This window comes from Telluria sp. LT2P34 (genome assembly GCF_059685915.1).
The window spans coordinates 1079034-1134924 of sequence record NZ_JCASIN010000001.1; the positions used below are offsets into that span (position 1 = coordinate 1079034).

Consider the following 55891-nt stretch of genomic DNA (forward strand, 5'->3'; position numbering starts at 1 on the left):
GATAGCTGTGTCCCGCTTTCGCATGCACGGTCATGCCCGGCAGCGGATCGAGGCTGCCTTCGAGCGACCAGGTGTTCTGCGATTGCGCGCTGCTGTCGCGTTCGTCCATCTTGTCGAACTTTTCGTGGCGGGCGCCGGCTGCCAGGCGCGCATTCCAGGCATTGTTCCAGCGCAGTTCGTCGCGCAGGTAAAAAGCGCGCGAATCCTGGCTCGCCTCGCTCAGCGAAGGACCGAAGGCGCTGGCGATGGCATAGCGGCGCTCCCATTCCAGCAGGTCGACGCCGGCGACGAATTCGTTAAGCAACCCGCTCGTGCGCGCCAGGTGGCGCAGGCGCGGCGAAAACTGGGTCTGGCGGCTGCGGATGGCGACGTCGGTGTTGCCGAACACGGATTCGTAATGCGCCAGCGATTCGCGCTCGCGGTGCGACAGCTCGGCGGCCAGTTCGACGGCGCCGATGCGGTGCCCGAGCGAGAAGCTCAGGCGGTCGCTGGCCAGCGTGCCGAAGTCGTTCGGGGTCAAGCTCTGGCGTGGGTTGGCCTCGAACTCGGCCAGGTTGAGCGCACCGGGGAAGCGAGCATCCTGGCGCGCCGATTCGAGGCGCATGCCGAGGCGACTGCCGCCTTGCGTCCACTGCACCCCGCCGCTGACGGTCTTTTGGCGAAACTCGTTGTTCTCGCGGTAGTTATCGGTTCCCTGGTGGGCGGCGGCCAGGTCGAAGGAGAGCGCGCCTTGGCCGTGGCGCAGCGAAACGCGCGCGTCATGCTGGTCGAAGCGGCCGCCCTCGATGCTGGCCGAACCGTGGTAGCCGGTGTCGGCACTACGCCTGGTGACGATGTTGATCACGCCGCCGGTCGCGCCTTCGCCATACAGCACGCTGCTGCCGCCGCGCGCGATCTCGATGCGTTCGACGGTGTCGAGGGGGATCGTCGACAGCACGGTCCCCGCCAGTTCGTTCTCGTTCATGCGCACGCCGTCGACCAGGATCACCAGGTTCTGGCTGCTGTTGGCGCCGAAGCCGCGCAGGTCGAGGCCGAAGTCGGGCGAGCCGTCCAGGCTCTGGCGGCCGACCACGCCGCCGATCTTGCGGATCGCCGCGTTGACGTCGGTCACGCCGGCGCTGCGGATCTCGGCGGCGGTGATGACGGTGGCGCCCACCGGCGGCAGTGCGGCGTCGCTCGGGAAGCGCGCGCCAGTCACATGAACGGTGGGGATGGCCTGTTCCTGGGCGCTTGCGGCGCTGGCGAACAGGGAGAATGAAAATGCGCAGGCCAGCGCGAGCGGCTTGAGGGCCGGCGCGCTGTTCGAATCGACAGCAAAGCTCATGTTGTGGTTCTTAGAAAAAAGGTGCACCCGGCCTGCGTCCCCGCAAGCCGGATTCAACGGACGCCACCTGATTGGCGCGTCCCCCTGTCCTGGCCGGTATCCGGGCTAGCAAGTCAGACCGCTTCACCTTCCTATGCCGGGGCACAGTGGTGTTCGAAGCGGCCAGTCGCTGTTGTCAGCGACGCTTGTTTACCGTTGCGGGGGCAGCACACGTTGGCCAGGCGCCGAAGGCGCTGGGCGTCGTGTTTCCCGTTTAACTGCGTGCACAGACTGCGCACGCGGGCACCAGAACGGCGCCATTATAACCCTGACAAGGAAAATGCTCACCAGCGGGCGTCGAGGGCGTCCCTGGTTTACTATCGATGCTGACCAATTCGAGGAGCCCGCCATGTCCACACGCCTGCCCACCTATTTCGTCTCCCATGGCGGCGGCCCCTGGCCGTGGCTGAAAAACGAGATGGGTCCGGCTTACCAGACACTCGAAACCTCCCTGGTCGACATGCGGCGCCAGGTCGGCGAACGTCCAAAGGCGGTGCTGGTCGTGACCAGTCACTGGGAAACGCCGCGGTTCTCGGTGTCGTCCTCCAGCGCCCCCGGCATGATCTACGATTACGGCGGCTTTCCGCCGCATACCTACCAGATCCGTTACCCGGCGCCGGGCGACCCTGCCCTGGCTGCGCGCGTCGCCGCGCTGCTCGCCGGCGCCGGCCACCCGGCCGCGCTCGACCCGGAGCGCGGTTTCGACCACGGTACCTACTCGATGCTGTATCCGGTCTATCCCGAAGCGGACATGCCGGTCGTGCAGCTGTCGCTGCGCGCCGACCTCGATCCGCTGGCCCACATCGAGGCCGGCCGGGCGCTGGCGCCATTGCGCGAAGACGGCGTGCTGATCATCGGCAGCGGCCTGTCCTTCCATAACCTGCGCCAGTTCGGCGCCAGTGGACGGGAAGCCTCGCACGCCTTCGACGGCTGGCTGCAGCATACGCTGCTGGACCTGGCGCCAGGCGAACGCCAGGCCGCCCTGCTGCGCTGGGACGAGGCGCCGATGGCGCGCGCGGCGCACCCGCGCGAGGAGCACCTGCTGCCGTTGATGGTGGCGCTGGGGGCAGCCGAAAAAGAAAACGCGTCCTGCGTGTATCACGAGGACGCGTTCATGGGCAGTCTGGCCGTGTCAAGTTTCAGGTTCGGAAACGCGACGGGCTAGGCGCCCTGGATTACTCGGGTGCGGCCTGCGAATCGCGCTTGCCGCGCGCCGCTTCCTCGGCCTTTTTCGCTGCCTTTTCGGCGGCGAGGCGGGCTTTCTCTTCCACTTCGGCCCGGTGCGCAGCCAGGCGCAGGGCGCGGCTGTCGGGCGTTTCCAGGCTGATGCGCCCGATGGCGCCGCTGCGGTAGTCGTGCAGCAGCACGTGGGCCGCCTTTTCGACATCGAAGTCGCCGCCGCGCATCTTGAAGCCGCGCCGCGCGGCCACGGCCTCGACCACGCCGATGCCGTCCAGGCCCTCGGTCTTGAAGCCGTAACGCGCCGTCAGGAGCTGCGGATAGCGTTCGAGCAGTACGTCGCCCAGGAAGAAAGCCACTTCCTCTTCGATCAGGGCATTGGTGCCGATCGCATGGCTGGCGGCGAGCATCAGGCCGTCGCTCGGCATCTCGATCTTCGGCCACATCAGCCCCGGCGTATCGACCAGCACCGTGTGCTTGTCGAGGTAGAGCTTTTGCTGGACCTTGGTCACCGCCGGCTCGTCGCCGACCTTGGCCACCCGCTTTTTCAGCAGCGCGTTCATCAGCGTCGATTTGCCGACGTTCGGGATACCCATGATCATGATGCGCAGCGGCTTGGTCGGCACGCCGCGGTGCGGCGCGAGCGACAGCGCCAGCGCCGGAATGCGCGCCACTTCGAGCGGCTTCTTGGTCGACAGCGGATAAGCCGTCACGCCCGGCAGCGCGTCGTAATACGCCTTCCAGGCGCTGGTGGCGACGGGATCGGCGAGGTCGGTCTTGTTCAGGATTTTCAGGATCGGGCGCTGGCGGAACTTGCGCATGCGGTCGACCATCGGATTGCAGCTCGCCTCGGGCAGGCGCGCGTCGAGTACTTCGATCACCAGATCGATGAATTCCATTTGTTCTTCCGCCTGCTTCTTGGCGGAGTTCATGTGGCCTGGGAACCATTGTATCGACATGCTGTGCTTTCAAATTGGCGCGAACGAGGCGGTATTTTACGCGGCTATCGGACACGGCGTCCGGATGCGTTGTTGTAAAGTTTCCTCACGGAATTCTTTTGACTTGATTCGTTGCAATATCGAGTCAACCCGGACGGGCAGGATGACAGCACGGCCGCTCCTGGCCGCAGTCATCGGAGAACGGTATGGAAATCACGCGCAACGTCGAAGTGTGGATCTTTGGGGCCTTCGCGGGGCTCGTTTTCGCCGCCTGCCTGAGCGGGCCATCGGAGCCTGCCGCGCCGGCAGCGAAGGCGCTGGCCGGCACCGGACAGGCACAGCCGCAAGAAGGGACGCAGACGATGCCGCAGCCGATGCATGTGGTGTACGTCACGGGCAAGCGGCTCAGCGTGGCGGAAAAGCGCGCCCTTCGCGGACCTGCGGGGTCCTAGGGTGCGCGGCTTCGCCGCTCACGCGTTCAAATCACGCATGAAACGCGGGCCCGCCTGATCTTGTACGGGTTGAACGCGTGCGCGGGGGACCGCGGGGCCGCCGAGGCCCACCCTAGCGCGCCAGGTTTTCCATATCCCGCCGCACCAGCGAAGTCACCCCGCCCCAGTTTCGGTCCGTATAGTGGCCGTAGTCCTCGCCATCGTCGCGAAACACCACCGAATGGAAGGCCCACTTCGCCCTGCCGCCCTGGTTCGGCCCGGAGCCCGTCCGGAGGTCGTTGCAGAACCAGTCGCCCGGATTGCAGAAGGCGCTGCCGCTGCTGCCCGCCACGCCGCCCGCGCTGTGGTAGGCGACGACCTCGTCGTCCTGCCCGGGCAGTGCGAACGAGTACAGCGTGCCCTTGGCGCCGGCGTACATGTAGAACCAGATGTTGCGCGTCTCGTTGTGGTTGTAGAGCGCGCGCGCGGTGGCGACCTTGTGCTCGTGGGCCAGCGGTTCGCTCGTGGTCCAGGCGCCGATGTCGGCCAGTTCGCTGCCGCCGGCCGAGCCTGCGGCCACCCTCACCCATTTGATGTTCCAGCCCGTCTGCGGGCGCCCGCCGGAGGCCGTGCAGACGCCGGCCGCGTTCGGCCGGGCGTTCGTCACGGGGCGCTCGGAGCCGCCGTAATTGGCCAGCGTGTAGCCCATGATCATGTCGCCGGCGCTGTGCACGGCGACATAGCACCAGTTCTCGCCGGTGCAGAAGCAGTCGAGCGCATTGCGGATCGTGCCGCTCTGTGTCGAGACGCTGCCGCGCCCGTCCCAATTGACCGAGCGTTGATTAATGCCGGCGGGCGTGGCGTTCGGGCCGAAATAGGTGAAATCGTTGTAGTTGCCGATCGCGCCGCCGCCGGTGCGGCCGTTGATCCAGAGGCTGTAGTTGGCGGCGCCGGCCATGCCGGCAAGCATGCCGGACAGGACGAAGCCAAGGACAAGGCTAAGGGCAAGGCGGGCGGCACGTCGCATTTCGTCCTCCGTTTGGTCCGTTACTGACGATTCTGCCTGCATCGCCAGGGCAGCGTCAAACGGAACCCACGGCCGAGTGGCCGGGAGGATACTGAACAACGGCGGGCGCGCACCCACGCAGACGAAGCCTTATTTGACCGGTCCGCAGCCGCTTGCCGGCATTGGTGCGGCCGGATCGAACTTCGCCAGCTCCGCATGCGCCTGCCTGCGGTCCTTCGCGAATTCGTCCAGGTAGCGTTGCCGCTCCTCGCTGGTCCACTCCTCGTCGTTGATCCCTTGCAGCGAGCGCGTGCGGCTGGTCAGCACCGGGCCTTCGAGGCGCGGGATCAGCTCGCGGTCGGGGTCGGTGTTTTCCTTGAGCAGGTAGCCGTCGACGTCGCGCAGGGTCAGCGGCAGCGCCGGCGCGGCGTCATGCATCAGCTTGCCGAAAGCCACCAGCTTGACCTCGGCCGGCCCCGCCCCCAGCACCTCGTTGAAGGTGGCCAGCGCGAAGGGCAGGCCTTTGGCGTCGTCGATGCGGCCGGTAATGACGTAACGGCCGGCCTGGCGCACGTCGAGGCGCAGGATGAACGCGAGCGAACCGTCTTCGAGCGCCTCGCGCGGCGGGCCGGCCCATAGCGCCGGCACCTTCGGCGAATAGATCACGTCGAACACCAGCACGCCGGGTTTGCCGCCGGCCGTGTAGCGCACTTCGGTGCGGATGGTGCCGTGAAAGCCGGCCAAACCCGTCTGGGCGGGGGTCAGCACGGCGGCAAAGGCGCCATCGCCGGCGACCGGATCGGCGCCGGCGCCGTCGTCGGCAAAGCCGAGGGGCACCTGGGTAGTCGAACGGGCGCCGGCCAGCACGATGCCGGCGGCAATTGCGCGCGTCACCACCAGCGGCACTACCGTGCCGTTCGGCTCGACGGCGCGCAGCGAGAACGCGACCGATTCGCCGGCCGCCAGGAAGACGCGCGACTGCGAGGTCTGGAGCAGGATATTCGGGTTGCTGCTGCGATCGGCGCCGCGCATCGGATTGGTTTCCGTGACCGGACGGTTCGGATAAGCCTGGTCGGGATTTTGCGACATCGGCCGCGAACTGGCCGGGTACTTGCTGCCTTCGCGGTAGCTGCAATAGCTGTGATCGGCCAGCTGGAAGATCTCCACCAGCTGCTGGCGCCGGCGCGCGCGTTCGTCGGCCGGCGGCGGACCCGCCTGGCCATTGAGTTGGCCGAAAAACTGCGGTCCCGCGGCCGGGCCGGGCGCACTGGTGGCGGCCGCCGGCGCCGGCGGCGCGTCGCCGTCCAGCGCCAGCCAGGCGATGGCCGCCAGCAGCGCCAGCAACAGCAGCGCCGGCAGCCAGCGGCGCAGGCCGCCGCCCTTGCCTTGCGCTGGACCGCTAGAGGGCACTGTTCACCATGGCACTTCGTACTACCCCGACAATCCCGCCCCAGTTGCTGTTGGCGTAGTGGTTGTAAGCCTCGTTATCGTCGCGGAAACTCACCGAGTGATAACTCCATTTCACCGCTCCGCCCTCGTTGGCGGCCGTTCCCAGCGCCAGGTCGTTGCACAGCCAGTCGCTCGGATTGCACCAGGAGCCGCCCGAACTGCCGGCAACCCCGCCGGTACTGTGGTAGGCCACGGCTTCGTCGTCCTGGCCCGGCAGGATCCCGGAATAGGCCGTGCCCTTGGCGCCGGCATACATGTAGAACCAGACGTTGCGCGTGGTGTTGTGGTTGTACATGGCGCGCGCGGTGGTGGTCTTCAGGTCCTGCACCAGCGGCTCGGAGGTGGTCCAGGAGCCGGCATCGGACAGCTCGGAGCCGCCGGCGGCGCCCGAGGCGGCGCGCACCCATTTGATGTTCCAGCCGGTCTGCGCGGTGCCGTCCGAATTGCCGCAGACGCCGGTGGCGCCGGGGCTCGCGTTCTTCTTCATGCGCGCCGAGCCGCCGTAGCCGGCCATCGTATAGCCCATCATCAGGTCGCCGGCGCTGTGAGTGGCGACATAGCACCAGTTGTTACCGGTGCAGAAACAGTCGAGCGCATCGCGGATCTTGCCGCTTTGCGAGGCGATGCTGCTGCGCCCGTCCCAGTTGACCGATTTCTTGTTGATGCCCGCGGCCGTCGTGGACGGTCCCCAGTAAGTCCAGCTGTTGTAATTGCCGATCGCGCCGCCGCCGGTGCGGCCGTTGATCCACAGCGTGTAATTGGCCGCCGCGGCCAGGCCGGACGCTGCGATCAGGCAGACCGCCACCATCATTTGTAGTGCTCTCTTCACAATCTCCTCCTTCTATGAGTGGACGCATGAACAGTCGCCTCGGCTGCGGGCGGCCTGAATCGACTGTATGCCTGAGGTTGGCACCAGTCAATTGCACGATTGAAAGGATGAGATGGTGTGGTGTAATTGCAAAAACGAAGTGAATTTAATCTTAATCAAGTTCCGCCAACACCTTCAGGTGTGCGACGACGCTGCGGCCCAGCGCCGGCAAGTCGTAGCCGCCCTCGAGGCAGCTGACGATGCGCCCGCCCGCATGGACGCGCGCCACCGCCATGATCGCGCGCGTGATCCAGGCATAGTCCGCTTCGACCAGGGCCATGCCGCCCATGTCGTCGTCGCGGTGGGCGTCGAAGCCCGCCGAAATGAAGATCATCTGCGGACGGTGGGCATGCAGCGCGGGCAGCCAGTATTCTTCCACCACCTGGCGCACGACGGCGCCGCCGCTGCCCGCCGGGACCGGTACGTTCACCTGGGTGGCCGTGATCGGTTCGGGCTTGATGCAGGGGTAGAACGGGTGCTGGAAGAAGCTGGCCATCAGCACGCGCGGGTCGTCGCGGAAGGATTCGGCGGTGCCGTTGCCGTGGTGGACGTCGAAATCGACGATGGCGATGCGCTCCAGGCCATGGCTTTCCAGCGCATGACGGGCTGCGATCGCCACATTATTGAACAGGCAAAAACCCATCGGCTCGTTCGGCCGCGCATGGTGTCCCGGCGGGCGGATCGAGCAGAAGGCGTTGTCGATGTCGCCGGCGAGCACCGCGTCGGTGGCGGCCAGGGCCGCGCCGGCGGCGCGCAGGGCGGCATCGTAACTGGCGTGGCACAGCAGGGTGTCGGCGTCGAGCGGATAGGTGTCGCCTGGCTCGGTCGGCAGGTTGTCGCGCACCAGCGCCAGCGCGCCTTCGGTATGGTTGCGCAGCAGCGCCGGGATCTCGGCCAGCGGCGCCAGGCGGCGCTCGAGCAGCCCGTCGAGCCGGGACAGGATCAGTTGATCGTCGATCGCCTGCAGGCGCGACGGCGACTCCGGATGCCAGTCGCCCATGTCGTGGCGCAGGCAGTCGGGATGGCTGTAGATAGCTGTGCTCATGAAGTGCGCTTGTGGTGCCGCTCATTCAGCTGATAACTCAGCAGTACTACGCGCACGGATTTATCCGTTCTCGCATAGAATCGTCTGGACGGCTTGCCGCAGCGTAGAAAGAAAGTTGCCAATGGCGCTAATCTACCATGTCGCCCAGCGCCCCGCACCACTTGCCATTGGAAGCCACTATGTTCAACAAACTGCATGCCGCCGCCCGCCAGGTCAACCAGGTCGTGGTCGGCAAGGACCAGCAGGTACGCCTGGCCTTTACCTGCCTGCTCGCCGGCGGCCACCTCCTGATCGAAGACGTGCCCGGGGTCGGCAAGACCACGCTGGCGCATGCCCTCGCCCTCTCGCTCGGGCTGAAGTTCAACCGGGTCCAGTTCACCAGCGACCTGCTGCCCGCCGACGTGGCCGGGATCTCGGTCTACGAGCGCGAAAAAAACGGTTTTACCTTCCACCCGGGCCCGATCTTCAGCCAGGTGCTGCTGGCCGACGAAATCAACCGCGCCACCCCGAAAACCCAATCGGGCCTGCTCGAGGCGATGGAAGAGCGCCAGGTCAGCATCGACGGCGTGACGCGTCCCCTGCCCGAGCCCTTCTTCGTGATCGCCACCCAGAATCCGGCGCACCAGGTCGGCACCTTTCCGCTGCCCGAGTCGCAGCTCGACCGCTTCCTGATGTGCCTGTCGCTGGGCTATCCGGACGCCGCCGCCGAACGCGCGCTGCTGATGGGCGAAGACCGGCGCGCGATGCTGCGCGAGCTGCAGCCGGCGATGAGCCCGGCCGAACTGCTCGACGCGCGCGGCGCGCTGCGCGCCATCCACGCATCGAACGCGCTGATCGACTACGTGCAGGCGCTGGCCCAGGCCTCGCGCGGCGGGGCCCTGTTCGCCGAAGGGCTGTCGCCGCGCGCCGCGATCGCGCTGCTGCAGGCCGGGCGCGCCTGGGCCGCGCTCGAGGGGCGCGACCATGTGCTGCCGGAAGATATCCAGGCCGTGCTGGTGCCGGTCTGCGCGCACCGCCTGCGTCCACTGAAGTCGGCGCAAGGCATGGCGCTGGCCAGCCGCGACCTGGTGCTGCAGCTGCAAAAATCGGTGCCGGTGTAAGGGCCGGGTCCGATGCACCAGCCCATGGACCAGCCCCTTGCGCAGGCGCCCGCAACGCCCGGCCGGGTCGGCGACTGGCTGCGCCGCCGCAGCATGGGCTGGCGCCGCTCGGCCGCTCGCGACAAGGGTGAACTCTTCCTCGGCCAGCGCCGCATCTACATCCTGCCGACCGGGCCGGGGCTGGGCTTCGGCGCGCTCTTGCTGGTGCTGCTGGTGGGCTCGATCAACTACAAACTCGGCCTGGGGTTCGCGCTGACCTTCCTGGCCTTGTCGTGCGCGCTGGTCGACATGGTGCTCACCTGGCGCAACCTGGCCCACCTGCGCCTGAAGCCGGTGCGCGCGGCGCCCGTGTTCGCCGGCCAGGAAGCGGCTTTCGAACTGCAACTGGTCAATACCACGGCGCGCGCGCGGTATGCCGTGTCGATCGATATCGCCACCAGCGCCGATGGCAGGAATGCGCACCATGTGGTCGACGTCGCCGCCCTCGGCAGCAGCACGGTGCGCCTGGCCATGCCCACGGAAAGCCGGGGCTGGTTCGAAGCGCCACGCCTGACGCTTTCCACCCGCTTTCCGCTCGGGCTGTTTCGCGCCTGGAGCTACTGGCGCCCGGATTTGCAGGCGCTGGTCTACCCGTTTCCCGAAGAAGGCGTGCCGCCGCTGCCGCAGGATGCGGGCGCCCCCGGCCGCCTGGACGGCGTGGGCCGCGCCGGCGAAGACGATTTTGCCGGGGTCCGTCCCTACCGCGCGGGCGATCCGCTGCGCCGCCTGGCCTGGCGCCAGATCGCGCGGCTCGACCCGCTGGACGGCGGCCAGCTCGCCACCAAGCATTTCGAGGGCGGCGCGCACGACCAGCTGACGCTCGACCTGGCCAGCCTGGCGCCCCACCTCGACCTCGAACTGCGCCTCTCGCGCATGACGCGCTGGGTGCTGGACGCCGAAGCGCGCGCCCTGCCGTATGCCTTCCGGGCCGGCGACGACGCCTATGACGCGGCCAGCGGCGCGGCCCACGCCGCGGCCTGCCTGCGCGCGCTCGCCCTGTACGGCCGAGGGGCGCGATGAAGGCGCTGCTGGCGCGCTTTGCCGCCATGCCGCCGCTGTCGCGCGACAAGGCCGACACCCTGCTGCTGCTCGCCAGCGCCCTGCTGGTGCTGGCGCCGCACACCGCGCACCTGCCGCTGTGGGTGTCGGCGCTGTGCCTGCTGACCTTGCTGTGGCGCGCCACCATCACGCTGCAGGGCAAGCGCATGCCCTCCTCGATACTGCTGCTGCCGCTGGCGGGCCTGGCCATGGTGGGCGTCGCGCATAGCTACCAGACGGTGCTCGGGCGCGACCCCGGCGTGGCGATGCTGGTGCTGCTGGTGGCCTTCAAGATGCTGGAAATGCATGCGCGGCGCGACCTGTTCGTGGTCGTGTTCCTGTGCTTCTTCCTGGTGCTCACCAACTTCTTCTACGAACAGGGCATCGGCACCGCGCTGTTGATGGCCCTGTCGGTCCTGGCCCTGCTGACCGCCCAGATGAGTTTCCAGTTCAGCGGCGCGGTGCCGCCGCTGGGCCGGCGTTTCCTGATGAGCGCCCGCATCCTCGGCCTGGCCGTGCCGCTGGCCGCAAGCCTGTTTTTCCTGTTCCCGCGCATCGAAGGGCCGCTCTGGGGCATGCCGGGCGACGCCGTCAGCGCGCGCTCGGGGCTGTCCGAGACGATGGCGCCGGGCACCATGGCGAATCTGGCGCAGTCCGGCGAGCCGGCCTTCCGCGTCCGTTTCGACGGCGCTCCGCCGCCGCAGGAGCAGCTGTACTGGCGCGGCCCGGTGCTGGCCGATTACGACGGCCGCACCTGGACCCGCGTCCGGCCTTCCACCCCTTCGGCGCCGGGGCCTTCCCAGCTGGCGCTGTCGGTTGGCGGCAAGCCGGTCGGCTATGAAGTGACGCTCGAACCCATGCCCAGCCAGAGCCGCTGGCTGTTCGCGCTCGAGATGCCGCGGCACCTGCCTGCGCTGGACGGCAACCTGGCGCAGTTCTCCCGCGAAGCCGAGCTCACCAGCGCCTTCCCGGTCGCGGCGCGCCTGCGCTACCGGATGGAATCCTTCGTCGATTACCGCCTGCAAGCGGCCAGCCTGCCGGACGAGGCCAACCAATGGCTGCAATTACCGGGCAACAGCAATCCGCGCGCACTGATGGCCGGGCTGGCGCTGCGCGCCGAACCCGACCCGCGCGCGCGCGTCGTGGCTGTCCTTGCCAGTTTTCGGCGTGAACCCTATGTGTATACGCTCAACCCGCCGCTGCTGGGACGGCACGCCGTCGACGACTTCCTGTACGGCAGCCGCGCCGGGTTCTGCGAGCATTTCGCAGGCAGCTTCGTATTCCTGATGCGCGCGGCCGGGGTGCCGGCGCGGGTGGTCACCGGCTACCAGGGGGGCGAGCTCAATCCCATCGACGGCTACGTCACCGTGCGCCAGTCCGACGCCCATGCCTGGGCCGAAGTCTGGCTGGCACGGCGCGGCTGGGTGCGGGTCGATCCGACCGCGGCCGTGGCCCCGGAACGCGTGCGGCGCAGCCTGAACGAGGCCATCCCGCCGCCGGCGCCCTTCGGCTTCGAGGGCCTGGGCCGCCTGATGCGCTTCGACGCCGACAGCTATCCATGGCTGGCGCAGATGCGCTACGCCTTCAGCGCCATGAACAATGGCTGGAACCAGTGGGTGCTGAACTATTCACCGGAGCGCCAGCGCGGACTGGTCGAGCGCGTGCAGGCCTCCATGCTGGACTGGCGCACGCCGCTCGCTCTGGCCATCCTGGCAAGTGTGTTGTTGCTCCTGAGAACTTTGCGGCGGCGCAGGGAAATCGATCCGATCGATGCGTTATACTCGGCCCTGTGCGCGCGCCTGGCCCGAATGGGCCTGCCGCGCGCGGCGGACCAGAGCCCGTCCGCGTATGCCGCCGATGTCGCGGCAGCCGCACAGGCGGGCCGGCTGGCGCCACAGCTTGCCGCGGCCGCCGTCGAATTCCTGGCCACCTACGGCGCCTGGCGTTATGCGCCGCGCAGCAGCCACGAGCATCCCGCCCCGACCCTGAAGCGCCTACTTTCGCAAGTCAGATGACATTTTCCGCACCACTTCTTGCACCACTTCTCGCCGCATTCCTGCTTGCAGCAACACCGGTCCTCGATGCCAACGCGGCCGCCAGGAACCAGCCTGAGAAAACCCGCGCCGCCAGCAAGGCCAAGGCCAAGGCAGCCAAGAAAATCCAGGCCAAGCCTGCCAGGAGCACGCCAGTGAAGTTCGCCCCCATCGTCAAGACAGTGCTTGTCCCTGCCGTCGCCGCCGTGGGCGCGATCGGCGCCATCGGCGCCATCGACTACGCGGGCGAGACGGTGAATTTCGGCGAATGGCAGGCCGTGCGCGACTTCATCGACGAGATGGTCGCCAAGCATGGCCTCGATCGCACCGAACTGGAAAACGTGATGCGCCAGGCACGCTTCGTCGAGTCCGCGGTGCAACTGGTGAAACCCGCACCGCCGGGCAAGCCGAAGAATTGGCAGGCGTATAGTTCGCGCTTCATCGAGCCGATCCGGGTCGCTGCCGGCGTGCGCTTCTGGAACGAGAACGCAGCCGCCCTGGCCCGCGCCGAAGCCACCTATGGCGTGCCGGCCGAGATCATCGCCGGCATCATCGGCGTGGAAACCGTTTACGGCCGCGACACCGGGCGCTTCCGCGTCATCGACACCCTGAGCACCCTGGCGTTTGCTTATCCGGAAGCGCCGAACCAGGCTGCGCGCAGCGTGTTTTTCCGCAGCGAGCTCGAGCAGGCCCTGCTGCTGGCGCGCAGCGAAAAGATCGACCCGTTCACGCTGCTCGGCTCGTTTGCCGGCGCCGTCGGCCTGCCGCAATTCATGCCCGGCAATATCCTGAAATATGGCGTCGACTTCGACGGCGATGGCCAGGTCGACCTGCGCAGCTCCACGAGCGACGCCATCGGCAGCGTCGCCAACTTCCTGGTCAATCACGGCTGGACACCGCGCGACACCGGTCCCGCCGCGATCCGCGCCACTGTGGCGCCGCACCTGGCCTGGGAAGCTCTGCTCGGACGCGGCCTGGCCGCGACCCTGAGCCCGGCCGAGCTGCAAGCGGCTGGCGTGAGCGCCGCCTCGCCGCTCGACCCAGCCCGCCTGTACGGCCTGGTCGACCTGCAAAACGGTGCGGAGCCGACGGAATACTGGGTCGCCACCGACAATTTCTTTGCGATTACAAAATATAACCGCAGTTATTTCTACGCGATGTCGGTCATCGATCTCGGCCGCGCCGTCCGTGCCGCGCGCCTGCTACAGGGCTTGTAGAGCAGGAAACTTGTAACAGCATGTAAGCACCGCAGGCAGTCTCTTCCGCATTGCAATACGCTCAACACCGGGTACTCCCCCGGTGTATCGCATCCAGCCTGGTTTTCTGTACTCCATGGAAACATTCACCGGCTCGGCATACTCCCCTTGATCTTATCAATCAGGCATATCACTTTGAAACGTGCGTCGCGCAACACGTGTTTCCTCTACACTTCAATTTAACGAAAAAACAATTATTTTTTCAGTGAGTTTGTGAGAGAATTGCAATGCGGCTATTGTTGCGATTAGACAACAGAGCCTTGGCTTCGCACCGAAATTTATTGCTCATAAGTACCACTGCCGGAATTAGTTGTACAATTGAGTAGATTTTATCGTAATTACTTCCGGAATCGAAACGCCGCTAGCGACTTTCCGTAACCCACATAGGAATTTTTGAGATCATGACAAACCAAGTCGGCATTGATATGAACAGCGATGCGGAGTCGGATGAACTGTTGCAATACAACCCGAACCGTCTGCTGGATACCCTGATCGAGAACCTGCGCCTGAAGAACGACGCAGCACTGTCGCGTGCACTCGAAGTAGCACCGCCGGTCATCTCGAAGATCCGCCACCATCGCTTGCCGGTTGGCGCATCGCTCCTGATCCGCATGCATGAAGTGAGCGACCTGTCGATTCGCGACCTGCGTTATCTGATGGGCGACCGCCGCAACAAGTTCCGCATCAGCGACAAGCAGTTCAAGCCAAAAGAAGGCGCCTCGCCTTCCGCCGGCGAGTAATTGCGATTAGCAGGATCAAAAAAAAAACGGGGCTTGCCCCGTTTTTTATTGCCTGCTTTTTTGCTGATCGTCAGGCAGGAAACACGCCAGTCGACAGGTAGCGGTCGCCACGGTCGCAGACGATGAACACGATCGTGGCGTTTTCCATCGTCTGCGATATCCGCAGCGCCACTTCGCATGCACCGGCAGCCGAAATCCCGCAGAAGATGCCCTCTTCCGCCGCCATCCGGCGCGCCATGTGCTCGGCCGCCGCCTGGCTGACATTTTCCACCTGGTCCACGCGCGCCTTGTCGTAGATCTTCGGCAGGTAAGCCTGCGGCCACTTGCGGATACCCGGAATCGACGAGCCTTCCTCGGGCTGGGCGCCGATGATACGCACCGCCTCGTTCTGTTCCTTCAGGTAACGCGACACGCCCATGATGGTGCCGGTGGTGCCCATGGCGCTGACGAAATGGGTCACGCGTCCCTCCGTGTCGCGCCAGATTTCCGGGCCCGTGCTTTCATAATGGGCGCGCGGATTGTCCTGGTTGGCGAACTGGTCGAGGATGATGCCCTTGCCTTCCTTTTGCATCTGCTCGGCCATGTCGCGGGCGTATTCCATGCCGCCCGTCTTGGGCGTGAGCACGATCTGGGCGCCATACGCCGCCATGCTCTGGCGCCGTTCGATCGACAGGTTGTCGGGCATCAGCAGCAGCATCTTGTAGCCGCGAATGGCGGCGGCCATGGCCAGGGCGATGCCAGTGTTGCCCGAGGTCGCCTCGATGATGGTGTCGCCCGGCTTGATCTGGCCGCGCTCTTCGGCGTGCACCAGCATCGACATTGCGGCGCGGTCCTTGACGGAGCCGGCCGGATTGTTGCCTTCGAGCTTGCCGAGGATGATGTTATTGCGGGCAGCCGCATCCGCGCCGGGCAGGCGCACCAGCTGCACCAGCGGGGTATTGCCAATCGTATCTTCGATGGTCTTGTAGGCCATGATTGCTCTCTTGCAGATCTTTAATCCGCCATTTTAATCGGAGAAGCAAGAGAGCGTATGACGACGGGGCTGGCGATCAGCGCAGCGGCAGCGGGTAACTCGCCACGCTCACGTTGCCATCCTTGTCCAGCGCCTGTACACCGAAGAAGTAATTGTCCTTCGACAGCTTGATGGTGGCTTCGTTGACGTTGCCGACCATCCTGGAACCCTGCCAGTTGGCGGCGGTCGTCTCGCGCCAGACGACGCGGTACCCGGCGACGTCCGGTTCGCCATTCGCCTGCCACACCAGGGTGGTGTCGTTGGTCAGCTTGTCGGTACGCACCTTGACCGCCTGCGGCGCCGCCGGCGCCAGGGCCAGCGAGGACAAGGTGGCCGCATTTACCTTGGTGACTTTGGCGATGTAGTCGACGTCGACGAACTCCATCAGGTCGCCATACACCTTGCCGTCTTCGGTGCGCAGGTTCTGGTGCTGGTGCGCGAAGTCCTCGTTCGGCTCGGAGAAGCGCAGCGCGGCATAGCCCTGCTCCAGGAAAGGCATGTGGTCGCCGCCGCGCAGGTAGCGGTCATGGCGGTTGATGATGTTGACCTTGAAGCCCTTCACATAGCGCTCGCCCAGCTCCTTGGTATGGCGTGCGAGCTGGCGCGAGATCGAATCGTTCTCGCCGCCGGTGGCCAGCAGAGTGCGCACGGCGTCGCTCATTTCCTTGGTGGCCGGCACGCTTTGCGCGAACAGGCGCACCTGCTTGTTGTCGATGCGGCCGTCGTCGGCGCGCGAGCTGCCGATGATGTCGTTGGTGAACATGCCGGCGACGTTCAGGTTTTTCGCGCGTGCCTGCTTGGCCCAGTGGCCGGCGCCCAGCAAGCCCTGCTCTTCGGCGGCAACGGCCATGAAGACGAGGGTGGCGTCGAATTTGTACTTGGCCATCACGCAGGCCATTTCCATGACGGCGGCGGTGCCCGAGGCGTCGTCGTTTGCGCCCGGCGCTGCGCCGTTCGCGTCCATCACGTCGGTATTCCGGGAATCATAGTGGCCGCTGACGACGTACAGGCGCTCTTTCGACGCCTCCTGGGTGCCCGGCAGCGTGGCGACCACGTTGACGATTTCGGTCGGGCGCGAGATGCGCGCCGATACCGGGGAAATATGGCTGTCGAAGGCAACTTGCAGGGCGGTGCCGGCGCCGCAGCGCTCGAGCTCGGCCTTGATCCAGCGGCGCGCGGCGCCGATGCCGCGGGTCTCCGATACGGTGTCGGACATCGTGTGGCGCGTCTCGAAGCTGACCAGCTTGCGGATGTAGCCGTCGATGCGCTTGGACGAAATTTCGGCGACGATCTTGTCGATCTGGGGCTGGCGGCGGGATACGTCCGGGCTTGCGGGTGCGGCGTAGGTCGTGGTGGCGAACAATGCGGTAATAAGACCACCGGCGAGGCTGGCGGTGAGGCGGAGTTTCGGCATGAGAATCCCTGGAATCGTTGCGCTTCAATCAAGCAGCATATCTTCTCATGCATACCCCGTCGCCTGCAGTATTTACATGCAAAAAATCCTTGTCGACGGCGGCCGGCACGCCCTTCGGGTGCCGGCCGGTCTTGCCTGCTGCAGCTTACATCGTGGTCTTGTCCTCGGCCGGCTTGGCCTTGGCTTCCTTGGCGACCGGCAGCACCTTGGCCGGCTTGCTCGCGGTGGCTCCCGCGTTCGCGACGGCCGCGCCTTCCTTGCCCTTGCCGTTCACCTGCAGGCCGGCTTCGGACAGCTTGGCCGCCTTCTTGTCGCCGACGCCCTTGACGCGTTTCTGGAAATCGGCCCAGTCCTTGAACTCGCCCTTGGCGCGCTCGTCCAGGATCGCTTTCGACATGCTGGGGCCGACGCCCTTCACGCCATCGAGCGCGGCTGCGTCAGCCTTGTTGATGTCGACCTGGGCAAAGGCAAAGCCGGTCGAGGCGACCAGCATGGCAACGGCAAGCATCAGTTTCTTGATCATCGAATCTCTCCATGTGCGGGAAATGGACGGCGGATGCCGGCCACCAGCGCTTAACGCTTCATGGAGGAGCTTGTTGACCTTGCACGTTTGAGCCTGGTCAACGTAGGGTGGGCGGGTCTCCCGCTCACGCGTTCAAACCACGTTTAAATACATGCGTGGATGATCTTGCGCTTGTTGAACGCGTGAGCGGCGTAGCCGCCCACCCTACCCTGCGAACAATTCCTCGCGGGTGACGGTGGCTGTCCCCAGCTTGCCCACCACGATGCCCCCCGCCCGGTTCGCCGTCGCCAGCGCCACGTCGAGCGGTGCGCCGGCGCCGAGCATGGCGGCCATGGTGGCAATCACGGTGTCGCCCGCGCCCGAGACGTCGTAGACCTCGCGCGCGTCGGCGTGCACGTGCAGGGTTTCGCCTGCGGTGTACAGGCTCATGCCCTCTTCCGATCGCGTCAGCAGCAGCGCTTCCAGGCCAAGTTCGATGCGCAGCGCCTGCGCTTTGGCGGTCAGCTGTTCTTCGCTCTTCCAGTTGCCGACCACGCGCCGCAGTTCGGATTTGTTGGGCGTGAGGATGCTGGCGCCCGCGTAAGGCGAGAAATCGTCGCCCTTCGGATCGACCATCACGATCTTGCCGGCTGCGCGGGCGGCGCCGATCATTTCGGCGACGTTGACCAGGCTGCCCTTGTTGTAGTCCGAGAAGATCAGCACGTCGTAGTCCGAGAGCAAGGCGCGGAACTGGGTCAGCTTGTCGCGCAGCACCGCGTCGGTGGGCGCGTCCTCGAAGTCGATGCGCACCATTTGCTGCTGGCGGCCGATGACGCGCAGCTTGATGATGGTGGAGATCGCCTCGTCGCGCTTGAGGTAGCTGTGGATGCTGGAGTCGCGCAGCAGGGCTTCGACCGAGGCGCCGGCCTCATCGGCCCCGACAACGCCCAGCAGGCCGCTGTGGGCGCCCAGCGCGGCGGCGTTGCGGGCAACGTTGGCGGCGCCGCCGAGGCGCTCCTCGCGCCGCTCGATGCGCACCACCGGCACCGGCGCCTCGGGTGAAATGCGCGAGACCTCGCCGAACCAGTAGCGGTCGAGCATGACGTCGCCGACCACCAGCATGCGTACGTTGTCGAGCCGCGGGGCGGCGGTATGGAGGTAGTCCGCGTTCGAGAGCAGGCGGTTGGGGGTAGATGTGTTCATGACCCTAGTTCATCACAGTCAGTTCTTCGGTACGGCGCGGCGGATAGGTTTCCCAGTTATTGCAGCCCGGGCATTGCCAGTAGTACTGGCGCGCCTTGAAGCCGCACTGGCTGCACTGGTAGCGCGCCAGCTTGGCCGTATAGCCGTGGATCAGGTTCTTCACCATCGACAACTCTTCCCAGATATGGGCCGGGGCGTCCATCAGGCGCGCTTCCAGCAGCTTGTCCAGGCCCAGCAGGGTCGGGTTGCGGCGCAGTTCGTCGATCACCAGTTGTTTGGCAGCGTCGACGCCGTCGAGTTCAATCACGGCCTTGAAGACGACATCGACCAGGTCAATCGATGACGCTTCCGCCAGGTAGGAGCGCAAGAGGTTGACGCCTTCCTGCGGCCGGCCGACGCGGCGGTAGGCATCCATCAGGCGCCCGGCCACCAGGGCCACGTGCGGCACGCTTTGCTGCTCGACCCGCTTCCAGACCGTGATCGCCGCTTCGGCGTCGCCCTGGCCGAGCAGCACGTCGCCGACCAGCATGGTCGCACGCACGCTGTTGCGGTCGGCATGGAGGGCCTTGTCCAGCAGCGCCATGGCATCGGCCAGGTCGCTGCGCACGAGGGCGTCGTCGGCCAGTTCGCAATAGAACTGGGCAATTTCTTTTTGACGAGCGCCGGCGCCGGAGGCCTGCAGGCCGGTCGCCGCCTCGATGGCACGGCTCCATTCCTTTTCGCGCTGGTAAATCTCGAGCAAGGAGCGGCGCGCCTGCACGCTGTAGGAACTCTCGACCAGGCCATTGAAGGTTTCCTCGGCCCGGTCCAGCAGGCCCGCCTTCAGGTAATCCATGCCGAGCTCGTACTGGGCCTGGGTGCGCTGTTCCAGCGGCAGGTCGGGCCGGGCCAGCAGGTTCTGGTGGACGCGGATGGCGCGTTCGATTTCGCCGCGCCGGCGGAACAGGTTGCCGAGTGCGAAGTGCATGTCGGCCGTTTCCGGGTCGAGCGTGACGATCTCGATGAAGGCGTCGATGGCTTTATCGGGCTGGTCGTTGAGCAGCAGGTTCAGGCCCTTGAAATAGGCCCGCGGCAGGGTGCGCGATTCGGACAGGAGTTGTTTGATGTCGACCCGGGCGGCGATCCAGCCGAGGCCAAAAAAAACGGGGACGGCGAGCAGCCACCAGAGTTCAGCTTCCATTGAGTTCTTATTATTGATTGATTAGCGTGGGCTGAGCGGGACCGCGTCCGCCACCGGCTGGGCCACGCCGGTGCCGGCGGCGCTTTGCAGGGCTTGCACGGTGTTCTTGTACTGCGAGGCCTGGCGCCGGTGGCGAAACACCGTCGGCGCCAGGGCCAGGATGCCGAGGGCGGCGCCGGCGATAAAAAAGGCCAGCAGCATCAGCACGAGCGGACCGCGCAGTTCGTAACCGAGGAAAAAGTTCAGGTCAACTTCCTGGGTGTTTTTCAGCGCAAAGCCGAAAAACAGGACGAACAGGATAAATCCCGCGATGGTGGAAACAAATTTCATCAGGTGGGCCTGGCGGTGGGAGAGACAAAGGCGCAGTGTCGCATATCCGCACATTAATTTCAAAGACGAGCGGCGACGAAAAAAAACGGCACCCTCGCGGATGCCGTTCTTGTTGCCTGCGCTGCAGACGACCTCAGTCTTCAATAATCGGTTGCCCGACCATTGCGTCGACCCGTTCGCGCAACTGCTTGCCCGGCTTGAAGTGAGGCACCCGTTTTTCGGGCACCATCACCTTGTCGCCGGACTTCGGGTTGCGGCCGATGCGGGGCGGACGGCTGTTGAGTGCAAAGCTGCCGAAACCACGGATCTCGATGCGCTGGCCGGTCGCCAGGGCGTTCGTCATCGCGTCGAGGATGGTCTTGACAGCATACTCGGCATCTTTGGCGACCAGCTGAGAATAACGCTCAGCCAGTCGTGCGATCAGCTCGGACTTGGTCATCTGTTCGCCTCAAGCGGAACTAATTAGTTCTTGTTATCGAACTTGGCCTTCAACAGTGCGCCCAGGCTGGTGGTGCCGGTGGCTGCGCTGTTGTTGTCGCTCGAGTTCGACAGCTTGGTCATCGCTTCCTGGGTCTCGACATTGTCTTTCGCCTTGATCGACAGCTGGATGCTGCGAGCCTTGCGATCGATGTTGATGACCAGGGCTTCGACCGAGTCGCCGACCTTCAGGTGGGTGCCGGCATCTTCAACGCGGTCACGTGCGATTTCCGAAGCGCGCAGGTAGCCTTCGACTTCTTCGCTCAGCGAAATGACAGCGCCTTTTGGCTCAACCGACTTGACGGTACCGGTGACCAGCGAGCCCTTGTCGTTCATGGCTGCGAAGTTGTTGAACGGGTCGCCTTCGAGCTGCTTGACGCCCAGCGAAACACGCTCGCGCTCGACATCGATGGCCAGCACGACGGCTTCGAGTTCGTCACCCTTCTTGAAGCGACGCACGGCTTCTTCGCCGGCTTCGGTCCACGACAGGTCCGACAGGTGCACCAGGCCATCGATGTTGCCTGGCAGGCCGATGAACACGCCGAAGTCGGTGATCGACTTGATCGAACCACGGACTTTGTCGCCCTTCTTGTGGGTCATGCCGAAGTCGTCCCATGGGTTCGCCTTGCACTGCTTCATGCCCAGCGAGATACGGCGACGCTCTTCGTCGATTTCCAGGACCATGACTTCGACTTCGTCGCCGAGCTGCACGACTTTGTTCGGGGCCACGTTCTTGTTGGTCCAGTCCATTTCCGACACGTGGACCAGGCCTTCGATGCCCTGCTCGACTTCGACGAATGCGCCGTAGTCGGTGAGGTTCGTGACTTTACCGAACAGGCGGGTGCTCTGTGGGTAACGACGCGACAGGCCGGTCCATGGGTCGTCGCCCAGCTGCTTGACGCCCAGCGAGACACGGTTCTTTTCCTGGTCGTACTTGAGGACCTTGGCGGTGATTTCCTGGCCAACCGACAGCACTTCCGACGGGTGACGCACGCGACGCCATGCCAGGTCGGTGATGTGCAGCAGGCCGTCGATGCCACCCAGGTCCACGAACGCGCCGTAGTCGGTGATGTTCTTGACGACGCCGGTGACGACGGTGCCTTCCTTCAGCGTTTCCATCAGCTTCTGGCGCTCTTCGCCCATCGATGCTTCGATGACGGCGCGGCGCGACAGGACGACGTTGTTACGCTTGCGGTCGAGCTTGATGACCTTGAATTCGAGGGTCTTGCCTTCGAACGGGGTGGTGTCCTTGACCGGACGGGTGTCGACCAGCGAACCCGGCAGGAATGCGCGGATGCCGTTGGTCAGGACGGTCAGGCCGCCCTTGACTTTACCGTTGACGGTACCGGTGACGATCTCGCCCGATTCCATTGCTTTTTCCAGAGCCAGCCACGATGCCAGGCGCTTGGCCTTGTCGCGCGACAGGATGGTATCGCCGAAACCATTTTCCAGCGATTCGATGGCCACGGAAACGAAGTCGCCGACAGCAACTTCCAGTTCGCCCTGGTCATTCTTGAATTCTTCGATTGGAATGAAAGCTTCCGACTTCAGACCGGCGTTGACGATCACGAAGTTGTGATCCAGACGCACGACTTCGGCGGAAATGACTTCGCCCGAACGCATATCTTGACGCGACAGGGATTCCTCGAAGAGGGCTGCGAAGCTTTCCATACCGGAAGCTTGGGTCGTTTCGATTGACATATAGAGTGTGTTTTACAAGTTAACCAGCAGAACCGGCGATGGTGCGGAACTGAACTGGGTCAGGTTGAACCACACCCCCGCACTAGGCCGCGGGGGCACTTTTACTACGGTTTACAACAATGCATTCACAGCAAGCCGTACCAGTGAAGCACTTGCTCCACTGCCACATCGACTGTCATCTCCGAGGTATCGAGGATGTATGCGCCTTCCGCGGGGATCAACGGGGCGACGGTGCGATGGGTGTCGCGGTCGTCGCGCGCCTGCAAATCTCCGAGCAGGTCTTCCATGTTAGCAGAAATCCCTTTGTCTATCAATTGCTTATATCGGCGTTGGGCGCGTGCCTCGACGCTTGCCGTCAAGAATACTTTGAGCTTGGCGCTAGGAAATATCACCGTGCCCATGTCACGCCCATCGGCCACCAGGCCCGGCGCCCGCCGGAAGCCCAGCTGCAATTCATAAAGGGCCTGGCGCACGCCGGGGAAGGCTGCGATCTTCGACGCATTGTTGCCAACCTCCTCGGCGCGGATCGTTTCGCCCACCTCTTCCCCCTCCAGGAAAATACCGCCGTTCGCAAAACTTGCCGGCAAGGCCGCGGCGATCTGGGCCACGCCCGGTTCATCGTCGAGGCTGATGCCGGCGCGTGTGGCGGACAAGGCCGTCAGGCGGTACAAGGCGCCCGAATCGAGCAGGTGGAAGTCGAGCCGTTCGGCAACCCGGGCCGCGACCGTGCCCTTGCCGGAAGCGGTCGGGCCGTCGATCGTGATGACGGGGATATGGGAATTGGGCATGGGGTTGATCTCGGTGTCAGTTGCTTAAAACAGTTCGTCGCGTGCGATGGAGGCAAACGCCTCGAAATAGTCGGGAAAGGTCTTGGCGACGCAGCCCGGGTCCATGATCCGCATGGCGTTGCCGCGCCTGGCCTTGCCGTCCAGCGTGGCGAGCGAAAAGCACATCGCCATGCGGTGGTCGTCGTAGGTAGCGATGGTGGCGGCCGCCAGCTGCTCGGGCGGCGTGATGCGCAGGTAGTCCGCGCCCTCTTCCACCTCGGCCCCGAGTTTGCGCAGTTCGGTCGCCATCGCCGCCAGGCGGTCGGTTTCCTTGACGCGCCAGCTGGCGATGTTGCGCAGCGTGCTGGGGCCGTCGGCGTACAGCGCGGCCACGGCAATCGTCATGGCGGCGTCGGGAATGTGGTTGAAGTCGGCGTCGATCGCTTTCAATACGCCGCCGGAGCGCGCTTCGATCCAGTTGTCGCCACGTTCGACGATGGCGCCCATGCGCTCGAGGGCGTCGGCGAAGCGCACGTCGCCCTGAATGCTGTCGCGCCCCACGCCCTCGACCCGCACCGGCCCGCCGCCGATGGCGCCGGCCGCCAGGAAGTAGGAAGCCGAGGAGGCGTCGCCCTCGACGTGGATGCTGCCCGGACTGGCATAGCGCTGGCCGGGCTGCACCGTGAACGAAGCCCAGCCGTTCTGCTCGACCGTCACGCCGAAGCGGCGCATCAAATTCAGGGTGATTTCGATATACGGTTTCGAAATCAGCTCGCCGACGACGTCGATCGTGACCGCATGGCCGCGCGCCATCAGCGGCGCGCTCATCAACAGCGCGGTCAGGAACTGGCTCGAGACGTTGCCGCGCACCGCCATGCGGTTGGCCGTGATGTGGCCGCGCTTGATGCGCAGCGGCGGAAAGCCGGGTTCGCCCGTGTATTCGATCTGGGCGCCGACCTCATTCAAGGCGTCGACCAGGTCGCCGATCGGGCGCTCGTGCATGCGCGAGACGCCATGCAGGGTGTAGTCGCCGCCGATGACGCCGAGGGCCGCCGTCAGCGGACGGATCGCGGTGCCGGCGTTACCCATGAACAGGTCCGCCTCGTGGTTCGGGAAGACCCCGCCATGGCCGTGCACGACGATGGAACGCTCGTCGATCTCTTCCCACTTGATGCCGAGCGAGCGCAGCGCGCCCAGCATGACCAGGGTGTCGTCGGAAGCGAGCATGTCGTGGATGGTCGTGCTGCCGTCGGCCAGCGCCGCGAGCAGCAGCGTGCGGTTCGAGATGCTTTTCGATCCCGGCAGGCGCACCCTGCCCTCCACATGCATGACGGGTGCCAGGTCGATGTGCTGGGGATAGTGCTTCTTTTGCTGCGTCATTTAGTTTCCTGTCCAGGCATGGCGCGCGCGCTGGGCGTTGGCGTAGACCGCTTCCAGCCCGGGACCGTCGCCCGCAGCCAGCATGGCGCGCAATGCTGTCAATTGTGCCAGATAAGCATCGAGCTCGCCGAGCAGGGCATCCCGGTTTGCCAGGCTGATGTCGCGCCACATTTCGGGCGAGGAGCCGGCGATGCGGGTGAAGTCGCGGAAACCGCTGGCGGCGTACTGGAACAGCAAGTCGGCATCCGGTTTGCGGGCGAGGTCGTCGACCAGCGCATAGGCCAGCAGGTGCGGCAGGTGGCTTACGGCGGCAAACACGCTGTCGTGCTGTTCCGGACTCAAGGTATGCACCTGCGCGCCACACAGGCGCCAGGCCGCCGCCACCAGGCCGACGTCGCCCGGCGCGTTTTCCGCCAGCGGCGTAATGACGACCTTTTTACCGTGGTAGAGGTCGGAGATCGCCGCATCCGGCCCGTTCGACTCGCGCCCGGCGATCGGGTGGCCCGGCACGAACTGGTGCACGCGCGCACCGAGGATGGCGCGCGCCGCCGCCACCACGTCGCCCTTGGTGCTGCCGGCGTCGGTGACGATGGTGCCAGGCGCGAGCTGCGGCAGCAGCGCAGTCAGGATCGGCCCGGTTTGCGCCACCGGCGCGGCCAGCAGCACCAGGTCGGCCCCGTCCAGCGCTTCCCCCGCGCTGGTGGTGATGCTGTCGACGATGCCCAGGGCCAGCGCGCGCTCCAATGCCGCAGGCGAGCGCTCCATGCCGACGATCTGGCGCGCGGCGCCGGCTTTTTTCAGCGCCAGCGCAAAGGAGCCGCCGATCAGCCCGACCCCGATGACGACGACCTTGCCGAGCATTTAAGCGATTGCCTTTTTCAGTGCTTCGATGAAGGCCGCGTTCTCCCGCGGCAGCCCGATCGAGATGCGCAGCCATTGCGGCAAGCCGTAGCCCGCCACCGGACGCACGATCACGCCCTGCTTCAACAAGGCGAGGTTGACGCGTGCGCCGGCGCCGTCGTCCTGGCCGACGCGCACCAGCACGAAGTTGCCGAACGAGGGCACGTATTCCAGGCCGAGTTCCTCGAAGGCGGCAATTAGTTGCTGGTAGCCCTCGGCATTGTTCTGCGCGCCCCTGGCGAGAAAAGCCTTGTCGTTCAGCGCGGCGATCGCGGCGGCCTGCGCCAGCGAATTGACGTTGAAGGGCTGGCGCACGCGGTTCATCAGGTCGGTCACCTGGGGCTGGGCGATCGCGAAGCCAACCCGCAGGCCGGCCAGGCCATAGGCCTTGGAGAAGGTGCGCGACACCACCAGGTTCGGGTATTTGCGCACCCACTGGCTCGATTCGAACTGGTGTTCGGGCGCCAGGTATTCGTTATAGGCTTCGTCGAGCACGACGATGACGTGGGCCGGGACCGCCTTCAGGAAGGCTTCGATCTCGGCCGCTTTGATAAAGGTGCCGGTCGGGTTGTTCGGGTTGGCGACATACAGCAGGCGCGTGTCGGGTTCGATGGCGGCAGCCATCGCAGCGAGGTCGTGGCCATAGTTCACGGCAGGGACGACGATCGCGCGCGCGCCCACGCCCTGGGTGGCGAGCGCGTATACGGCGAACGAATACTGCGCGAAGACGACCGACTCGTCCTTTTGCACAAAGGCGTGGGCGGCGATTTCGAGGATGTCGTTGCTGCCGTTGCCCAGCGTGATCCAGTCGGCCGGCACGTCGTAGCGCGCGGCCAGCGCCGCTTTCAGCTCGAAACCATTGGCGTCCGGATAGCGGCCCAGCTCGAGCATGGCCTGCGCCATGGCGGCCTTGCTCGACTCGGGTACGCCGAAGGGGTTTTCGTTGGAGGCGAGCTTGACGATGGCCGCTTCGTCGAGGCCGAACTCGCGGGCGACTTCAGCGATGGGTTTGCCCGCCTGGTAAGGGGCGATGGCGCGAACGTACTCTGGACCGAATGTCGACATGGGTGTTCTCGAAAATGAATTAAAGGGCAACCGGGTAGGACCCCAGCAGCTTGAAGAAGGCGGCATTGTCCTGCAGCTCGGCCAGGGCGCGCGCCACCGCTTCATCCTGGCGGTGGCCCTCGAGGTCGACGTAGAAGTAATACTCCCAGGTGCCGATGCGCGCCGGGCGCGACTCGAAGCGCGTCATCGACACGCCGTATTTATCCAGCGGCGCGAGCAGTTTGTAGACGGCGCCGGCCTTGTTCGGCACGGCCAGCACCAGCGAGGTATGGTCGCGTCCCGAGGCATTGGTGGCCATGCTGCCGATCACGGCGAAGCGGGTGCGGTTGTGCGGATCGTCCTGGATGTGGGCCTGGACCACGCCCAGCCCGTACTGCTGCCCGGCCATCTCGCTGGCAATCGCCGCGATGGTCGGATCCCTGCTGGCGATGATCGCTGCTTCGGCGTTGGAGGCGACGGCGCGCCGTTCGATGCCGGGGTGGTGCAGGTTGAGCCAGACCTGGCACTGCGCCAGCGCCTGCGAGTGGGCGCAGACGACGGTCACGCCGTCCATGCCGCCGGTTTTGGTCATCAGGCTGTGGTGGACCGGAATCGACACCTCGCCGCTGATCACCGTGGTGGTGGCCAGCATCAGGTCGAGCGTGCGGTTGATCGCCCCTTCCGACGAGTTCTCGACCGGGACCACGCCGAAGTCGGCGGTGCCGGCCTCGGTGGCGCGAAACACTTCGTCGATCGAGGCGCAGGGCAAGCCCTCCACGGCGCTGCCGAACTGGCGGTAGACGGCCTGCTCGCTGAAGGTGCCGGGCGGGCCCAGATAAGCGACGGTAACGCGCTTTTCCAGCGCGCGGCAGGCCGACATTACTTCGCGGAAGATGGTCTGGACGTCGTCGTTTCTCAGGGGCCCGGGATTGCGCTCGGCCACGCCGCGCAGCACCTGCGCTTCGCGCTCGGGGCGGAACACCGGCGCGTCGGTTTCGGCTTTTACATGCCCGACTTCCTGGGCAATGCAGGCGCGCTGGCTCAAGAGCGCAAGGATTTGCGCATCGATGGCATCGATCTGCTGGCGCAGGGGGGTCAGTTTGTCTGTCATGGTCGCCCCGCAAACTCGTTCAAATAATCGACCAGGGCCTGCACCCCGTCGAGCGGCATCGCATTGTAGATCGATGCCCGCATGCCGCCGACCGACTTGTGGCCCTTCAGCTGCAGCAGGCCGCGCGCTTTCGCCCCGGCCAGGAAAGCATCGTTCAAGGACTCGTCACGCAAATAAAACGGGATATTCATGCGCGAGCGGCAGGAGGCATCGACCCGGTTGCTGTAGAAGTCATCCCTGTCCAGCGCCTCGTACAAGAGCTGCGCCTTCTGAATATTACGCTCTTCGATGGCCGCCACGCCACCCTGGCGCTTCAGGTGCGCAAACACCAGCCCGGCAATATAAATGCCATAGGTCGGCGGCGTGTTGAACATCGACTCGTGTTCGGCCACGTTCTTCCAGTTGAACACGGACGGGCAGATCGGCAGCGCGTGTTCCAGCAAGTCCTCGCGCACGATCACCAGCGTCAGCCCGGCCGGCCCGATGTTCTTCTGGGCGCCGGCAAAGATCACGCCGTATTTTGACACGTCGACGGTGCGCGACAGGATGTGCGAGGACATGTCCGCCACCAGCGGCACGCCTTGCGGCACATCCGGCACGAAGTTATATTCGACGCCGTCGATGGTTTCGTTGGTGCAGACGTGCAGGTAGGCTGCGCCATCGGTCAGCCGCCAGCTGTCCTGCGGCAGCACGCCGGTAAAACCCCCGGCCTGGCCGGACGCGGCGACATTCACCCGGGCATAGCGCTCCGCTTCCTTGATCGACTTGCCCGACCAGGAACCGGTATGCACGAAGTCGATCGTCGCCGGCTGAGCCACGCGCCCCAGCAGGTTCAGAGGAATGACGGCGTTCATGGCCAGCCCCCCGCCCTGCATGAACAGGATCTTGTAGTTGGCCGGCACCGCGAGCAGCTCGCGCAAGTCGCTTTCCGCCTGCCTGTAGATCGAGATGAATTCGGGACCGCGGTGGCTCATCTCCATCACCGACATGCCGCTGCCGTGCCAGTCGAGCATCTCGCTAGCGGCTTGCTGCAGCACTTCTTTCGGCAGGACGGCGGGGCCGGCGGAAAAATTGAATACCTGGGTCATTGAAGTCCTTTCGTCGGCGCCCACGAAAAAAAAGCCACTCCGGGAGGAGTGGCTGATCGCATTACTGCGGCCCGGCTTCGAGCTCGACTTCCTCGAGATCGGTTTCCACGATCCGTTGCAGGCCCGACAGCTTGGTGCCGTCTTCGACCGCGATCAGGGTCACGCCTTGCGTGGCGCGGCCCATCTCGCGGATCTCGGAGACGCGGGTGCGGATCAGGACGCCGCCGGTGGTGATCAGCATGATCTCGTCGCTGACGTCGACCAGGGTTGCGGCAACCACTTTGCCATTGCGCTCGCTCGTCTGGATCGCGATCATGCCCTTGGTGCCGCGGCCATGGCGGGTGTACTCCGTAATCGGGGTACGCTTGCCGAAGCCGTTCTCGGTGGCGGTGAGCACCGACTGCTGCTCGTTCTCGGCCACCAGCAGCGCGATGACTTGCTGGCCGTCTTCCAGGTTCATGCCGCGCACGCCGCGTGCCGTACGGCCCATCGGGCGCACGTCATTCTCGTCGAAGCGCACGGCCTTGCCGGCGTCCGAGAACAGCATCACGTCATGCTGGCCGTCGGTCAGGGCGGCGCCGATCAGGAAGTCGCCCTCGTCGAGGTCGACCGCGATGATGCCGGCCTTCCTCGGGTTCGAGAAGTCGCGCAGCGGCGTCTTCTTGACCGTGCCGAGCGAGGTCGACATGAAGACGTAATGGTCTTCCGGGAAGGTGCGGTTTTCGCCGGACAGCGGCAGGATCACCGTGATCTTCTCGTTGTCGAGCAGCGGGAACATGTTGACGATCGGTTTGCCGCGCGAATTGCGCGAACCCTGCGGCACTTCCCACACCTTCAGCCAGTACATGCGGCCGCGGTTCGAGAAGCACAGCATGTAGTCGTGGGTATTGGCGATGAAGAGCTGGTCGATCCAGTCTTCTTCCTTGGTCGCCATCGCCTGCTTGCCGCGCCCGCCGCGCTTTTGCGCGCGGTATTCGGCGATCGGCTGCGACTTCATGTAACCGGTGTGCGACAGGGTCACCACCATGTCCTGCGGGGTGATCAGGTCTTCGGTGTCGAGGTCGCTGGCATTCTGCTCGATGACCGAGCGGCGCGCGTCCTTGCCGTTTTCCGTGTAGTCGGCCTTGATCTGGACCATCTCGTCGCTGATGATGGTCGTCACGCGTTCCGGACGCGACAGGATGTCGAGCAGGTCGGCGATGTGCGACATCACTTCCTTGTACTCGTTGACGATCTTGTCCTGCTCCAGGCCGGTCAGGCGCTGCAGGCGCATCTGCAGGATTTCCTGGGCCTGCTCGTCCGACAGCTTGTACAGGCCGTCGGCCTGCATGCCGTAGTGCTTCGGCAGGTGCTCCGGGCGGAAAGCGTCGATGCCGCCGATGGTGCTGCCCTCGGCGGTACGCAGCAGCATTTCGCGCACCAGGGACGAATCCCAGGCGCGGCCCATCAGGTCCATCTTCGCGACCGGCGGCGTTGGCGCGGCCTTGATGATGGCGATGAAATCGTCGATGTTGGCCAGGGCGACGGCCAGGCCTTCGAGCATGTGCCCGCGCTCGCGCGCCTTGCGTAGCTCGAACACGGTGCGGCGCGTGACCACTTCGCGGCGGTGCGACAGGAAGCACTCGAGCATCTGCTTGAGGTTCAGCAGCTTCGGCTGGCCATTGACCAGCGCCACCATGTTCATGCCGAAGGTGTCCTGGAGCTGGGTCTGCTTGTACAGGTTGTTCAGCACCACTTCCGGCACTTCGCCGCGCTTGAGTTCGATCACGACGCGCATGCCCGACTTGTCGGACTCGTCGCGGATGTCGCTGATGCCTTCCAGCTTCTTGTCGCGCACGTTCTCGGCAATGCGCTCGAGCAGCGACTTTTTATTTACCTGGTACGGCAGCTCGTCGATGATGATCGCGATGCGGCCGCCATCCTTGCCGTATTCCTCGAAGTGGGTCTTGGCGCGCATCACCACGCGGCCGCGGCCGGTGCGGTAACCGTCGCGCACGCCCGAGACGCCATAGATGATGCCGGCGGTCGGGAAGTCCGGCGCCGGGATCAGTTCGATCAGCTCGTCGATCGTGCAGTCCGGATTGCGCAGCAGGTGCTGGGCGCCGTTGATGACTTCCGACAGGTTGTGCGGCGGGATGTTGGTCGCCATGCCGACCGCAATGCCGGACGAACCGTTGATCAGGAGGTTCGGAATCTTGGTCGGCAGGACCGTCGGTTCCTTTTCCTTGCCGTCATAGTTCGGCTGGAAGTCGACCGTGTCCTTGTCGATGTCGGCCAGCAGTTCGGCGGCGATCTTGTCGAGGCGGCACTCGGTGTAACGCATTGCCGCGGCGCTATCGCCGTCGATCGAGCCGAAGTTGCCCTGGCCGTCGACCAATGTGTAGCGCAGCGAGAAGTCCTGGGCCATGCGCACCAGCGTGTCGTAGATCGACGAGTCGCCGTGCGGGTGGTATTTACCCATGGTGTCGCCAACCACGCGCGCGCATTTCACGTACGGGCGGTTGAAGTTGTAATTACTCTCGTGCATCGAGAAGAGGACGCGGCGGTGCACCGGCTTCAGGCCATCGCGCACATCCGGCAGCGCTCGGCCCACGATCACGCTCATGGCGTAATCGAGATAGCTCTTGCGCATCTCTTCTTCGAGGGAAATAGGGACTGTTTCTTTTGCGAATTGATCCATTGGGCGGGTCGACTGCTTTCAGGCTAATGGTTATGAGTTCCAACCAATGATTCTACCATGCACCTATAGTGCTTGCGACATTTGCAGGCAGGGCTCACGACCTTGGCCGGGCCTGGACCGCCCGGCCCGGCAATTGCTCGTAATTGTTGATCTGACACAAGCCTGTCATAAACATTCGTCAAGCTAGCGTGCACTGCCAATCCGTTGTTGCGCAGAAACAACGTGGGGTGACCCCCTGCGGCCTTATTGCGCGATACGACGGTCGTATACGTGTGGCGCATGTGGCAAAATGGCCGAGAAGTTAATTGCATGTTTCGCAATGCGAAACGAGCGCAGCGGTGTCGATGTTAGTATTCTGCCTACATAAATGCTAATTGAGCGGTAATGACTGAGCGTTTCGCTAAGAAAAGATTTAAAACCGAAAGGAAGAAAAATATGAAGAAGATTGCAACCCTCATGCTGGCAGCGTCGGCAGCGATGGCTGGTAGTGCATTTGCCCAAAGTGCACCACCCTACGCACCGCTGACGACCGACATCCAGGCGAACAAGCCGTATAGCGCGTACGTCCAGGACAGCCGCGGCGTGATCGCGCGCGATCCTTTCGGCCTGTGCTGGCGTACCGGTTACTGGACCCCGGCTGACGCGGTTCCAGGTTGCGACGCGCCGCTGTGCGTGCCGCCTGAAAAACTCGAGAACGGCAAGTGCGTCGCTCCGCCGCCACCGCCAGTCGTCGAGGCCCCGGCGCCAGCCCCTGCTCCGGCGCCCGCACCGGCACCGGCACCGGTTCCAACCTCGGAAAAAGTGAGCTACTCGGCTGACGCCTTCTTCGACTTCGACAAGGCCGTCCTCAAGCCTGCCGGCAAGGCATCGCTCGACGATCTGGCCTCGAAGCTGGGCGACATGAACCTGGAAGTCATCATTGCCGTCGGCCACACCGACTCGATCGGTACCGATGCCTACAACCAGAAGCTGTCGATCCGCCGCGCCGAAGCCGTCAAGGCCTACCTGACCGGCAAGGGCATCGATGCAGCGCGCGTCTACACCGAAGGCAAGGGCGAATCGCAGCCGGAAGCCGACAACAAGACCGCCGCTGGCCGCGCCAAGAACCGTCGCGTCGAAATCGAAGTCGTCGGCACCCGCAGCCGTCCGCAGTAAGCCTGTCCAGGCACGATGAACCCCGCTACGGCGGGGTTTTTTTTCGCCCGCCAAAGATTTGTCATACGGCGTCCGTCGCGCATTATTATTTCCCGCTATTATTCCGTCCTATGAATACGAACGCCGACCCCTTAGAGATCAACAAATTCAGCGAGCTGGCCCACCGCTGGTGGGACCCCACTTCCGAGTTCCGCCCGCTGCACGAAATTAACCCGCTGCGCCTGGAATGGATCAACGCGCGCGCCCCGCTGGCGGGCAAGAAGGTGATCGACATCGGTTGCGGCGGCGGCGTGCTGTCGGAATCGATGGCGCGCAAGGGCGCGAAAGTGACCGGCATCGACCTGTCGAAGAAGGCATTGAAAGTGGCCGACCTGCATGGCCTCGAGTCGGGCGTCGAAGTGCGCTACAAGTTGATTGCGGCCGAGGACATGGCGCTCGAAGAGCCGGGCCAGTACGACGTCGTCACCTGCATGGAAATGCTCGAGCACGTGCCCGACCCGGCCTCGATCGTGCGCGCCGCCGCCGCCCTGGTAAAACCCGGCGGCAAGCTGTTCTTTTCGACCATAAACCGCAATCCCAAGGCGTATTTGCTGGCCGTGATCGGCGCCGAATACGTGCTGCGCATGCTGCCGCGCGGCACCCATGACTATGGCAAATTCCTGACCCCGGCCGAACTGTCGCAATTCATGCGCGCCGCCGGCCTGCAGATCGACGGCATGAAGGGCCTGACTTACAATCCGCTGACCAGAATTTATTCGCTCAACAGCGATACCGATGTGAATTACATGATGGCCTGCACCAAGCCTGTGTAACCAAGCCTGTGTAACCAAGCCTGTCTGACTCAACCTCTGCAACGAAGCCTCGCCAAGATGACCTCCCTCGCCCACACCCCGGCACCGCGTGCCGTCCTGTTCGACCTCGACGGCACCCTGGCCGATACCGCCCCCGACCTCGCCGCCGCCGTCAACTGGCTGCGCACCGAGCGCGGTTTCGAACCGACGCCCTACAGCGTGCTGCGCCCGACCGCCTCGGCCGGCGCCCGCGGCATGATCGGCGCCGCCTTCGGCCTGGCGCCGGGCGACGAAGGCTATGAAGAGCTGCGCCTGCAATGGTTCGACCGTTACCAGACCAACATGGCTGTCGAAAGCGGCCTGTTCGAAGGCGTCGACCAGCTCCTGCGCGGCATCGTGGAAGCCGGCATGGCCTGGGGCGTGGTCACCAACAAACCCGCCCGGTTTACCGACCCGCTGATCCCGCAAATCGGCCTGGCCCACGCCGGCTGCATCGTCTCCGGCGACACCATGCCGCACGCCAAGCCGCATCCGGCGCCGCTGCTGGAAGGCGCGCGCCGCCTGGGGCTGGAGCCGGAACACTGCTGGTACGTCGGCGACGACCTGCGCGACATCGAAGCCGGCCGCGCGGCCGGCATGGTGACGGTGGCCTGCGCCTGGGGCTACTGCGGCGCCATCGAACCGACCAGCTGGGGCGCCGACTACCTCTGCGCCACCCCGGTCGAACTGCTGGAAGTGCTGCGCAGCATTGCGCCGAACGCGACTGCGGATAGTTACAACTGATTACGACTGAAACAGGCTTCTGTCTATCCTGCAATAGACACGGCCGGTAAGCTCCATCCATCGACAACGCAACATGATGGAGCAAAAGATGAACACCACCGCCACCGCAACCCGCATGCATCCCCTGATGGCCGCCGCAGCCGCGTCGGTGATCATCGTCAGCCTGACCGGCGCCGCCGCCATCACCGGCCTGCTGCCCAGCTCGCGTGGCGCCGCCGAGCCGGCCGTGACGTCCGCCGTCGCCCCTGCCATGACCGCTGCCGCAGCGCCTGGCATGGCGACCCCCGGCATGCCATTGGCAGCCGGCCAGTACCAGGTCAACCCACTGCCGCAGACGGTCGCACACTACGCCGCCCCAGCGCCCCAGGCGCCAGCCCCGTATGTCGTCACCGCTGCCCCGGGCACCACGACCTACGTCCAGACCGGCAACCCGGCGGCCCCGATGGTCATCGTGAAACAGGAAGCCGCGCCGGTCGTGAAGCGCACCGTGGTCCAGAAGCCGCGTGTCGTGTACCACCGCCCGGTGCAGAAAGTGGTGCGCTATGAAGAGCCACGCTACTCCCGCCCTGCCCCGGCGCCAGTCCAGGCCCAGCCGAACTATGTCGGCATCGGCACCGGCGCCGTCATCGGCGGCCTGATCGGTAACCAGATCGGCGGCGGCAACGGCAAGAAAATCGCAACGCTTGCCGGTGTCATCGGCGGCGGCTACCTCGGCAACGAAATCGCCAAGCGCAACGGTCAGTAATTTTGCTTCCTCTTGTCTGACTTGAACCGCAGCGCTTTCCCGGCTGCGGTTTTTTTCGTGCGGTGCGCTCCGCCCATGCAGCCAGACAGGTTTCGTAGGGTGGGCTCCGCCCACGCTGCCCTACGGTGGCTCAGCCGCACAATCATTTGCAACACTTCGTAAGCTCACGGGGCACGTCTGATCCACGACAGCCTGAGGCGCACCACAGGTTGCGCGATTGGAGTACAATTCAAGTTCTGTGGGGGCGACCTGGTTTCGACGTGGGTTGCAAAGCAGCGCAGGGCATACCGAGGACTGGTTACCTCGTAAATACATCCAGAAATCAATAACTGCAAACGATAACTCGTACGCACTCGCAGCTTAATTGCTGCTAGCTCTACAACACCTCGCCCCTGGGGTGGCCGCAAGGCAGTAGAGTCATTTACAGGGGCTAGGAATCAACCGGGTTACTTGGTTGCTTCCGAAATTTAAGGTAACTCGCTGGTACGCAGGGTGCACATCCCCGTCGTGCCGGCTAAATTAAATGATAGTGCTAAGTATGTAGAACTGTCTGTAGAGTGCTTGCGGACGAGGGTTCGATTCCCTCCGCCTCCACCACCGCATAACGACAACAGCCCCGCTGGCGCAAGCCAGCGGGGCTGTTGTCGTTATGCGGTGGTGTTTAGCCGGAGGGAATCGGACCGTCGGACGGCACGGACGAGGGGCTTGCAGGGGTTTCGAGCCGCAAAGCGGCGAGCCTGCAAGCGACTTTGCGCCTCCGGGCGCAAAGGCTCTCCGATTCGCCTGACTAAAGAAAATCGCGCAGCGATTTTTTGCCATGAAGTGTCCGACACCAACGCAATTTGCACACCCGCCGAAATAAAGCGTATCGTTACCCCATACAAAACACACAACAAACCAGGGGACCCGCCATGAAAACCCGCCGCGACCACAACACCGCCCGCCTGATCGACACCTCAATCATCGACCTCCGCTCACGCGGCATGTACGCTGCCGCCCGCTCCCTGTACGAGGCCGGCATCCCCTTCGCCATCGCCCTGCGCGTCCTCGCCCATCCCGACCAGCGCCGCACCTACGGCTCCGCCGCCGTTCACTAACAACGAACCCGCCAGCCGAACCAATCAACAGATACCCGCTGTGTTAGCATTTGCCTAATTCGATCTCATTAGCAACAACACGTCATCAAGGGAATCATGTTGAAAGTCAACGGTAAGGAAGTGCTGTATTCCACCTCATTCATCATCGGGTCGGACGAAGAAGCGGTACTCGCTCCCGCCGAGCTGCGCGGCACCAAGATCACCATCCATGCAATCGCACAGCCGAACCCGGCGGCGCCGGCTGGCCTGAAGATCGAAGGCGTGACGGGAAACGCAAAGATTTCCTTGCCTTACATGGATGGCGGCGCCTTCTCGGCGACCCTCGACATGGGCACGTCGGGCAAGGACAAGGTCAGCGCCCGCGTCGTGGGCCAGGGTTTCAATGGCGCGATGGTCGTGCATTTCGCGATGTACCTCGAGCGCGAACCGAACTACGGCTTGCGCAAGCCTTGAGCCCGGGTACAGCACATGGATTTTGAAGCAGCCAAGACCCTCTGCCGCAGTTTCCCCGGGGTCACCGAAGACACCAAATGGGGCAGCGACATCGTCTTTTCGATCGGCGCCAAGATGTTCGCCGTGACCAGCGTGGGCGAGTCCACGGGCATGAGCTTCAAGGTCGAGGACGACCGTTTCCTCGAGTTGACCGACCGCCCGGGAATCATCCCGGCGCCCTACCTGGCGCGTGCGAAGTGGGTGTCTGTCGAAGAGGCGAAGGCGCTGGGCGATGCGGAAGCTGCGCAGTTGTTGCGCAGGTCGTATGAGCTGGTGTTTGCGAAGTTGACGAAAAAATTGCAGCGGGAAATTAGCGGAAGCTAGCCCCGCTGCGCGCGCAGCGGTGATTTACGACGACGGTCCGACGTCCGACATTTCCGGCGACACCATCATTGCCTTGAGCAGCGCGTCGTTGAATGCCGGGATATCGTCCGGCTTGCGGCTGGTGATCAGTTTTTCGTCGATCACGACTTCCTGGTCCACCCACTCGGCGCCGGCGGCGCGCATGTCGTCCTGGATGTCCGGCCAGCTGGTCAGGTTGCGCGACTCGGCGATGCCGGCGTCGATCAGCACCCACGGCGCGTGGCAGATCGCGGCGATCGGCTTGTCCTCGGCATAGAAGTCGCGAATGAAAGCGATCGCCTCGGGGCTCTTGCGCAATTCCAGCGGATTCTTCTCGCCGCCCGGCAGCAGCAAAGCGTCGAAGTCGGCCGGCCGCGCATCGGCGAGGTTCATTTCTACCGGGAAGGTGTCGCCCATTGCGTCGTGGTTCATGCCCTGCACCGCCGCCCCCACGCCCTTCGGCGAAATCAGGATCACCTGCGCGCCCTGCCCCTCCAGGAAACTGCGCGGCCCGGTGTATTCGACCTGTTCGACCCCGTCCGTCATCAGCACCGCAACGCGCTTGCCCTGCAGCGCTCGACCATTGCTTCCTTGCTCCATATGACCTCCTCGGTGTCGTCAGTTGTAATCTATCTGACACCATTCTAGGAGCACCGCAGCGTGCACGGCGCGCGCTTCAGGGGGTGGACAGGCCAAGCACGCGCAGGCGTGCGCGCAAGCGGCGCACTTCGTCGGCCAGGTCGACCACGAGCGCGGCCAGTTCTTCGTTGGCGTCGAAATCGCGCTCGAGCGCCAGCAGCCGCCGCGCCCGCGCGAGGTCGGCGCTGCGAAAACGCAGGGCCGCCTGGTCCTGCGCTGCGCCGAGCACGCCCGCCTCCACATGCCGCACCACCCAGTCCGGCTCGACCTTGCAGGCCTGCGCGAGCTCGTCCAGGTCCAGTGCGATCTCGTCGATCAACACCCCGGTGACGATCTGGTTCACTGCCATCTCAGCCTCCTCGGTAGTTTCTCAAGCGGCGCGCGGATTGAATGCAAGCTCGCGCGCCATGGCCTGGTACAGTGCGCGCGCCTTGTCGTTGTTGGCCGGAGGCAGCACCACGTCCAGGATCAGGTACAGGTCGCCAGGTGGGTTGGCCGGGATGCCGCGCCCTTTCAGGCGCAGCTTGCGCCCGCTCTGCGAGCCGGCCGGCACCGTGACCTCGACCGTGCCGGAGGGCGTCTGCACCGCTACCATCCCGCCCAGCGCCGCCTCCCAGGGCGTCACCGGCACGTTCTCGACCACGTGCGCGCCGTCGATCCGGTAGCGCGGGTCGGGGGCGAAGCCGATTTCCAGGTACAGGTCGCCCGGCCCGGCGCCCCCATGGCCCTCGTGTCCCTGCCCCGCCAGGCGCAGTTGCTGGCCCGGCGTGACGCCACGCGGAATCCGCACGTCGAGCGTCTTTTCTTCCATCGCGACCGTCCCGTCGCCTTGCCGGCGCGGCACGCGCAGGCTGACCGTCCGCGTCGCGCCCTGGTAGGCGTCAAGCAGGTCGATGGTGATGGCGGCGTGGATGTCGTCGCCCCGCATCCGGAAACCGCCGCCACCGCCCGGGCGGCGCCCGGCCTGCGCGAACAGGTCGGCGAAAAAGTCTTCGGCACCCGCCCCGGAAAAATCGAAGCCCTCGCCCCAGTCGGGCGGCGGCTGGAAGGATTCGCCCGCGCGATGGCCACGGCCGAGCGCGTCGTAGGCGGCGCGTTTGGTAGCGTCGCCCAGGACCTCGTAGGCTTCGTTGATTTCCTTGGTTTTGGCATCGGCGTCGCTGAGCTTGCTGACATCCGGGTGGTACTTGCGCACCATTTTCCGGTACGCCTTCTTGATGTCCTCCGCAGACGCGCTCCGGTCGACGCCAAGGGCCTGGTAATAGTCCTTGTATTCCACGAGCTTGCTCCTGGATCAGGTTAATCGGTGAGCTACACCGTATTTAATGGCGACTGACCGGGTTTTCAACGCCATGCGCAGCGGTGCCTGATGCCGGGCTTGCATATCAACCGGCGCTAGCAATGAAAAAAGCCCCCCGGCGCAGCAGGCGCCAGGGGGCTTCGATTCGCATCGCATCGCAGGCCGGCGCGACGGCGCCGGCGTCCTGCTTAGCGGGTGATGCTCGAATAGCTGCAGGATTTGACGACGTTGACGATCGGATCGCCGAACACCCCGTTATTGCAGCCGACCGAACCAGTGACGATTTTCGACGCGTAGGAGCCGTTGGCGCCGTAGCGCACTGCACGCGTGCCGCTGACGGCGCAGGTACCGCCTTCACCGGCGCAGGAGGTCCAGGTTTCGACGGGCGCTGGCGCGGGCGCCGGTGCCGGTGCCGGTGCCGGTGCCGGTGCCGGTGCCGGTGCCGGTGCCGGTGCAGGCGCTGCGGTGGTGCTCGAGTACTGGCAGGTCTTCACGACGTTGGGCATCGGGTCGCCGAATACCGCGTTGCTGCAGGCGACCGAGCTGGTTGCCGTCACCGTCGCGTAGCTGTTGTTGGCGCCATAACGGACCTGGCGCGTGCCCGAGAAGCTGCACACTGCCCCTTCGTTGGCGCAATTGGTCCAGGAAGCTGGCGCCGGAGCCGTCGCATTCGCGACACTGACCGACAGCGACGCGCTGGACCCGGCATTGCCGGCCGCGTCATACGCGACCGCCACCAGGTTGGCGACGCCGTTCTGCAGGCCCGCCGAATCCCACGAGAACTGATACGGCGCGCCAGTGTCGACTCCGACCACACTGCCGTTGACCTTCAGTTCGACGCGCTGGACGCCCACGTTGTCGGCGGCGTTGACGCTGACCGGCACCAGGCCGGCAACGGTCGTGCCGGCGCCCGGCGAGGTGATGGCGGCGCTCGGCCTGACGGTGTCGGCCCCACCCAGTTTGGCGACGGCAGCCTGGACAGCGGCAGCGGCGTCCACGCGGCCGTGACCGAAGTTGGCGTCGCGTCCGGCTGCGCCGAGGTCGGCCGCGGTCGAGTACAACAGGTTTTCGACGGTCTGGTTATCGAGCGACGGGTTGGCGGCCATGACGAGCGCGCCCACGCCGGCGGCGATCGGCGACGAGAACGAGGTGCCGTTCCAGGTACCGTAGCTGGCGCCGCGCGAGGTGGACCAGATGCCGGCGCCTGGCGCGGCGAGCGTGACGGCCGAGCCGAAGTTCGACCAGCTGGTGCGGCTGTCGCCGGCATCGGTGGCCGACACGACCACCATGGTCGAGGTTGGCGTGGTTGCGACATCGACGCCGCTATTGCCGGCCGAGACGAACAACAGGCCGCCCTTGCTCTTGAGGTAGGCGCCGGCGTTCTGGATGGCGGCGCTGCCCATCAGTGGACCGAAGCTCACGTTGACGATACGCGCCCCGCGGTCGGCCGCGTAGGTGATGCCGCTGACGATGGTGCTGAGGTAGGCCGTGCAGTCGAGTCCTGCGATCCGGATCGGCAAGATCTTGGCCTGGCCTGCCACGCCGGCGACGCCCGTGCTGTTGTTGCTGACGGCGGCCGCACTGCCGGCCACAGCGGTACCGTGACCGCAGACATCCGCAACATTCGTGTTGTTATCGACGAAGTTATAACCGGGCAGCATGTTCGCCGCCAGGTCGGGGTGCGATACATCGACGCCGGTATCGAGGATGGCGATGGTCACGCCGGATCCCTGGGTGGTGTTCCAGGCGGTGGTCACGCCGGTCTTGGCCAGGTGGTACTCGCTGGCGAAATACGGGTCGTTGGCAACTGCCGACGCACGCACTTTACGGTCGAGCTCGACACGTTTCAGGTGCGGATGGCGCGCCAGGCGGGCCATCACGGCCTTCGACGACACGCCGGCAGGCAGGTCGACGATGTTCATGGCGCTCTTGCCGACGCGGTGGGCGCGGCCGCCGTGCACGCCGACGATGGCTGCCAGGTTCGATGGCGACAGGCCGGCCGACGGCACCACCAGCAGGCGGTTGACGGCGTAGGTGCCGGCCTCGTCTTTTGCATCGACGGCGGCGGCAATCGGGGTCGCCAGTGCGGCTTTGGTGGCCGGTGCGGCAATCGACAGGGCCGGTGCGAATGCGGCGGCGAGCAGCACGCATAAGCTCAGGCGCGTGGGGGATGTACGGGAGAAAGTGATGTGCTTGGACATGAGGTAGGCAGTCGGGGAGAAAAAGACGCAGTGGCGGAACACAGCTGCTTCGAGTTAGGCCGAAAGATCAACGGCTGAGATTACGAACCAGCAATTTACACGCGAAAACATTGATTTGACGAAAAAAAAGCCTTTTGATAACGAAAAAACCCCGAACGCTTAGTGCGTTTGTCAAGTTAATTGAGAAACGAATAATATTTTTGTGGAAGATTCGCCACTCAACCGCTTGTTTTAAGAAGTTCGGCTAACGACAATCAGGCGCGGCCTGGCGTCGATGACGAAAGGAACGCCATCGTCCTCTTGGCAAATTGACAGTAAAATCCTTGGTTTCCTCACCAAGCACTTCCATGACGACGCCTGCCACGCCCGCCCTACCGCCTCAATCCGTCCGGCTCGAGATCTCTACGCTCTGGAAACTCTCCTGGCCGATGCTGGTGGGCCAGCTGGCTACGGTCGGCATGGGCGTGGCCGACGTCGCGATGACCGGTCACGTCAGCGCCGAGGAACTTGCTGCGGTATCGCTCGGCGCCTCGGTCTGGTCGATCGTGCTGGTCACCGTGATGGGCACGATGATGTCGATCAACACCGTGGTCGCGCACGAGATCGGCGGCGGACGCTACGACAAGATCCCGCACTCGGTGCGCCAGGCCCTGTGGAAAGGGGCCGGCATCGGCCTGATTGCTTTTTTGCTGACGAACCTGGCCACGCTGCTGTTCGACCATATCGGACTCGACCAGAAGGTGGCCGACCGCGCCGCCATGTTCCTGCACGTGACCAGCATCGGCATGCCGGCCTTTGCCTGCTATCGCGCGCTGTATGGCTACACGACCAGCATCAACGAGACCAAGCCGATCATGATCATCGCGATCTTCGGCCTGCTCTTCAACATTGCCAGCAACTGGTTGCTGGTATTCGGCAACTGGGGTTTTCCGCAAATGGGCGCGGTCGGCTGCGCGGTGTCGACTTCGGCCGGCATGTGGCTGATGCTGGCCGCCATGCTGGTCTGGGTAAAAGTGTCTCCGGTCTACCGCATGACCTATCCGTTTACCCGTTGGGAAGGGCCTGACTGGAAAGAAATCCGCGAGATGCTGCGCCTCGGGCTGCCGATCGGCGTCACCTATTTCGCCGAGGTCAGCGCATTCGGCCTGATCAGCCTGTTGGTGGCCCGCTTCGGCGTGGTGCAGGTGTCGGCGCACCAGATCGCACTGAACTTCGCCTCGCTCGTGTTCATGGTGCCGCTGAGTTTCGGCATTGGCCTGCTGACCCGCGTCGGCCAGGCGATGGGCGAAGGCAATCCATTGCGGGCGCAGTTCGTCGCGCGCGTCGGCGTCGGCATGTCGGTGGCTTTCGGTGTGCTGTCGGCCGCCGGCATCGCCCTCTTCCGCTGGGAAATCGCGCGCGCCTATACGTCGGACCCGGCGGTGCAAGAAGCCTGCGTGCACCTGCTGCTGTTCGCGGCCCTGTTCCAGTTGTCGGATGCGACCCAGGTCGCCACCGCCTCGGCGATTCGCGGCTACCAGGTGACGCGCCCGCCGATGATCATCCAGCTGGTCGCCTTCTGGGGCTTTTCTCTGCCGCTCGGCTATATCCTAGGCATCGCACCAGCCTGGTTCCCCTGGAGTCCCGCCGCGCCGATGGAGTCGACCGGCTTCTGGATCGGCCTGGTGCTGGGCCTGACGGTCGCCGCCGTCCTCCTGAGCTGGTCGATGGAACGCCTGTCGCGCCAGCGCGTACGGGCCTCGGTAAAATAGCGCGGTATGTACAGCTTTTGGGAGGCGACTCTGGTATCGTCTCATGCGTTGCATATAGCTAACTTTAACGAGACAACCCATGCGCCTTCTGCTCTGCCTTCTTGCCGCGCTCGCGGCCGCGCCCGCCTCTGCGGAACGCCTGACGCTTGACCGTATTCACGGCGAAACCTCGCTTGCCGGCCCCGGCGTGAAGAACGTGCGCGTCTCGCCCGATGGCGAACGCGTGACTTTCCTGCGCGGCCGCACGGATAACCAGTTCCAGCAAGACCTGTGGGAATACAACATGAAGGACAAGACCACGCGCTTGCTGGTCGACTCCAAGAAGCTGGTCCCGAACGAGAATTTGTCGCTCGAAGAAAAAGCGCGGCGCGAACGCGCCCGCACCGCCAGCCTGTCGGGCATCCTGAGCTACACCTGGTCGCCGGATGGCAAGCAATTGCTGGTGCCGATCGCCGGCGACCTCTATCTGGTTGACGCGGCGAATCCGGATGCCGCGCGCAAGGTTGCCTCGGGCAATGTGATCGATCCAAAGATTTCGCCGAAGGGCCGCTACGTCAGTTTTGTCCGCAACCAGAACCTGGTCGTGATCGACCTGAAAACCGGCGCCGAGCGCCAGCTGACCAGCGACGGCAAGGGCACCGTGCACAACGGCGAAGCCGAGTTCGTGGCGCAGGAAGAAATGGACCAGACCACCGGTTACTACTGGGCGCCGGACGACTCGCGCATTGCCTATAAACGCTACGACGAAGCACCGGTGCCGGTTGCGCGCCGCTTCGAGATCTTTGCCGACCGCACCGAAGTGATCGACCAGCACTACCCGGCCGCGGGCGACCCGAACGTGCTGGTGGACATGTTTATCGTCTCGCCGGAAACGGGTGTTGCGCGCAAGGTCGACCTCGGGGCCGAGAAAGATATCTACCTGGTGCGTGCCGACTGGAGTTCGGACAGCAAGACCCTGGTCTACCAGCGCCAGACGCGCGACCAGAAGCGCCTCGACCTGGTGGCGGTCGACGCCGCCACGCTGGCCCAGCGCACCTTGCTGACCGAGACCTCGAAAACCTGGGTCAGCCTGCACAACGACCTGCGTTTCCTGAAAAACCGCCAGGCCTTCATCTGGGCTTCCGAGCGCTCGGGCCGCAACCACCTCTATCTGTACGACCTCAACGGCAAGCTGCTCAACACCATCTCGAGCGGGGAATGGGGCATCGACAACGTGCTGGCGGTCGACGAGGCCGCCGGCAAGGTGTATGTCGCCTCGAACCGCGATGCGGTGATCGACAAGCAGACCTATGCGCTGGCGCTCAATGGCAGCACGACCGCCAAACCGGTCCGCATCACCCAGGGCGACGGCTGGCACGAAGCCTCGTTCGCGAGCAACGGCAAGATTTTCGTCGACACCTACTCGGATCCGAAGACGCCGCCGCAAGTGTCGATCCGGCGCGCCGACGGCGCCATGGTGCAATGGCTCCAGCAAAACGAGCTGAACGCGACCCACCCCTACGCCAAATACCTGCCCGACCACCTGCCGACCGAATTCGGCACCATCAAGGCCAGCGATGGCCAGGCGCTGCACTATTCGATCATCAAGCCGGCCAATTTCGATCCGGCCAAGCGCTACCCGGTATTCCTGTTCACCTACGGCGGCCCGCACTCGCAGCGCGTGACCCGCACCTGGGGCAACCATTTTGACCAGTACATGGCGCAGCAGGGCTTCGTCGTGTTCCGCCTGGATAACCGCGGTTCGAGCCGCCGCGAGCGCAAGTTCACCGACGTCATCTACAACAACCTGGGCAAGCACGAAGTCGAAGACCAGCTGACCGGCGTCGACTGGCTGGCCCAGCAAAGTTTCGTGGACCCGAAGCGCGTCGGCGTGTTCGGCTGGAGCTATGGCGGCTTCATGACGCTGCGCCTGCTGGCGGCCGATTCGAACAAGATCGCGATGGGCGTGTCGGTGGCGCCGGTTACCGATTGGGCCCTGTACGACACCCACTACACGGAACGCTATGTGGGCGCCACGCCGAAATCGAGCAAGGAAGCCTACGACCGCAGCGGCGTGTTCGCCCACCTCGACGGCATGAAGTCGCCGCTCCTGCTGATCCATGGCATGGCCGACGATAACGTGCTGTTCACCAACAGCACCCGCCTGATCGACGAACTCGTCAAGCGCAACGTGCAGTTCGAGCTGATGACCTACCCGGGCGCCAAGCACGGCATCTCGGGCCGCAGCAGCCAGCGCCACGTGTTCGGCATGATCGAGAACTTCTTCAAGCGCAACCTGGGCAGCACCGCGCCGAAGTAAGCCGCGGGCGCAGCACGATAAGCAAGGTCCCGGCGTCACGGACAGCGGGGCTTTTTTTTCGCCCTCGGGCGACGGCGGGCGCTGTTCGCATAGCTCGACAGTAAAATGGCGCCAGGCCGAAACAACACATGCTAGTGTTCGATCATGAGCAAACCCTTACCCTCCCCGCCGCCGGCAGACGAGGCGCCAACCCCGGCCCAGCGTACCTTCATGAAACGCATCGCCGTCATCGACGGCATCGGCGTCCTGTTCTTCCTGGGCCTGGCCGCCATCTGGTTCGCGGCCGATGCCCTGCTGCTGGTGTTTGCCTGCATCCTGTGCGCGGTGCTGTTCTACGAGCTCAGCCGCATGCTGGCAGCGCGCCTCCACATCCGGCGCAAACGCGCCCTGACCCTGGTGGTGTTGCTGCTGATCGCCATCATCGGCCTGGGCGGCTGGGCCATGGCGCCGCAGATTGCCGAACAGTCGAGCAAACTTGCCGAGGCGGTGCCGAAATCGCTGCAACAGCTGCAAGGCGTGATCGACGACTACCCCCTCCTGAAACGCCTGATGGCGGGCATGCCGGCGCCGGAACAGTTAGTCAAGCAAATGTCGTCGCTGGTGCCGAACGCCGGGCTGTTCTTCGGCGGCGTGCTGGGCGCACTCGGCAACGTGGTGATCATCCTGTTTGTCGGCATTTATTTTGCCGCTTCGCCCCAGCTCTACACGAACGGCATCATCAAGCTGGTGCCGCAGTCGAAGCGGCCGCGCGCGCGCCAGGTGCAGCAAAAAATCGGCGACACGCTGGGCAGCTGGCTGCTCGGCAAGGCGATGTCGATGCTGATCGTCGGTGTCGTCACCTCGGCCGGCCTGTCGATGCTGGGTGTGCCGCTGGCGCTGATCCTCGGCATCATCGCCGGCCTGCTCGATTTCGTTCCCTACCTGGGACCGATCATGGCGGGCGTGCCGGCGGTGCTGATCGCGTTTTCGATCAGCCCGGACCTGGCCCTGTACACGGTGCTGCTGTTCGTCGGCGTGCAGCTGGTGGAAGGCTATGTGCTGCAGCCGCTGATCGAATCGCGCGCGGTCGACCTGCCGCCGGCGCTGACCATCGTCATGCAGCTGATCTTCGGCACCCTGTTCGGGTTCGCCGGGGTGGCGCTGGCCACGCCGCTGGCGGCGGTGATCAAGGTGCTGGTGCAGATGCTGTATGTGGAGGACGTGCTGGGGGATGAGGTGGAGGAAGGCAAATAAAAACAAAAGCCGCGACGGATCGCGGCTTTTGCTGCGGGCTCGGGCTGATTACTTGTTGCCCTTGAAGATATCCTTCACGTCGCCCACTTTTTCCTGGACCTTGCCTTCGGCCTGGTTCAGGTTGCCTTCTTTCTGCGTCTGGCGGTTGCCGGTGACTTCACCGACTTTTTCCTGGATCTTGCCGCCGATGTCCTTGGCCTTGCCCTTGATCTGGTCGTCGTTCATCGCTGCACCTCTTCGGTTGAAATGAGCACTTACCTTAGGCCCGATCGCCCTGGGAATCTGTTCGTTCGTTAACACTAAGGGGCTTGCGCCACAGGCTGGCCAGCCAGGGCTGCTGCGCGCGCGGCAAACCTTCCGGCCGGTAGTAATGGCGCAGCGGCACGAATCCCGCCGCCACCAGGTAGCGCTCCCAGGCCGGGTAGTCGTGATAGCTGCCGTAACGCGATCCGTTCCAGCCTTCCTCGTTGTGCCCGCGCGGATTCGAGCTGAACAGCACGCCGCCCGGCTTCAGCGTACCGTGCAGCGCGGCCAGTACGCCCGGCAGCGCCGCGCTCGGCACATGGAACAATGAGGCGTTGGCGAAGATGCCGTCGAAGCTGTCGGGCGGCAGCGCCAGGTGCAGGAAATCCTGGTGCCAGACTTCGCAGCCGCTGTGCGCGCGCGCCATGGCGACGAATTCCGCCGCACCGTCGAGCCCGATCGCACGGTGCCCCAGGCTGCTGAAGGTCTTCAGGTCGCGCCCCGGGCCGCAGCCCAGGTCGAGCAGGGTAAAAGGCGCCGCCCCTTCGATGGCGCCCAGCAGCGCCGCCACGTTCTGGCTGACGTCGTGGTCGATGGTGCCGGCAAAGAACTGCTCGGCATTCTGCGCGTAATGAGCCAGCGTGCGTTTGGCGATGTCGTCCAGCTTATCTGTCATGCGAGGGAATTTACCAGATTCGCAGCGCTCAAGGTCGGCCGGCCGTGCATTGTCATCATGGGCGCGGGCTCGCCAGCGCGGCCCGTACCTGCGGCAGCAGGCGCGCCTTCTGCGCGGCGCGCACGCGGATGCCGTTGCCGATCCGCTGAGCTTCGACCAGCGCATCGGGGCCGAAATTCCTGGCCACGTAGTGTTCCATCATGTCCGCATGGCGCACGTCCGGCGACGCGGCCAGCACGCCCGCCAGTGCACGGTTGCGCGCGACCGCATCGGCGTTCGCCAGCAAGGCGGCCCGGTTGGCGACCGCGAACGCCCAGGCCTGGTCCGGGTGCTCGCGCCCGACGCCGGCAACCAGGCTGCCGACCAGGTTGCTCGGCGTCTGCGGCGACAGCGCCAGCTCCAGGGTGCGGGCGGCCAGCGCCGGGTCCTGCACCAGGGTCATGGCGCCGCCGATGCGATAGCGCTCCTCGTCTCCCGTGCTGGCGGCCAGCGCACGGCCGAGCGCGGCATAGGTGGCGGCGTCGGCGTAGCGGCCGGCGGTGTTGATGACGAAGTCGAGCATCTCCGGGCTGATCGAGGACGGGTCGGCAACATAACGCGCGAACTGCCGGCGCGCTTCGCCGATCGCGCGCTCGTCGCCGGCACGCGCCAGGGCCCCGGCCAGCAAGGGGCGCAGGCGCCGGTCCTCGAGCGTTTCCTCGGGCTTCGGCTCCCAGCCGAGACGATCGAAACGGGGCTGCACGAAGCCCAGCACGAAGCGCCGGATGGCTGCGCTTTCCGGCTCGCCGCGCGCCAGGTTCTGCAGGGTGCCGAGATTCGACAGGATCGATTCCCAGACGGCCAGGCGCGGCTCCATGCCGTATTTCGCGACCAGGTCCAGGTAACCGGCCAGCGGCGCGCGCCCGGCCGTGACCAAACTCCAGGAATCGAGCAGCAGCTTCAGGCGGGTCGGGTCCGGCAGCTGGGCGGCATTCGCGGCCAGCGCGTCGAAGCTGGCGCGGTCGTACTGGACACGGAAAAAGCCGACGCTGTCCGGGTCGACCACCAGCGCGCCCTCGCAGCTGCCCTGGGTAATCGTGGTGCTGCGCTCGCTCAGCAGCGCGCTCCAGGCCCGTCCGCCCACGGTGCCGACCTGCAGCGGCACGCTCCACAGGCGTCCCTCCGTTGCCGGCTCGTCGACCCGGTACTGCTCCTGCGACAAGGTGATTTTCCGTTTGCCGTCTTCGCAGGCCTGCGCCACGGTAATCAAGGGAAAGCCCGGCTGCGTGGTCCAGTCGGCTGCCAGTTTCGCGACCGGCTTGCCGGAGGCCGTTTCGATGGCCGTCCACAGGTCGGCCGTGGTCGTATTCGAATACTGGTGCGCCGCCATGTAGGAGCGGATGCCCTTGCGGAACTTGGCTTCGCCAACATAATTTTCCAGCATGCGCAGGAAGCCCTGGCCTTTTACGTACGTGATCGCATCGAAGGCGCCGGCGGCCTGCTCTTCGTTGTCGATGCGGGTCTGGATCGGGTGCGTGGTCTTGCGCGCGTCCAGGTTCAGCACGCTTTCGCGTTCGACGATGCCGTCCAGGTGCGGACGCCACTCGGGGTGAAAACGTTCGGTGGCTTTCGAGGCCATCCAGGACGCGAAACCTTCGTTGAGCCAGAGGTTGTCCCACCAGGCCATGGTCACCAGGTTGCCGAACCACTGGTGCGCCACTTCGTGGGCGTTGACCTCGAAGGTGAGCTTCCTGGTGTCTTCGGAACTCTTCTTCGGGTCGTAGAGCAAGGTCGCTTCGTTGTAGACGATGCCGCCCCAATTTTCCATGGCGCCATTGAAACCGCCGGGAATCGCGATCTGGTCGAGCTTGGCGAGCGGATATGGCAGGCCAAAGTAATTGTTGTAGTAGCGCAGCAGGTCGCGCGTGGCCGCTAGCGGGAAGGCGGTGGCGCCGAGCTTGCCTTCGGTGGTGACGATGCCGATCTCGACGCCGTCCTGGCGCGCCGTGACGCGCTCCATTTCGCCCGCCACCAGCACCACCAGGTAGCTTGGCATCTTCGGGGTCGGGGCAAAAGCGATGCGCTGCAGGCCGCCGGCCAGCTTTTCCTGCTTCACGATCGGGGTGTTCGAATAAGCCTTGAAGCTGGCCGGGACATCGACCGTCAACTTGAAGCGGGCGCGAAAGGCCGGCTCGTCCCAGGTCGGCAGCATGCGCCGCGCGTCCGACGGCTCCATCGTGGTGGCCACCAGCTTTTTATCGACGCCGCCCACCTTGTAGGCGACCTGGAACAGGCCGCGCCCTTCGCGGTTGATCTGGCCCCGAAAGCGCAGCGCCAGCGTGTAGCGCCCCGGCGCCAGCAGCGCCGGCAGCTCGAAAGCGAGGGTTTCCTGCCGGGCGTCGAGGAGCGGCTGCAGGGTTTGCGGCGCGCCGCCGCGGCTTGTCAGGCTGGCATGTTCGATGCTCAGGTTGGCGGCGTTGAGCACGATGCGCCGGGTCGGGCGCAGCACCTCGATGTCGACGCTCTGGTGGCCGCTGAAGGTGTCATTCGCCATATTCGGCACCAGGTGCGCGTCGTACAGCAGCGGAATGACATCCTTGGGGAGTTTACCGGGGGTGGCGGCGAACGAAAACGGGGCTTCGGCCCGGGCCGACGAGGGGGCCAGTGCCGGCGCCAGCGCGGCGGCCAGCGCCAGCGCGACGCTTGCCGCCGAGCGCGATGTTTGCTTGTCTCTCATGATGTCCTCTTTGTTATTATTTTGATGCCCCGCTGGCGCAGGGATCCAGCACGCACTGTAGAACAAGCGCGGGGGCGCGCCGGCGGGAATGCGACAAACCGCAGATATCCGCGCTGGATTGCAGAATCGCGGCAGTATGCAGCCGGCATCAGGCCGGCGCCCGACAAGCGCCTGAGGCCGCGCTGATGCCGGTCCGAAAAATATTTTCGATTATTTTTACGGCCAACCCTAAAGTTTCCGAAAGCGCTGCCGTAAAAGGAGGACAACCGGTAATCCGGCCGAAAAAAATTGCAGCGGTGCTCACATGAACTCTAACCAAGTCCTCTCGATGTACGAAAATATTGCTGGCCTGACCGGCAAGATGGCCGCGGCAGCGCAATCGGAAGACTGGGATGGTTTCAACACCCTGCAGACGCAATGCGCCGTGCAGGCATCGGCCACCGCGACCGGCGTGCCGGCACTCGAAGGCGTCAAGCGCCTGCGCAAGATCGACCTGCTCAAGCAGATCATGGCCAACGACCGCGCGATTCGCGACATCACCGAGCCATGGATGGGCCAGCTGGACCGCGCCATGCGCACCCACTGAGCGGCCCTGCCGTCGACCACATGAAGCGCCTGCGGGCGCTTTTTTGTTGGGTGCTCGACATATCGTGCGCAACAAAAAAGGCGCCCATGGGCGCCTTCGTGCTGCAGCCGATTGATGCCGGCCACATGAATTCGGAGAGCAACACCAGATAACTGGTGTCGCCTCTTTGCCGGTTGCATCCGGCGTCCGCTGCCGCTGTTGGCAAACCGGACCGCTTCCGAAAACAGGCGTCTCGCGACGTACATCCGTTACCCGCGCCACGCTATCGGTGGTGGCTGCGACGGACTCTGTTTCGTTTTGTGGTTTTGACAACCAACGAACCCAGTATATATCAACTTAATAAGTTGTGTAGATTGATTCGTGCGCGCCAATATCGGTTCAAAGTTCGGCGCCTTCAGGCGTCGGCTCGACCCTTTCCGTCGCCGCCGGTTTGCGCGGTCCCGGCATCAGGCGCGCCTTGACGGCCGACATGATGCTCGGCTTCGGCGGGTCCTCGCCGGGCTCGCTTGCGCTTGCCTGCTCCGCTTTCGGCACCCTGGCCGGCTTGTGCTCTTTCGGGATCTTGCCGAAGTTGGAACGCTTGCGGCGGCGCAGCAGCGCGACGCCCAGGGCCGCCAGGGCCAGGACGGCGGCGACGCCGGCAGCGATCAGTCCCCATGGTGTCTGCGCTTCCGGCGGCGCCGGCTTCTTCGGCTTGAGCTGGATGCGCGGTGCGCCCTTCGGCGCCGCCGGGACCGCAGCCGGCGCTGCCGGGGCTGCCGGAGTTGCGGACTCCGCGGCAGGCAGGACCACCGCCGCATCTCCACGTGCCCCCTGCAACACCTTCATCTTCGCTTCGACCTGCCCCAGCGCCTGATGCAGCGCGGCGTTCTTCGCGCCCAGCACGGCGCAGGCTTCGAGCTCTCCGGCGGCCGGCTGCGGCGCGCAGGTGGGCGGCGTGTCCTGCGGTTTGAACGCCGCGACCGGCGCTGCTGCCAATCGGCTCTTGCGCTCGGGCGCCGGCTTGACAACCCGCTTGAGAACCGCCTTGCGCGGCTCCAGGTATTCCTCGCCCTCTTGCAAGGCTTCCGCCGGGCGCGTCGCCGCCACCGGCGTGGGCGCCCTGGCGGGAACCGGGGGCGCTGCCGCAATGGCCGGCGCCGGCACCGGCACCGGCACCGGAATCGGCGCCGGCGCCGGAGTCGGGTTCGGCGTCAGCCACAGCGTCACCAGGCGCACGCTGCGCTGGCCGGCCTCCAACAGTTCGAGGTAGACATGCAGGTGGCGGCTCTCGACCGGCTTGCTCGTGCTCAGGTAAAGGAACTGGCGGCCCTCGCGCCGCGTCACATGCAGGTTCAGGCTCGACAGGACGGCGGGCATGGCGATATTCGCGCCGCGGTAGACGTCGGGATGGGCCAGCCGCACGCCTACCGTGGCGGCCGCATCGTCGAGCGCCGTCAGTTCGAGGCTGGCCGCCAGGGGCTGGCCGATGTGGGAGGCTACCCTCGCCTCGCCCAGCTCGGCGGCATGCGCAGCCCCGGCCGAGAACGCGAATGCGGCGGCGGCGAACACGGCAAACAAGCTTGAAACGATGTGGGAAGCGCGAATCGCCATGGGAATATCTAGCCTGAGCATGAATTTGTAGCCTAAGCGTAATTAACGGGTGTTCGGCTACACTCTTTAGCTCCATCTCCGAATATAAATAACAAGGACACGCCATGGATATGTCGCCAGTGGATTCCCGCATCGAAAAAGACAGTTTCGGCCCGATCGAGGTGCCCGCCGCTCGCCTCTGGGGCGCGCAGACGCAGCGCTCCCTGCACCACTTCGATATTTCGACCGAAAAGATGGCGCCGGAGCTGGTATCGGCGCTGGCCCAGGTCAAGCAGGCGGCCGCGGCCGTCAACCGCTCCATCGGCAAGCTCCCGCGCGACAAGGCCGATGCCATCATCGCCGCCGCCGACGAAGTGCTGGACGGACGTTACCCGGACGAATTCCCGCTGTCGGTCTGGCAGACCGGCTCCGGCACCCAGAGCAACATGAACATGAACGAGGTGCTGGCGAACCGCGCTTCTGAATTGTCAGGCGGCGAGCGCGGCGAAGCGCGCCTGCTGCACCCGAACGACCACGTCAACATGGGCCAGTCCTCGAACGACATCTTCCCCACCGCCATGCACGTGGCGGCGGCGCTGGCGGTATCGAAAAACCTGCTGCCCTCGCTGGCGCGCCTGCGCAGCACCCTGCTGGTCAAGTCGCGCGACTTCGACGATATCGTCAAGATCGGCCGCACCCACCTGCAGGATGCAACGCCCCTGACGCTCGGCCAGGAGTTCTCCGGCTATGTCGCCCAACTCGAATTCGCGGAAAGCGCGATCAAGTCCTCGCTGCCCGGCCTGCTCCTGCTGGCCGCCGGCGGCACCGCGGTCGGCACCGGCCTGAACGCCCATCCCGACTTCGCGCCGCGCATCGCCGCCGAGCTGGGCTCGCGCACCGGGCTCGCCTTTAAAACGGCGCCGAACAAGTTCGCGGCCCTGGCCGGGCATGAGGCGCTGGTCGCGAGCCACGGCGCGCTGAAAACCCTGGCCACCGCGCTCATGAAGATCGCCAACGACGTGCGCTGGATGGCCTCCGGGCCGCGTTCGGGCCTCGGCGAAATCACGATTCCGGAAAACGAACCGGGCAGCTCGATCATGCCGGGCAAGGTCAATCCGACCCAGTGCGAGGCGCTGACGATGCTGTGCTGCCAGGTGTTCGGCAACGACGTCGCCCTGACGGTGGGCGCCTCGCAGGGCAATTTCGAGCTGAATGTGTTCAAGCCGATGATCGCGCATAACTTCCTGCAGAGCGCACGCCTGCTGGCCGACGGCATGCGCTCTTTCGAAGAGCACTGCGCACGCGGGATCGAGCCGAACCGCGCGCGCATCGGCGAGCTGATGGAACGCTCGCTGATGCTGGTGACGGCGCTGGCGCCGCACATCGGGTATGATGCCGCCGCGCGGATTGCCAAGCATGCGCAGCACGAAGGGATCACGCTGCGCGAAGCGGCGCTGGTCTCAGGCCTCGTCACCGAGGAACAGTTCGGTCAGTGGATCGTGCCGATCGACATGACACGGCCCGACCCGGAGTGAAGGGCCGGGCGAACCCAAGCGTGCGCCCCAAAATTTTTCCCGAGGATAGTATGCAAAAGACAACTTTCGAACTGACATCCGAGTTCGTCGAGCTCAACCAGCTGTTGAAAATGGTGGGCCTGTGCGACAGCGGCGGCGCCGGCAAGCACATGGTGGCGAGCGGCACGGTGTCGGTCGATGGCAAACAAGAGCTGCGCAAGACCGCAAAGATTCGCGCCGGACAAACGGTCAGCGTTGGCGACGTGCGGATCTCGGTGCAGTAGGGAGGACTGCCGGTCTCGACGGCACACGTTTGCGCGCAGACAAACGCGACGGGTAGTCCTTGTGTAGATTTTGAGACGTGACCAACCGGCTTGAAGGTGACGGCAATGGAAACCCCGGAAAAAAACCCGCAGGCCCAGGAGCGGCTGATCGGCGATCTGCGCCTTGTAATCGAGAATGCGGAAGAGCTGCTGAAAAACACCGATCAGTACACCAGCGTCCTGTACCAGAACGCACGCTCCAAGCTGGCCATGGCCCTGAATGCGGCCAACGAAGAACTCGAACGCTTCGAAGACGCCCAGCTGAGCCGCATGATGGAAGCGACGCGCCAGGCCAACGAGCGCTTTGCCGACATCACGGGCGAAGCACGCGTCCTGCGCGCTTTCCACTGAGCGAACTGTTGCGGCGCCACCGGCGCCGCGCTTCGTTTACGCCCGGACTCAGCTTCAGGCGCTGGTGTTGATCGTGTTGCCCAGGTGCGGCGGCAGGTTTTGCAGCGGCTGCGGCGGCGCAATGGCGCCGAGGATCTGGGTCGCCATCGATTTCTGCATGTCTTGCTGTTTTTTCAGCATGGTCAGGGCGACTTCCTGCTTGTTGCCGGTTTCTGCGATGGTCGTGGACAACTTGGCGATGGCGAGGACATCCATGTCGGTCTCCTGATAAGGGTTATCTTCCGGGTTATCTTACATTAACGGCTTGATTTCCGGAAACTTTAGCCTCACCTGACATCCAGTCGATGAGCCAGGCCAACACGTCCGCCGGCTGGTTCAGGTCGAGCCAGGCGGGGCCGGCTCCGGCAAGCGGTGCATCCGAGGCCACCGCCACCACCATCGGATCATCCACGTACAGCGGCGCGCGCCCCAGCGCCGGCCGGAATACCTCGAGTTTCGCTAAAGGCTCCCACTTGTAGCCCTCCACCAGCGTCAGGTCGGCCGGGGCCAGGCGGGCGATCTGTTCGGCCAGTGGCGGCTCGCCCTCCCCGCGCAGCTCGCGCAGGATGGCGTAGCGGTAGGGCGAGGCGATCATCACTTCGGCCGCGCCGGCCATGCGCAGGCGTGCGCTGTCCTTGTGCGGCGGCTCGAGTTCGATGTCGTGATGGCTGTGCTTGACGATGTTGACGCGCAGGCCGCGTGCGGCGAGCTGCGCCACCAGCCATTCGAGCAGGGTCGTCTTGCCGCTGCCGGACCAGCCGACGACGGCCAGCACCGGGCCGGCGCGCGAATCAATAGGCGACACGGTAGCGGGTGCCGCGGTAGTTCATCACGGCGTACTTCGGCGTCAATCGTTCCAGCACCAGGCCGGACGCCAGTTCATCGCCCTCGCGGCGCAGCACCTTGTCCACCAGTAGCAGGCGGTCCGACGGATTCGGAGAATAGATATAGCCGCCGACGGCAATTTTCGGCACCTCGCGCTGTATCGCTTCCGGCAACTGCTGCAGCGTACGCAGCGGTTCGTCCGGAATCGGGTCGGGCGCGCGGGCGGCCGCCTGGCTGTCGGCGGCGGCGGCCGGGGCGGGCAGGTAGACCGCTTGCGGCGTATCTTGCGCCGCGCTGGCCGGCGGCGCAGCAGGCCGGGGGGATGGCGCCGGGGCGGCCTTTGGCGCTGGCGCCGCGGCGACCTCGCGCTTCCTGGCGGCAGGCGGCGGCGCCTCGGCCGGGGCGGCGGATGGGGCGGCGGGCGGGGCCGGCGCCACCCCGGCAACCGCGATCACGGGCACGGGCGCTTCGGCCAGTACGGCCGGCTGCGTTGGCGCCGGCGCCGGCGCATCGCTGCGCCAGGCCAGGGCGCCGAGCACTGCCGCGGCCAGCACGCCAAGCCCGAGCCCGATCGCCAGGGAGCTGCGCTTCGCGGGCGCCGCCGCCGCGGGCAGGTGGACCGGCGCCGGCGTGTGGATGTCAGGCGCGTTGCCCAGCTGGCGTTCGGCCTGCGCTTTTTTCAGTGCTTCGAGAATGTACGACATTTATGGTCCCGTCCTGGCGGTGGCGAGCAGGCGCGGCTCGGCCACGCCGGTCAGCTGGTTGAGGCGGATATGGGTGCGCGGGCCGGCGACGCCGTCGGCGGTCAAGCCCTGTTTTTGCTGGAAGGCGCGCAGCAAATCGCGGGTAGCGCCATTCAAGGGCTGCTGGGCGGCCGGTGCGGGAGCGCGCACCTGCCCGGCCAGGCGGGTGGCGAGCCAGTCGACGTCGGCGCCTGCGTCGCC

At 65.0% G+C, this 55891-nt stretch carries 54 protein-coding genes, 1 other RNA gene and 1 riboswitch (2 of these 56 only partly in view); of the genes, 22 read left to right on the forward strand and 33 right to left on the reverse strand.

The features are described 5' to 3' along the window. A protein-coding gene (locus AC56KZ_RS04795) for a TonB-dependent receptor (protein ID WP_497160976.1) crosses the window boundary here: on the reverse strand, nucleotides 1-1324 show its 5' portion. 653 nt of this gene lie to the left of the window's left edge; the window shows 1324 of its 1977 coding nt (coding positions 1-1324); its start codon is at nucleotides 1322-1324; its stop codon lies off the left edge, out of view. A 74-nt stretch (nucleotides 1325-1398) separates the two neighbouring features. Further along, a riboswitch (cobalamin riboswitch) is annotated at nucleotides 1399-1629 on the reverse strand. An 83-nt stretch (nucleotides 1630-1712) separates the two neighbouring features. On the opposite strand from AC56KZ_RS04795, the gene AC56KZ_RS04800 reads away from it, so the two are divergent. Then, nucleotides 1713-2528, forward strand: a complete 816-nt coding sequence (locus AC56KZ_RS04800; protein WP_497160977.1) for a DODA-type extradiol aromatic ring-opening family dioxygenase — start codon at nucleotides 1713-1715, stop codon at nucleotides 2526-2528. 10 nt (nucleotides 2529-2538) lie between these two features. Here the strand turns inward: AC56KZ_RS04800 and ylqF are convergent, their stop codons facing one another. Beyond that, the gene (gene ylqF, locus AC56KZ_RS04805; RefSeq protein ID WP_497160978.1) at nucleotides 2539-3474 is read right to left on the reverse strand and encodes a ribosome biogenesis GTPase YlqF; all 936 of its coding nucleotides are present in this window, start codon (nucleotides 3472-3474) and stop codon (nucleotides 2539-2541) included. Between the two features lie 212 nt (nucleotides 3475-3686). Here ylqF and AC56KZ_RS04810 point away from each other — a divergent pair, with 212 nt between their 5' ends. After that, the gene (locus AC56KZ_RS04810; RefSeq protein WP_497160979.1) at nucleotides 3687-3932 is read left to right on the forward strand and encodes a hypothetical protein; all 246 of its coding nucleotides are present in this window, start codon (nucleotides 3687-3689) and stop codon (nucleotides 3930-3932) included. 112 nt (nucleotides 3933-4044) lie between these two features. Here AC56KZ_RS04810 and AC56KZ_RS04815 read toward each other — a convergent pair whose 3' ends face one another. The 4 genes from AC56KZ_RS04815 to AC56KZ_RS04830 form a co-directional block, all read right to left on the reverse strand. After that, nucleotides 4045-4938, reverse strand: coding sequence for a hypothetical protein (locus AC56KZ_RS04815; protein WP_497160980.1), 894 nt, complete (start codon nucleotides 4936-4938; stop codon nucleotides 4045-4047). Nucleotides 4939-5067: 129 nt separating this feature from the next. Further along, a complete protein-coding gene (locus tag AC56KZ_RS04820; protein WP_497160981.1) occupies nucleotides 5068-6327 on the reverse strand; it encodes a choice-of-anchor X domain-containing protein in 1260 nt (419 codons plus the stop codon). Continuing rightward, nucleotides 6317-7195 carry a hypothetical protein gene (locus AC56KZ_RS04825; protein ID WP_497160982.1) on the reverse strand — a complete coding sequence of 293 codons (879 nt, stop codon included), beginning with the start codon at nucleotides 7193-7195 and terminating at the stop codon, nucleotides 6317-6319. Before AC56KZ_RS04825 ends, AC56KZ_RS04820 begins: the two co-directional genes overlap by 11 nt. Nucleotides 7196-7346: 151 nt before the next feature. After that, a complete protein-coding gene (locus tag AC56KZ_RS04830; protein WP_497160983.1) occupies nucleotides 7347-8279 on the reverse strand; it encodes a histone deacetylase family protein in 933 nt (310 codons plus the stop codon). Nucleotides 8280-8458: 179 nt separating this feature from the next. On the opposite strand from AC56KZ_RS04830, the gene AC56KZ_RS04835 reads away from it, so the two are divergent. The 5 genes from AC56KZ_RS04835 (at nucleotide 8459) to AC56KZ_RS04855 (ending at nucleotide 14485) form a co-directional block, all read left to right on the forward strand. Then, nucleotides 8459-9379 (forward strand): AAA family ATPase, encoded by a 921-nt coding sequence (locus tag AC56KZ_RS04835; protein WP_497160984.1) that lies wholly within the window; start codon nucleotides 8459-8461, stop codon nucleotides 9377-9379. A 24-nt stretch (nucleotides 9380-9403) separates the two neighbouring features. Next, nucleotides 9404-10438: a DUF58 domain-containing protein gene (locus AC56KZ_RS04840; RefSeq protein WP_497160985.1), complete on the forward strand. Its 1035-nt coding sequence runs from the start codon at nucleotides 9404-9406 to the stop codon at nucleotides 10436-10438. Beyond that, entirely contained in the window at nucleotides 10435-12471 is a 2037-nt protein-coding gene (locus AC56KZ_RS04845) for a transglutaminase TgpA family protein (RefSeq protein ID WP_497160986.1), read from the forward strand. Before AC56KZ_RS04840 ends, AC56KZ_RS04845 begins: the two co-directional genes overlap by 4 nt. After that, nucleotides 12468-13706, forward strand: coding sequence for a lytic murein transglycosylase B (gene mltB, locus AC56KZ_RS04850; protein WP_497160987.1), 1239 nt, complete (start codon nucleotides 12468-12470; stop codon nucleotides 13704-13706). The genes AC56KZ_RS04845 and mltB overlap by 4 nt, the downstream gene beginning before the upstream one ends. Before the next feature lie 440 nt (nucleotides 13707-14146). After that, entirely contained in the window at nucleotides 14147-14485 is a 339-nt protein-coding gene (locus tag AC56KZ_RS04855; protein WP_379785934.1) for a hypothetical protein, read from the forward strand. A 70-nt stretch (nucleotides 14486-14555) separates the two neighbouring features. Here AC56KZ_RS04855 and cysM read toward each other — a convergent pair whose 3' ends face one another. The 15 genes from cysM to gyrA all read right to left on the reverse strand — a co-directional run bounded on the left by cysM (nucleotide 14556) and on the right by gyrA (nucleotide 31274). Beyond that, complete coding sequence (gene cysM / locus AC56KZ_RS04860; RefSeq protein WP_497160988.1) at nucleotides 14556-15458, reverse strand: cysteine synthase CysM; 903 nt, start codon at nucleotides 15456-15458, stop codon at nucleotides 14556-14558. Nucleotides 15459-15534: 76 nt separating this feature from the next. After that, a complete protein-coding gene (locus AC56KZ_RS04865) occupies nucleotides 15535-16911 on the reverse strand; it encodes a M28 family peptidase (protein ID WP_497160989.1) in 1377 nt (458 codons plus the stop codon). A 145-nt stretch (nucleotides 16912-17056) separates the two neighbouring features. Next, nucleotides 17057-17434, reverse strand: a complete 378-nt coding sequence (locus AC56KZ_RS04870) for a ComEA family DNA-binding protein (protein ID WP_497160990.1) — start codon at nucleotides 17432-17434, stop codon at nucleotides 17057-17059. A gap of 204 nt (nucleotides 17435-17638) precedes the next feature. After that, a complete protein-coding gene (rfaE1, locus tag AC56KZ_RS04875; RefSeq protein WP_497160991.1) occupies nucleotides 17639-18616 on the reverse strand; it encodes a D-glycero-beta-D-manno-heptose-7-phosphate kinase in 978 nt (325 codons plus the stop codon). Between the two features lie 4 nt (nucleotides 18617-18620). Further along, on the reverse strand, nucleotides 18621-19796 hold the full coding sequence (gene lapB / locus AC56KZ_RS04880; RefSeq protein WP_497160992.1) for a lipopolysaccharide assembly protein LapB: 1176 nt from the start codon (nucleotides 19794-19796) through the stop codon (nucleotides 18621-18623). 21 nt (nucleotides 19797-19817) lie between these two features. Continuing rightward, entirely contained in the window at nucleotides 19818-20126 is a 309-nt protein-coding gene (locus AC56KZ_RS04885) for a LapA family protein (protein WP_497160993.1), read from the reverse strand. A gap of 133 nt (nucleotides 20127-20259) precedes the next feature. After that, nucleotides 20260-20565 (reverse strand): integration host factor subunit beta, encoded by a 306-nt coding sequence (locus AC56KZ_RS04890; RefSeq protein ID WP_056344442.1) that lies wholly within the window; start codon nucleotides 20563-20565, stop codon nucleotides 20260-20262. 23 nt (nucleotides 20566-20588) lie between these two features. Beyond that, on the reverse strand, nucleotides 20589-22274 hold the full coding sequence (gene rpsA / locus AC56KZ_RS04895) for a 30S ribosomal protein S1 (RefSeq protein WP_497160994.1): 1686 nt from the start codon (nucleotides 22272-22274) through the stop codon (nucleotides 20589-20591). Nucleotides 22275-22429: 155 nt separating this feature from the next. Then, nucleotides 22430-23092, reverse strand: coding sequence for a (d)CMP kinase (gene cmk, locus AC56KZ_RS04900; RefSeq protein WP_497160995.1), 663 nt, complete (start codon nucleotides 23090-23092; stop codon nucleotides 22430-22432). A gap of 24 nt (nucleotides 23093-23116) precedes the next feature. Continuing rightward, nucleotides 23117-24451, reverse strand: a complete 1335-nt coding sequence (gene aroA / locus AC56KZ_RS04905; RefSeq protein ID WP_497160996.1) for a 3-phosphoshikimate 1-carboxyvinyltransferase — start codon at nucleotides 24449-24451, stop codon at nucleotides 23117-23119. Then, nucleotides 24452-25312 carry a prephenate dehydrogenase gene (locus AC56KZ_RS04910; protein ID WP_497160997.1) on the reverse strand — a complete coding sequence of 287 codons (861 nt, stop codon included), beginning with the start codon at nucleotides 25310-25312 and terminating at the stop codon, nucleotides 24452-24454. It abuts the gene before it with no gap. After that, the gene (gene hisC / locus AC56KZ_RS04915; RefSeq protein WP_497160998.1) at nucleotides 25313-26416 is read right to left on the reverse strand and encodes a histidinol-phosphate transaminase; all 1104 of its coding nucleotides are present in this window, start codon (nucleotides 26414-26416) and stop codon (nucleotides 25313-25315) included. 19 nt (nucleotides 26417-26435) lie between these two features. Continuing rightward, on the reverse strand, nucleotides 26436-27506 hold the full coding sequence (gene pheA, locus AC56KZ_RS04920) for a prephenate dehydratase (protein ID WP_497160999.1): 1071 nt from the start codon (nucleotides 27504-27506) through the stop codon (nucleotides 26436-26438). Then, entirely contained in the window at nucleotides 27503-28594 is a 1092-nt protein-coding gene (gene serC / locus AC56KZ_RS04925; protein WP_497161000.1) for a 3-phosphoserine/phosphohydroxythreonine transaminase, read from the reverse strand. The genes pheA and serC overlap by 4 nt, the downstream gene beginning before the upstream one ends. A 61-nt stretch (nucleotides 28595-28655) precedes the next feature. Next, nucleotides 28656-31274 carry a DNA gyrase subunit A gene (gyrA, locus tag AC56KZ_RS04930; protein WP_497161001.1) on the reverse strand — a complete coding sequence of 873 codons (2619 nt, stop codon included), beginning with the start codon at nucleotides 31272-31274 and terminating at the stop codon, nucleotides 28656-28658. Between the two features lie 435 nt (nucleotides 31275-31709). Between gyrA and ompA the strand changes: the two genes are divergently transcribed. From ompA to AC56KZ_RS04970, 8 genes are all read left to right on the forward strand, one after another. Continuing rightward, nucleotides 31710-32429 carry an outer membrane protein OmpA gene (ompA, locus tag AC56KZ_RS04935; RefSeq protein WP_497161002.1) on the forward strand — a complete coding sequence of 240 codons (720 nt, stop codon included), beginning with the start codon at nucleotides 31710-31712 and terminating at the stop codon, nucleotides 32427-32429. 110 nt (nucleotides 32430-32539) lie between these two features. After that, nucleotides 32540-33241, forward strand: a complete 702-nt coding sequence (ubiG, locus tag AC56KZ_RS04940; protein ID WP_497161003.1) for a bifunctional 2-polyprenyl-6-hydroxyphenol methylase/3-demethylubiquinol 3-O-methyltransferase UbiG — start codon at nucleotides 32540-32542, stop codon at nucleotides 33239-33241. Between the two features lie 57 nt (nucleotides 33242-33298). Beyond that, on the forward strand, nucleotides 33299-34003 hold the full coding sequence (locus tag AC56KZ_RS04945; protein ID WP_497161004.1) for an HAD family hydrolase: 705 nt from the start codon (nucleotides 33299-33301) through the stop codon (nucleotides 34001-34003). 88 nt (nucleotides 34004-34091) lie between these two features. Continuing rightward, the gene (locus AC56KZ_RS04950; RefSeq protein WP_497161005.1) at nucleotides 34092-34748 is read left to right on the forward strand and encodes a glycine zipper 2TM domain-containing protein; all 657 of its coding nucleotides are present in this window, start codon (nucleotides 34092-34094) and stop codon (nucleotides 34746-34748) included. Nucleotides 34749-34988: 240 nt separating this feature from the next. Then, nucleotides 34989-35345, forward strand: a transfer-messenger RNA (tmRNA) gene (ssrA, locus tag AC56KZ_RS04955). 314 nt (nucleotides 35346-35659) lie between these two features. Further along, complete coding sequence (locus AC56KZ_RS04960; protein ID WP_497161006.1) at nucleotides 35660-35845, forward strand: hypothetical protein; 186 nt, start codon at nucleotides 35660-35662, stop codon at nucleotides 35843-35845. 96 nt (nucleotides 35846-35941) lie between these two features. Continuing rightward, a complete protein-coding gene (locus tag AC56KZ_RS04965) occupies nucleotides 35942-36298 on the forward strand; it encodes a hypothetical protein (RefSeq protein WP_497161007.1) in 357 nt (118 codons plus the stop codon). A gap of 15 nt (nucleotides 36299-36313) precedes the next feature. Then, nucleotides 36314-36661: an MmcQ/YjbR family DNA-binding protein gene (locus tag AC56KZ_RS04970; RefSeq protein WP_497161008.1), complete on the forward strand. Its 348-nt coding sequence runs from the start codon at nucleotides 36314-36316 to the stop codon at nucleotides 36659-36661. Nucleotides 36662-36685: 24 nt separating this feature from the next. Here the strand turns inward: AC56KZ_RS04970 and AC56KZ_RS04975 are convergent, their stop codons facing one another. From AC56KZ_RS04975 to AC56KZ_RS04990, 4 genes are all read right to left on the reverse strand, one after another. Continuing rightward, nucleotides 36686-37279, reverse strand: coding sequence for a type 1 glutamine amidotransferase domain-containing protein (locus tag AC56KZ_RS04975; RefSeq protein WP_497161009.1), 594 nt, complete (start codon nucleotides 37277-37279; stop codon nucleotides 36686-36688). Nucleotides 37280-37355: 76 nt separating this feature from the next. After that, on the reverse strand, nucleotides 37356-37667 hold the full coding sequence (locus AC56KZ_RS04980) for a chaperone modulator CbpM (RefSeq protein WP_497161010.1): 312 nt from the start codon (nucleotides 37665-37667) through the stop codon (nucleotides 37356-37358). A 21-nt stretch (nucleotides 37668-37688) separates the two neighbouring features. Further along, entirely contained in the window at nucleotides 37689-38597 is a 909-nt protein-coding gene (locus tag AC56KZ_RS04985) for a DnaJ C-terminal domain-containing protein (RefSeq protein ID WP_497161011.1), read from the reverse strand. A gap of 209 nt (nucleotides 38598-38806) precedes the next feature. Beyond that, the gene (locus tag AC56KZ_RS04990) at nucleotides 38807-40819 is read right to left on the reverse strand and encodes a S8 family serine peptidase (protein WP_497161012.1); all 2013 of its coding nucleotides are present in this window, start codon (nucleotides 40817-40819) and stop codon (nucleotides 38807-38809) included. A 347-nt stretch (nucleotides 40820-41166) separates the two neighbouring features. Between AC56KZ_RS04990 and AC56KZ_RS04995 the strand changes: the two genes are divergently transcribed. From AC56KZ_RS04995 to AC56KZ_RS05005, 3 genes are all read left to right on the forward strand, one after another. Next, the gene (locus tag AC56KZ_RS04995) at nucleotides 41167-42570 is read left to right on the forward strand and encodes an MATE family efflux transporter (RefSeq protein WP_497161013.1); all 1404 of its coding nucleotides are present in this window, start codon (nucleotides 41167-41169) and stop codon (nucleotides 42568-42570) included. Between the two features lie 79 nt (nucleotides 42571-42649). After that, a complete protein-coding gene (locus AC56KZ_RS05000; protein WP_497161014.1) occupies nucleotides 42650-44869 on the forward strand; it encodes a S9 family peptidase in 2220 nt (739 codons plus the stop codon). Between the two features lie 144 nt (nucleotides 44870-45013). Further along, nucleotides 45014-46102, forward strand: coding sequence for an AI-2E family transporter (locus AC56KZ_RS05005; protein ID WP_497161015.1), 1089 nt, complete (start codon nucleotides 45014-45016; stop codon nucleotides 46100-46102). Between the two features lie 48 nt (nucleotides 46103-46150). Here AC56KZ_RS05005 and AC56KZ_RS05010 read toward each other — a convergent pair whose 3' ends face one another. Genes AC56KZ_RS05010 through AC56KZ_RS05020 form a run of 3 tightly spaced genes read right to left on the reverse strand, consistent with a single transcriptional unit; the run spans nucleotide 46151 to nucleotide 49737 of the window. Next, entirely contained in the window at nucleotides 46151-46327 is a 177-nt protein-coding gene (locus AC56KZ_RS05010) for a CsbD family protein (protein WP_379785967.1), read from the reverse strand. A 34-nt stretch (nucleotides 46328-46361) separates the two neighbouring features. Beyond that, nucleotides 46362-47021, reverse strand: a complete 660-nt coding sequence (locus AC56KZ_RS05015; protein WP_497161016.1) for a class I SAM-dependent methyltransferase — start codon at nucleotides 47019-47021, stop codon at nucleotides 46362-46364. Between the two features lie 55 nt (nucleotides 47022-47076). Further along, nucleotides 47077-49737 carry a M1 family metallopeptidase gene (locus tag AC56KZ_RS05020; RefSeq protein ID WP_497161017.1) on the reverse strand — a complete coding sequence of 887 codons (2661 nt, stop codon included), beginning with the start codon at nucleotides 49735-49737 and terminating at the stop codon, nucleotides 47077-47079. Between the two features lie 304 nt (nucleotides 49738-50041). Here AC56KZ_RS05020 and AC56KZ_RS05025 point away from each other — a divergent pair, with 304 nt between their 5' ends. Then, nucleotides 50042-50323, forward strand: coding sequence for a flagellar protein FliT (locus AC56KZ_RS05025; RefSeq protein WP_497161018.1), 282 nt, complete (start codon nucleotides 50042-50044; stop codon nucleotides 50321-50323). 378 nt (nucleotides 50324-50701) lie between these two features. Here AC56KZ_RS05025 and AC56KZ_RS05030 read toward each other — a convergent pair whose 3' ends face one another. Beyond that, nucleotides 50702-51916, reverse strand: coding sequence for a FimV/HubP-related protein (locus AC56KZ_RS05030; RefSeq protein WP_497161019.1), 1215 nt, complete (start codon nucleotides 51914-51916; stop codon nucleotides 50702-50704). A gap of 104 nt (nucleotides 51917-52020) precedes the next feature. Here AC56KZ_RS05030 and fumC point away from each other — a divergent pair, with 104 nt between their 5' ends. The 3 genes from fumC (at nucleotide 52021) to AC56KZ_RS05045 (ending at nucleotide 54083) form a co-directional block, all read left to right on the forward strand. Further along, on the forward strand, nucleotides 52021-53430 hold the full coding sequence (fumC, locus tag AC56KZ_RS05035; RefSeq protein WP_497161020.1) for a class II fumarate hydratase: 1410 nt from the start codon (nucleotides 52021-52023) through the stop codon (nucleotides 53428-53430). Between the two features lie 50 nt (nucleotides 53431-53480). Beyond that, entirely contained in the window at nucleotides 53481-53693 is a 213-nt protein-coding gene (locus tag AC56KZ_RS05040) for an RNA-binding S4 domain-containing protein (RefSeq protein ID WP_497161021.1), read from the forward strand. A gap of 105 nt (nucleotides 53694-53798) precedes the next feature. Continuing rightward, nucleotides 53799-54083 (forward strand): DUF883 family protein, encoded by a 285-nt coding sequence (locus AC56KZ_RS05045; protein WP_497161022.1) that lies wholly within the window; start codon nucleotides 53799-53801, stop codon nucleotides 54081-54083. A gap of 54 nt (nucleotides 54084-54137) precedes the next feature. On the opposite strand, the gene AC56KZ_RS05050 is transcribed toward AC56KZ_RS05045, so the two are convergent. The 4 genes in view from AC56KZ_RS05050 to AC56KZ_RS05065 are tightly spaced (at most 31 nt apart) and all read right to left on the reverse strand, a layout consistent with a single transcriptional unit that may run on beyond the window. Then, nucleotides 54138-54338: a putative motility protein gene (locus tag AC56KZ_RS05050; RefSeq protein WP_497161023.1), complete on the reverse strand. Its 201-nt coding sequence runs from the start codon at nucleotides 54336-54338 to the stop codon at nucleotides 54138-54140. 31 nt (nucleotides 54339-54369) lie between these two features. Then, the gene (gene mobB, locus AC56KZ_RS05055) at nucleotides 54370-54927 is read right to left on the reverse strand and encodes a molybdopterin-guanine dinucleotide biosynthesis protein B (RefSeq protein ID WP_497161024.1); all 558 of its coding nucleotides are present in this window, start codon (nucleotides 54925-54927) and stop codon (nucleotides 54370-54372) included. After that, a complete protein-coding gene (locus AC56KZ_RS05060; protein WP_497161025.1) occupies nucleotides 54914-55651 on the reverse strand; it encodes a general secretion pathway protein GspB in 738 nt (245 codons plus the stop codon). The genes mobB and AC56KZ_RS05060 overlap by 14 nt, the downstream gene beginning before the upstream one ends. Next, nucleotides 55652-55891 carry the end of an AAA family ATPase gene (locus AC56KZ_RS05065; protein WP_497161026.1) on the reverse strand. Its footprint extends 1416 nt past the window's final position, so the window shows 240 of its 1656 coding nt (coding positions 1417-1656); its start codon lies beyond the right edge, outside the window; its stop codon occupies nucleotides 55652-55654.

Coding starts and splice junctions, on each gene's coding strand:
- AC56KZ_RS04800 (WP_497160977.1), top strand. CDS start 1,713: ATGTCCACACGCCTGCCCACCTATTTCGTCTCCCATGGCGGCGGCCCC.
- ylqF (WP_497160978.1), bottom strand. CDS start 3,474: ATGAACTCCGCCAAGAAGCAGGCGGAAGAACAAATGGAATTCATCGAT.
- AC56KZ_RS04810 (WP_497160979.1), top strand. CDS start 3,687: ATGGAAATCACGCGCAACGTCGAAGTGTGGATCTTTGGGGCCTTCGCG.
- AC56KZ_RS04815 (WP_497160980.1), bottom strand. CDS start 4,938: ATGCGACGTGCCGCCCGCCTTGCCCTTAGCCTTGTCCTTGGCTTCGTC.
- AC56KZ_RS04830 (WP_497160983.1), bottom strand. CDS start 8,279: ATGAGCACAGCTATCTACAGCCATCCCGACTGCCTGCGCCACGACATG.
- AC56KZ_RS04835 (WP_497160984.1), top strand. CDS start 8,459: ATGTTCAACAAACTGCATGCCGCCGCCCGCCAGGTCAACCAGGTCGTG.
- AC56KZ_RS04840 (WP_497160985.1), top strand. CDS start 9,404: ATGGACCAGCCCCTTGCGCAGGCGCCCGCAACGCCCGGCCGGGTCGGC.
- AC56KZ_RS04845 (WP_497160986.1), top strand. CDS start 10,435: ATGAAGGCGCTGCTGGCGCGCTTTGCCGCCATGCCGCCGCTGTCGCGC.
- mltB (WP_497160987.1), top strand. CDS start 12,468: ATGACATTTTCCGCACCACTTCTTGCACCACTTCTCGCCGCATTCCTG.
- AC56KZ_RS04855 (WP_379785934.1), top strand. CDS start 14,147: ATGACAAACCAAGTCGGCATTGATATGAACAGCGATGCGGAGTCGGAT.
- cysM (WP_497160988.1), bottom strand. CDS start 15,458: ATGGCCTACAAGACCATCGAAGATACGATTGGCAATACCCCGCTGGTG.
- AC56KZ_RS04865 (WP_497160989.1), bottom strand. CDS start 16,911: ATGCCGAAACTCCGCCTCACCGCCAGCCTCGCCGGTGGTCTTATTACC.
- AC56KZ_RS04870 (WP_497160990.1), bottom strand. CDS start 17,434: ATGATCAAGAAACTGATGCTTGCCGTTGCCATGCTGGTCGCCTCGACC.
- rfaE1 (WP_497160991.1), bottom strand. CDS start 18,616: ATGAACACATCTACCCCCAACCGCCTGCTCTCGAACGCGGACTACCTC.
- lapB (WP_497160992.1), bottom strand. CDS start 19,796: ATGGAAGCTGAACTCTGGTGGCTGCTCGCCGTCCCCGTTTTTTTTGGC.
- AC56KZ_RS04885 (WP_497160993.1), bottom strand. CDS start 20,126: ATGAAATTTGTTTCCACCATCGCGGGATTTATCCTGTTCGTCCTGTTT.
- AC56KZ_RS04890 (WP_056344442.1), bottom strand. CDS start 20,565: ATGACCAAGTCCGAGCTGATCGCACGACTGGCTGAGCGTTATTCTCAG.
- rpsA (WP_497160994.1), bottom strand. CDS start 22,274: ATGGAAAGCTTCGCAGCCCTCTTCGAGGAATCCCTGTCGCGTCAAGAT.
- cmk (WP_497160995.1), bottom strand. CDS start 23,092: ATGCCCAATTCCCATATCCCCGTCATCACGATCGACGGCCCGACCGCT.
- aroA (WP_497160996.1), bottom strand. CDS start 24,451: ATGACGCAGCAAAAGAAGCACTATCCCCAGCACATCGACCTGGCACCC.
- AC56KZ_RS04910 (WP_497160997.1), bottom strand. CDS start 25,312: ATGCTCGGCAAGGTCGTCGTCATCGGGGTCGGGCTGATCGGCGGCTCC.
- hisC (WP_497160998.1), bottom strand. CDS start 26,416: ATGTCGACATTCGGTCCAGAGTACGTTCGCGCCATCGCCCCTTACCAG.
- pheA (WP_497160999.1), bottom strand. CDS start 27,506: ATGACAGACAAACTGACCCCCCTGCGCCAGCAGATCGATGCCATCGAT.
- serC (WP_497161000.1), bottom strand. CDS start 28,594: ATGACCCAGGTATTCAATTTTTCCGCCGGCCCCGCCGTCCTGCCGAAA.
- gyrA (WP_497161001.1), bottom strand. CDS start 31,274: ATGGATCAATTCGCAAAAGAAACAGTCCCTATTTCCCTCGAAGAAGAG.
- ompA (WP_497161002.1), top strand. CDS start 31,710: ATGAAGAAGATTGCAACCCTCATGCTGGCAGCGTCGGCAGCGATGGCT.
- ubiG (WP_497161003.1), top strand. CDS start 32,540: ATGAATACGAACGCCGACCCCTTAGAGATCAACAAATTCAGCGAGCTG.
- AC56KZ_RS04945 (WP_497161004.1), top strand. CDS start 33,299: ATGACCTCCCTCGCCCACACCCCGGCACCGCGTGCCGTCCTGTTCGAC.
- AC56KZ_RS04950 (WP_497161005.1), top strand. CDS start 34,092: ATGAACACCACCGCCACCGCAACCCGCATGCATCCCCTGATGGCCGCC.
- AC56KZ_RS04960 (WP_497161006.1), top strand. CDS start 35,660: ATGAAAACCCGCCGCGACCACAACACCGCCCGCCTGATCGACACCTCA.
- AC56KZ_RS04965 (WP_497161007.1), top strand. CDS start 35,942: ATGTTGAAAGTCAACGGTAAGGAAGTGCTGTATTCCACCTCATTCATC.
- AC56KZ_RS04970 (WP_497161008.1), top strand. CDS start 36,314: ATGGATTTTGAAGCAGCCAAGACCCTCTGCCGCAGTTTCCCCGGGGTC.
- AC56KZ_RS04975 (WP_497161009.1), bottom strand. CDS start 37,279: ATGGAGCAAGGAAGCAATGGTCGAGCGCTGCAGGGCAAGCGCGTTGCG.
- AC56KZ_RS04980 (WP_497161010.1), bottom strand. CDS start 37,667: ATGGCAGTGAACCAGATCGTCACCGGGGTGTTGATCGACGAGATCGCA.
- AC56KZ_RS04990 (WP_497161012.1), bottom strand. CDS start 40,819: ATGTCCAAGCACATCACTTTCTCCCGTACATCCCCCACGCGCCTGAGC.
- AC56KZ_RS04995 (WP_497161013.1), top strand. CDS start 41,167: ATGACGACGCCTGCCACGCCCGCCCTACCGCCTCAATCCGTCCGGCTC.
- AC56KZ_RS05000 (WP_497161014.1), top strand. CDS start 42,650: ATGCGCCTTCTGCTCTGCCTTCTTGCCGCGCTCGCGGCCGCGCCCGCC.
- AC56KZ_RS05005 (WP_497161015.1), top strand. CDS start 45,014: ATGAGCAAACCCTTACCCTCCCCGCCGCCGGCAGACGAGGCGCCAACC.
- AC56KZ_RS05010 (WP_379785967.1), bottom strand. CDS start 46,327: ATGAACGACGACCAGATCAAGGGCAAGGCCAAGGACATCGGCGGCAAG.
- AC56KZ_RS05015 (WP_497161016.1), bottom strand. CDS start 47,021: ATGACAGATAAGCTGGACGACATCGCCAAACGCACGCTGGCTCATTAC.
- AC56KZ_RS05020 (WP_497161017.1), bottom strand. CDS start 49,737: ATGAGAGACAAGCAAACATCGCGCTCGGCGGCAAGCGTCGCGCTGGCG.
- AC56KZ_RS05025 (WP_497161018.1), top strand. CDS start 50,042: ATGAACTCTAACCAAGTCCTCTCGATGTACGAAAATATTGCTGGCCTG.
- AC56KZ_RS05030 (WP_497161019.1), bottom strand. CDS start 51,916: ATGGCGATTCGCGCTTCCCACATCGTTTCAAGCTTGTTTGCCGTGTTC.
- fumC (WP_497161020.1), top strand. CDS start 52,021: ATGGATATGTCGCCAGTGGATTCCCGCATCGAAAAAGACAGTTTCGGC.
- AC56KZ_RS05040 (WP_497161021.1), top strand. CDS start 53,481: ATGCAAAAGACAACTTTCGAACTGACATCCGAGTTCGTCGAGCTCAAC.
- AC56KZ_RS05045 (WP_497161022.1), top strand. CDS start 53,799: ATGGAAACCCCGGAAAAAAACCCGCAGGCCCAGGAGCGGCTGATCGGC.
- AC56KZ_RS05050 (WP_497161023.1), bottom strand. CDS start 54,338: ATGGATGTCCTCGCCATCGCCAAGTTGTCCACGACCATCGCAGAAACC.
- AC56KZ_RS05060 (WP_497161025.1), bottom strand. CDS start 55,651: ATGTCGTACATTCTCGAAGCACTGAAAAAAGCGCAGGCCGAACGCCAG.